At 44.5% G+C, this 57,671-nt stretch carries 40 protein-coding genes, 1 tRNA gene and 4 pseudogenes (1 of these 45 running past the window's edge); 27 read left to right on the top strand and 18 right to left on the bottom strand.

What is annotated here, in order from left to right:
* From DW904_RS08365 to DW904_RS08320, 11 genes are all read right to left on the bottom strand, one after another.
* Nucleotides 1-1,474: the 5' portion of a hypothetical protein gene (locus tag DW904_RS08365; RefSeq protein ID WP_118579371.1), read on the bottom strand. The gene continues 593 nt to the left of window position 1, outside the view; only the first 1,474 of its 2,067 coding nucleotides appear in the window; the start codon lies at nucleotides 1,472-1,474; its stop codon lies beyond the left edge, outside the window.
* A gap of 692 nt (nucleotides 1,475-2,166) precedes the next feature.
* Nucleotides 2,167-2,787, bottom strand: a complete 621-nt coding sequence (locus tag DW904_RS08360) for a V-type ATP synthase subunit D (RefSeq protein ID WP_118579368.1) — start codon at nucleotides 2,785-2,787, stop codon at nucleotides 2,167-2,169.
* Between the two features lie 17 nt (nucleotides 2,788-2,804).
* Nucleotides 2,805-4,187 (bottom strand): V-type ATP synthase subunit B, encoded by a 1,383-nt coding sequence (locus DW904_RS08355; RefSeq protein ID WP_118579365.1) that lies wholly within the window; start codon nucleotides 4,185-4,187, stop codon nucleotides 2,805-2,807.
* 17 nt (nucleotides 4,188-4,204) lie between these two features.
* On the bottom strand, nucleotides 4,205-5,974 hold the full coding sequence (locus tag DW904_RS08350; RefSeq protein ID WP_118579362.1) for a V-type ATP synthase subunit A: 1,770 nt from the start codon (nucleotides 5,972-5,974) through the stop codon (nucleotides 4,205-4,207).
* Nucleotides 5,967-6,554 carry a V-type ATP synthase subunit E gene (locus DW904_RS08345; RefSeq protein WP_118579359.1) on the bottom strand — a complete coding sequence of 196 codons (588 nt, stop codon included), beginning with the start codon at nucleotides 6,552-6,554 and terminating at the stop codon, nucleotides 5,967-5,969. Before DW904_RS08345 ends, DW904_RS08350 begins: the two co-directional genes overlap by 8 nt.
* 17 nt (nucleotides 6,555-6,571) lie before the next feature.
* A complete protein-coding gene (locus DW904_RS08340; protein WP_117851005.1) occupies nucleotides 6,572-6,880 on the bottom strand; it encodes a V-type ATP synthase subunit F in 309 nt (102 codons plus the stop codon).
* 2 nt (nucleotides 6,881-6,882) lie between these two features.
* On the bottom strand, nucleotides 6,883-7,314 hold the full coding sequence (locus tag DW904_RS08335) for an ATP synthase subunit C (protein WP_118579356.1): 432 nt from the start codon (nucleotides 7,312-7,314) through the stop codon (nucleotides 6,883-6,885).
* Between the two features lie 87 nt (nucleotides 7,315-7,401).
* A complete protein-coding gene (locus DW904_RS25255) occupies nucleotides 7,402-7,614 on the bottom strand; it encodes a hypothetical protein (protein WP_347562069.1) in 213 nt (70 codons plus the stop codon).
* Nucleotides 7,611-9,371: a V-type ATPase 116kDa subunit family protein gene (locus DW904_RS08330; RefSeq protein ID WP_347562068.1), complete on the bottom strand. Its 1,761-nt coding sequence runs from the start codon at nucleotides 9,369-9,371 to the stop codon at nucleotides 7,611-7,613. The genes DW904_RS25255 and DW904_RS08330 overlap by 4 nt, the downstream gene beginning before the upstream one ends.
* Nucleotides 9,372-9,389: 18 nt before the next feature.
* Nucleotides 9,390-10,433 (bottom strand): V-type ATPase subunit, encoded by a 1,044-nt coding sequence (locus DW904_RS08325; RefSeq protein WP_118579353.1) that lies wholly within the window; start codon nucleotides 10,431-10,433, stop codon nucleotides 9,390-9,392.
* The gene (locus DW904_RS08320) at nucleotides 10,433-10,753 is read right to left on the bottom strand and encodes a hypothetical protein (RefSeq protein WP_118579350.1); all 321 of its coding nucleotides are present in this window, start codon (nucleotides 10,751-10,753) and stop codon (nucleotides 10,433-10,435) included. The genes DW904_RS08325 and DW904_RS08320 overlap by 1 nt, the downstream gene beginning before the upstream one ends.
* Nucleotides 10,754-11,256: 503 nt before the next feature.
* Between DW904_RS08320 and trmB the strand changes: the two genes are divergently transcribed.
* The 4 genes from trmB (at nucleotide 11,257) to DW904_RS08305 (ending at nucleotide 15,884) form a co-directional block, all read left to right on the top strand.
* A complete protein-coding gene (gene trmB / locus DW904_RS08315) occupies nucleotides 11,257-11,910 on the top strand; it encodes a tRNA (guanosine(46)-N7)-methyltransferase TrmB (RefSeq protein ID WP_118579347.1) in 654 nt (217 codons plus the stop codon).
* 65 nt (nucleotides 11,911-11,975) lie between these two features.
* Entirely contained in the window at nucleotides 11,976-12,137 is a 162-nt protein-coding gene (locus tag DW904_RS22830; RefSeq protein WP_195698969.1) for a hypothetical protein, read from the top strand.
* Between the two features lie 16 nt (nucleotides 12,138-12,153).
* Entirely contained in the window at nucleotides 12,154-15,639 is a 3,486-nt protein-coding gene (locus DW904_RS08310; protein WP_202187692.1) for an SNF2 helicase associated domain-containing protein, read from the top strand.
* Between the two features lie 173 nt (nucleotides 15,640-15,812).
* Nucleotides 15,813-15,884, top strand: a tRNA-Lys gene (locus DW904_RS08305).
* A 1,134-nt stretch (nucleotides 15,885-17,018) separates the two neighbouring features.
* On the opposite strand, the gene DW904_RS08300 is transcribed toward DW904_RS08305, so the two are convergent.
* Complete coding sequence (locus DW904_RS08300; protein ID WP_118579342.1) at nucleotides 17,019-17,567, bottom strand: C40 family peptidase; 549 nt, start codon at nucleotides 17,565-17,567, stop codon at nucleotides 17,019-17,021.
* A 304-nt stretch (nucleotides 17,568-17,871) separates the two neighbouring features.
* On the opposite strand from DW904_RS08300, the gene DW904_RS08295 reads away from it, so the two are divergent.
* The 5 genes from DW904_RS08295 to DW904_RS08275 all read left to right on the top strand — a co-directional run bounded on the left by DW904_RS08295 (nucleotide 17,872) and on the right by DW904_RS08275 (nucleotide 25,416).
* Nucleotides 17,872-19,641, top strand: coding sequence for a DUF885 domain-containing protein (locus DW904_RS08295; RefSeq protein WP_118579339.1), 1,770 nt, complete (start codon nucleotides 17,872-17,874; stop codon nucleotides 19,639-19,641).
* A 230-nt stretch (nucleotides 19,642-19,871) separates the two neighbouring features.
* Nucleotides 19,872-21,446: a CapA family protein gene (locus tag DW904_RS08290; protein ID WP_118579336.1), complete on the top strand. Its 1,575-nt coding sequence runs from the start codon at nucleotides 19,872-19,874 to the stop codon at nucleotides 21,444-21,446.
* Nucleotides 21,447-22,023: 577 nt separating this feature from the next.
* Nucleotides 22,024-23,397 (top strand): SPFH domain-containing protein, encoded by a 1,374-nt coding sequence (locus tag DW904_RS08285; protein WP_118579333.1) that lies wholly within the window; start codon nucleotides 22,024-22,026, stop codon nucleotides 23,395-23,397.
* Between the two features lie 26 nt (nucleotides 23,398-23,423).
* The gene (locus tag DW904_RS08280; protein ID WP_118579330.1) at nucleotides 23,424-24,512 is read left to right on the top strand and encodes a hypothetical protein; all 1,089 of its coding nucleotides are present in this window, start codon (nucleotides 23,424-23,426) and stop codon (nucleotides 24,510-24,512) included.
* 13 nt (nucleotides 24,513-24,525) lie between these two features.
* Complete coding sequence (locus tag DW904_RS08275) at nucleotides 24,526-25,416, top strand: TPM domain-containing protein (protein ID WP_118579327.1); 891 nt, start codon at nucleotides 24,526-24,528, stop codon at nucleotides 25,414-25,416.
* 278 nt (nucleotides 25,417-25,694) lie between these two features.
* Here the strand turns inward: DW904_RS08275 and DW904_RS08270 are convergent, their stop codons facing one another.
* The gene (locus DW904_RS08270) at nucleotides 25,695-27,050 is read right to left on the bottom strand and encodes a uracil-xanthine permease family protein (RefSeq protein ID WP_118579324.1); all 1,356 of its coding nucleotides are present in this window, start codon (nucleotides 27,048-27,050) and stop codon (nucleotides 25,695-25,697) included.
* A 635-nt stretch (nucleotides 27,051-27,685) separates the two neighbouring features.
* Between DW904_RS08270 and upp the strand changes: the two genes are divergently transcribed.
* Nucleotides 27,686-28,315, top strand: a complete 630-nt coding sequence (upp, locus tag DW904_RS08265; protein ID WP_118579383.1) for a uracil phosphoribosyltransferase — start codon at nucleotides 27,686-27,688, stop codon at nucleotides 28,313-28,315.
* 80 nt (nucleotides 28,316-28,395) lie between these two features.
* Here the strand turns inward: upp and DW904_RS08260 are convergent, their stop codons facing one another.
* From DW904_RS08260 to DW904_RS08245, 4 genes and pseudogenes are all read right to left on the bottom strand, one after another.
* Nucleotides 28,396-30,033 carry a SpoIIE family protein phosphatase gene (locus DW904_RS08260; RefSeq protein ID WP_118579321.1) on the bottom strand — a complete coding sequence of 546 codons (1,638 nt, stop codon included), beginning with the start codon at nucleotides 30,031-30,033 and terminating at the stop codon, nucleotides 28,396-28,398.
* A complete protein-coding gene (locus DW904_RS08255; RefSeq protein ID WP_118579318.1) occupies nucleotides 30,030-30,647 on the bottom strand; it encodes a GNAT family N-acetyltransferase in 618 nt (205 codons plus the stop codon). Before DW904_RS08255 ends, DW904_RS08260 begins: the two co-directional genes overlap by 4 nt.
* On the bottom strand, nucleotides 30,644-31,504 hold the full coding sequence (locus tag DW904_RS08250) for a class I SAM-dependent methyltransferase (RefSeq protein WP_118579315.1): 861 nt from the start codon (nucleotides 31,502-31,504) through the stop codon (nucleotides 30,644-30,646). The genes DW904_RS08255 and DW904_RS08250 overlap by 4 nt, the downstream gene beginning before the upstream one ends.
* Nucleotides 31,505-31,529: 25 nt before the next feature.
* Nucleotides 31,530-32,305: pseudogene (locus tag DW904_RS08245) on the bottom strand (TatD family hydrolase).
* A 243-nt stretch (nucleotides 32,306-32,548) separates the two neighbouring features.
* Between DW904_RS08245 and DW904_RS08240 the strand changes: the two are divergent.
* On the top strand, nucleotides 32,549-33,742 hold the full coding sequence (locus DW904_RS08240; RefSeq protein WP_118579312.1) for an amidohydrolase: 1,194 nt from the start codon (nucleotides 32,549-32,551) through the stop codon (nucleotides 33,740-33,742).
* Here DW904_RS08240 and DW904_RS25250 read toward each other — a convergent pair.
* Nucleotides 33,628-33,902 (bottom strand): annotated as a pseudogene (locus DW904_RS25250) (DUF6783 domain-containing protein). The gene DW904_RS08240 and the pseudogene DW904_RS25250 sit on opposite strands and share 115 nt — an antisense overlap.
* On the opposite strand from DW904_RS25250, the pseudogene DW904_RS25245 reads away from it, so the two are divergent.
* From DW904_RS25245 to DW904_RS08165, 16 genes and pseudogenes are all read left to right on the top strand, one after another.
* Nucleotides 33,820-34,016 (top strand): annotated as a pseudogene (locus tag DW904_RS25245) (DUF6783 domain-containing protein); the annotation flags it as partial. The pseudogenes DW904_RS25250 and DW904_RS25245 overlap by 83 nt on opposite strands.
* The gene (locus DW904_RS08235; protein ID WP_118579309.1) at nucleotides 34,003-37,128 is read left to right on the top strand and encodes a glycoside hydrolase family 2 TIM barrel-domain containing protein; all 3,126 of its coding nucleotides are present in this window, start codon (nucleotides 34,003-34,005) and stop codon (nucleotides 37,126-37,128) included. The pseudogene DW904_RS25245 and the gene DW904_RS08235, both read left to right, overlap by 14 nt.
* 75 nt (nucleotides 37,129-37,203) lie before the next feature.
* Complete coding sequence (locus DW904_RS08230; protein WP_118579306.1) at nucleotides 37,204-39,228, top strand: beta-galactosidase; 2,025 nt, start codon at nucleotides 37,204-37,206, stop codon at nucleotides 39,226-39,228.
* 107 nt (nucleotides 39,229-39,335) lie between these two features.
* Nucleotides 39,336-40,319 carry an AraC family transcriptional regulator gene (locus tag DW904_RS08225; RefSeq protein ID WP_118579303.1) on the top strand — a complete coding sequence of 328 codons (984 nt, stop codon included), beginning with the start codon at nucleotides 39,336-39,338 and terminating at the stop codon, nucleotides 40,317-40,319.
* A 178-nt stretch (nucleotides 40,320-40,497) separates the two neighbouring features.
* Nucleotides 40,498-41,802 (top strand): BMP family ABC transporter substrate-binding protein, encoded by a 1,305-nt coding sequence (locus tag DW904_RS08220; RefSeq protein WP_118579300.1) that lies wholly within the window; start codon nucleotides 40,498-40,500, stop codon nucleotides 41,800-41,802.
* A gap of 250 nt (nucleotides 41,803-42,052) precedes the next feature.
* Nucleotides 42,053-43,585 (top strand): ABC transporter ATP-binding protein, encoded by a 1,533-nt coding sequence (locus DW904_RS08215; RefSeq protein WP_118579297.1) that lies wholly within the window; start codon nucleotides 42,053-42,055, stop codon nucleotides 43,583-43,585.
* Nucleotides 43,586-44,677, top strand: coding sequence for an ABC transporter permease (locus DW904_RS08210; protein ID WP_118579294.1), 1,092 nt, complete (start codon nucleotides 43,586-43,588; stop codon nucleotides 44,675-44,677).
* Nucleotides 44,678-45,670: an ABC transporter permease gene (locus DW904_RS08205; protein WP_118579291.1), complete on the top strand. Its 993-nt coding sequence runs from the start codon at nucleotides 44,678-44,680 to the stop codon at nucleotides 45,668-45,670. It abuts the gene before it with no gap.
* Between the two features lie 242 nt (nucleotides 45,671-45,912).
* Nucleotides 45,913-47,217 carry a hypothetical protein gene (locus DW904_RS08200; protein WP_118579288.1) on the top strand — a complete coding sequence of 435 codons (1,305 nt, stop codon included), beginning with the start codon at nucleotides 45,913-45,915 and terminating at the stop codon, nucleotides 47,215-47,217.
* A 192-nt stretch (nucleotides 47,218-47,409) separates the two neighbouring features.
* Nucleotides 47,410-49,086, top strand: coding sequence for a M3 family oligoendopeptidase (locus DW904_RS08195; RefSeq protein ID WP_118579285.1), 1,677 nt, complete (start codon nucleotides 47,410-47,412; stop codon nucleotides 49,084-49,086).
* Between the two features lie 80 nt (nucleotides 49,087-49,166).
* Nucleotides 49,167-49,736 carry a hypothetical protein gene (locus DW904_RS08190; RefSeq protein ID WP_118579282.1) on the top strand — a complete coding sequence of 190 codons (570 nt, stop codon included), beginning with the start codon at nucleotides 49,167-49,169 and terminating at the stop codon, nucleotides 49,734-49,736.
* A gap of 202 nt (nucleotides 49,737-49,938) precedes the next feature.
* Nucleotides 49,939-52,200: an ABC transporter substrate-binding protein gene (locus DW904_RS08185; RefSeq protein ID WP_118579279.1), complete on the top strand. Its 2,262-nt coding sequence runs from the start codon at nucleotides 49,939-49,941 to the stop codon at nucleotides 52,198-52,200.
* 271 nt (nucleotides 52,201-52,471) lie between these two features.
* Nucleotides 52,472-53,458 (top strand): ABC transporter permease, encoded by a 987-nt coding sequence (locus DW904_RS08180; protein ID WP_118579276.1) that lies wholly within the window; start codon nucleotides 52,472-52,474, stop codon nucleotides 53,456-53,458.
* 10 nt (nucleotides 53,459-53,468) lie between these two features.
* The gene (locus DW904_RS08175) at nucleotides 53,469-55,211 is read left to right on the top strand and encodes an ABC transporter permease (RefSeq protein ID WP_226836499.1); all 1,743 of its coding nucleotides are present in this window, start codon (nucleotides 53,469-53,471) and stop codon (nucleotides 55,209-55,211) included.
* A gap of 152 nt (nucleotides 55,212-55,363) precedes the next feature.
* Nucleotides 55,364-56,416, top strand: a complete 1,053-nt coding sequence (locus DW904_RS08170; protein ID WP_334285095.1) for an ABC transporter ATP-binding protein — start codon at nucleotides 55,364-55,366, stop codon at nucleotides 56,414-56,416.
* Nucleotides 56,409-57,415, top strand: a pseudogene (locus DW904_RS08165) (dipeptide ABC transporter ATP-binding protein). Before DW904_RS08170 ends, DW904_RS08165 begins: the two are co-directional and overlap by 8 nt.
* Nucleotides 57,416-57,671 lie beyond the last annotated feature (256 nt).

Below are 57,671 nucleotides of genomic sequence, written 5' to 3'. Positions count from 1 at the left end.
GGAAGGTACTGTTACCAACCTCAGAATCACCAGACATGCTCTGGTAAAGGATTACAGTCCAGGTATTATCATTCTGATCCAGATCACTCATGTTTCCTGTCAAGTCACAATCATAAAGGTGAATAGAATTCAGACCTTCAATACAAATAGCCTCAGAACCATTTGCTGTCAGAGTTGCATTGCTTACCGCAATATCAGCTGTGCTGTAAACAGCCGGGGAACCAACGCCGTTGGAAACATAATTTCCACCATCGATCACCATTGTTCCGCCGCCTCTGTCACTTCGGATTGCAGCAGAAGACTCACCGTTCGTTTCTACATCCAAGTCCCATCCGTAAAGAGTACCACCGCCAGCTACATGAACACCACCAGAGGTATCCTGAGTCGTTTTCACAATTGTACCAGAAGCATATACAGTTCCATCACCATATGCAAAAAGCCCTGCACCACCTGCTGCATCTGTAGTCACGCTGCCATCTTTCACATAAGCAGTACCATCTGTTGCCAGAACAGCAGCTCCTACACCATAGAAGCTGGAATTGTCTCCGCCCTTGCTGTCCTCGGAAGTTCTAGTAATAGTATCATTATCAAGAGTAACACTTGCACCTGAAGAAATCAGTGCTGCATTCTCGTCAGTTCCTGTTGACTCAATTGTCTCATTTGATACAGTTGTATCTTCTGTATACTCATTTGCTGCCGTATAACTGTCCACACCCTGAGACTGGCCATCAGGACCTCCCTGTCCTGGAGCGCCTTGTTCATCACCGCCAGGCTGGCCCTGACCGCCCATTTCCATGGACATTACAGTAATGGAAGCAGCATTTCCATCCTCATCTAAAGTGATAGAAACGATATCGCCCTCCTGAATGTCAGAAAGTGAAATCTCCTCAGCCTCTGCGGACTGTCCGTTACCATCTGGTTTTTCCGGCTCTTCTCCGTCCTGGCTATCTGTATTCTCACTTTCCTGGTTATCGTCAGCTGCGTCCTGACTGTCACTTGCTCCATCAGAAGAATCAGAACTCTGTCCATCACCTTCCGGCTTCTCTGGCGCACCGCCATTCTGTCCATCTCCGCCAGGCTGCATACCGCCTGCCTGCTTTGTGATCACTGTATCCGCAGTAATTGTAATCGTCTGCTCCTCGCCAGTCAGATCCAACATAGAAGGCGCCTCACCACCCTGACCGTTTCCATCCGGTGCTCCGCCATTCTGTCCATCTCCACCAGGCTGCCCCATCTCTTTCATAGTCCCAACCGCAATGGTAATCTCCGAATCAGAAACCGACTTAACCTCACCAAGTACCACATTCTCCTGACTCTCATCACCATTCTCATCCGAAGCATCTGCCTCACCACTTTCATCATTCGCCGCATCCGCAGCCGTCTCCGTCTTACTATCCTCCGCATAAACCATAGCCGGAACAGAAGTTGTTGCTACCATAATTCCCATTAAAACTGCTAAATATCTACGTTTCATACCCATTCATTTCCTTTCTGTATTCATTCAACCCTTCCGAAGTCCTCATTCTCTCCATCCGGATCATTTTGTTTTGTGTTCCTTATGGCTAATAATATACAGACCAAATGTGTGCAATTAATGGGAAAACTGTGTTCATTCCATGGTCAACCTGGTAAGAAACTGTGAACTCCCCCAAAAGAATATGCCGCAACAACCAAATTTAGGCGAAATATACTCCACTCAAAGAATACACATAACAGAAATGATTTTTGACAGAACTCAAGAAGAAAGCTGACTAAAAATATACAAAAGAATAGAATATAGTAAACACGAAAATCTCCCCAAAAGGAATCAGCCAACGTTTCCTACCAGTACACAACGCTAAGCAAACGTAATTACCATCCGACTCTCTTCCCAGGCGCTGCGTCACTTCCTCCCCTCCTTCAACTACTCCCACCTGCAGCCGCCGTCCTGTTTTCCCCTTCGCCAGTACACAGTGAGAGGAAGGTGGTGTCGGCTGGGGGCTTTGCCAAAATGGGCGTTTGACGAGTATAGCGTCCCTAAGAATTGCACTGTCTGAGCCCTGCAAGGGCGAGTTTGCAATTCTTAGGGACAATAGGCGACGCAGTCAAACGCCCATTTTGGCATCGCTCCTAGCCGACACCACCTTCCTCTCACGTACCTTAATGACAGAAAAAAACAGGGCGCCATCACGCACCCTGCTTCATTCTCTTAATAACCTTAAGTCTGGTAAATTCCTCTCTCTCCTTCTCCTCCAAAGCATTGGAAATATCCTTGGTCAGAGCCTCGAACTTCGGAATCGTAATATTCTTCAGCGCATTCGCCCTCTTCTGAGTCTTCTTAATATTACTAGCCAGTCGAATCGCTGAATTCTCAATCATAGACAGCTTAATGGAAAGCTCCTTCACCCTCTCAAAAGCCGCCTTCGCCTCATCCAGAGACATCTTCGTACTATAATAAGCATATGTCGGCACATTTCCCGACTTATCATACTCCACCAGCGGAATCTCCGTACCCATAACACTACGTGTCTTAATACGGATAGAATTCTCCACCGGCACCGTATGGGAAATCTGATCCACAAACGCGATACCCATCTCCATATTCGCTTTCTGCAAAGCCTCATACGCAGTCCGGAACGTCTCGTCAATCTGTCCCTGGATATCCTTCGCCTGATCAACCAGATTCATCATCTCACGAATCAGAATATTACGCTTCTTATCCATCAGTTCGTAACCCTGACGGGAAAGAGCAAGTGAATTCTTAGCCAGAATTAAATTACCCTTGGTAGGAAAGGTATTCGGATCCATTCAAGTCACCTCACTCTTTATTTGGTAGTCTCGTGATAATACTGATCCAGAATCTTAGTATCAATACGGTCAAGCTCATCCTTCGGAAGCATACCAAGAAGCTCCCAGCCCTTATTCAGAGTATCGATAATACTTCTGTTCTCTGTATCTGTCTGACCGACAAACTCAGCCTCAAACGCCTTACCAAACTGCAGATACTTCTTATCCAGAGGAGAAAGCTCGTCCTCACCGATAACAGAAGCAAGGGCTCTCGCATCTCCAACCTTTGCATAACAGGAAAACAGCTGGTTGGCAACATCCTGATGGTCTGCTCTTGTGAAGCCCTCACCAATACCATCCTTCATCAGACGGGAAAGAGACGGCAGAACATTGATTGGCGGGTAAATACCCTGTCCATGAAGCTGTCTGTCCAGAACAATCTGACCCTCAGTAATATAACCGGTAAGGTCAGGGATCGGATGGGTAATATCATCATTAGGCATGGTCAGAATCGGGATCTGTGTAACAGAACCTGTACCACCGGAAACAATACCTGCACGCTCATATAAAGTAGCAAGCTCACTGTAAAGATATCCAGGATAACCTTTACGGGAAGGAATCTCTCCCTTGGAGGAAGAAACCTCACGCATTGCCTCACAGAAAGAAGTAATATCTGTAAGGATAACCAGAATATGCATACCTTTTTCAAAAGCAAGATACTCTGCTGCAGTCAGGGCAATCTTCGGAGTCAGAAGACGCTCAACAGTCGGATCATTTGCCAGGTTCAGGAACATAACAACATGATCGGAAGCACCGCTCTCCTCAAATGTTCTGCGGAAAAACTCTGCAACATCATACTTAACACCCATTGCAGCAAACACAATGGCGAAATTCTCATCAGAATCAGCGCCCAGAGAAGCCTGACGCACGATCTGTGCCGCCAGCTTATCATGTGGAAGACCGTTTCCGGAGAAAATCGGAAGCTTCTGTCCACGAATCAGGGTGGTCAGACCATCAATTGCAGAAATACCGGTATTGATGTAGTTACGCGGATACTCACGGGTAACCGGGTTCAGCGGCAGACCATTGATGTTCAGGCTTACCTCCGGTGTGATCTCGCCCAGCCCATCGATTGGCTGTCCAATACCGTTAAAGGTACGTCCCAGGATTTCCGGGGAGAGCCCGATTTCCATAGGATGACCGCTAAGACGTGTATGAGTGTTTCCAAGGGACATATTATCTGTACCCTCGAAAACCTGAATTACTGCTTTATCTTCGTATATTTCAATAATACGGCCAAGCTTTTCGGTACCGTCATCCATACGGAAGGAGACGATTTCCTCGTAGGAAGCGTTTTTAACGCCTTCCAGAACTACAAGAGGGCCGTTTATTTCACTAAGGCCTAAATATTCGATTGCCATAAAAACTTACCTCCCTATCAGCCGTTTCTCTCTAATACGTTATCATAGAATCTGTCGATGTCAGCCTTATACTGGTCAAACATCTCAGGTTTGTTATTCGGAACATCATATTTGATAGCAATAACACGCTCAAAAATATTGTCCTCCTTCAGTACGGAAACCGGCATTCCCTGATTAACAAGGGAACGGCACTTCTCGTACAGATAAAGGATGATCTCCATCATATTGAACTGCTTGCTCATCGGTACACAGGTATCCTCTGCATGGAACGCATTCTGCTGAAGGAATCCAAGACGGATAACCCTTGCAATCTCCAGAGTCAGCTTCTGGTCATCCGGAAGAACATCACTACCGATCAGCTTAACGATTTCCATCAGGGAACTCTCCTGGTTCAGAATCGCCATCAGCTGATTACGGTCGCTTACAAATTTAGCAGAAACATTATCTCTGTACCATGGGGTTAAATCCTCCAGGTACTCACTATAACTTGTAAGCCAGTGGATAGCCGGGAAATGACGGGCATAAGCCAGAGATTTATCCAGTCCCCAGAAACAGCGGACGAAACGCTTTGTATTCTGTGTAACAGGCTCGGAGAAGTCACCTCCCTGTGGGGAAACTGCACCGATGATGGAAACAGAACCCTCTGTTCCATTTAAGTTCTGCATCATACCCGCTCTCTCATAGAAAGCGGAAAGCTTGGAAGCCAGATAAGCCGGGAAGCCTTCCTCTGCAGGCATTTCCTCCAGACGTCCGGATAACTCACGAAGAGCCTCAGCCCAACGGGAAGTGGAGTCTGCCATGATGGCAACGTCATAACCCATGTCACGATAATACTCAGCCAGTGTAACACCTGTATAAATAGAAGCCTCACGGGCTGCAACAGGCATGTTTGATGTATTGGCGATCAGAGTGGTACGGTCCATCATCAGGTTTCCGGATTTCGGGTCGATCAGTTTACTGAAATCCTCCAGAACCTGTGTCATCTCGTTTCCACGCTCACCACATCCAATATAGATAATGATATCAGCGTCAGACCACTTTGCGATCTGGTGCTGTGTCATAGTTTTTCCAGTACCGAAACCACCAGGAATCGCTGCTGTACCACCCTTTGCAATTGGGAAAAGGGTATCCAGGATACGCTGTCCGGTTACAAGCGGCACGCTTGCAGGGAAACGCTTGTAGGTAGGTCTTGGCACACGGATCGGCCATTTCTGCGCAAGTGCGATATCGCGCTCACTGCCATCAGAAAGACGAACCGTTACAATCGGGTCAAGGATGGTATATGCTCCGTCCGGAACTGCCTTGATAACCTCAGCCTCTCCAATTGTTGGCGGAACCATGGATTTATGAAGAATGGAAGCTGTTTCCTGAGTCTCGGCAATGATAGTACCTGCGCTTACCATATCTCCAACTTTAACAGTTACATGAACATCCCATTTCTTAGCAGTATCAAGGGAATCAACACTTACACCACGGGAAATATATTTTCCGGAGGATTTTGCGATCTCCTCCAGAGGACGCTGGATACCGTCGAAAATGTTATGAATGATTCCAGGTCCCAGAAGAACGGAAATAGCATCGCCTGTTCCCATTACTGTATCGCCTGGCTTCAGTCCTGTTGTCTCCTCGAAAACCTGTACGGTGGTCATGCCCTTTTTCAGACCAATGACCTCACCGACCAGCTTCTCAGGTCCAACATAAACCATCTCGGAAATCTTAAATCCCGGGTCGCCTTTCAGATAAATAACAGGACCGTTAACGCCGTAGATAATACCTGTTTTATTCATGGCTCAGCCCTCCGTCAAATTTGAATTCTTTTTTCAGCTTCTCATAAGCACTCAGGAAAGAGTTGTCGATCAGGATGTTTTTAGCCGGGATTGTGGCTTTGATACCACCCATAAACGGTTCATCGGAAATCTCAACTGTGAATCCGGTCTTTGCTACAATAGAGCGCTGTAATGCTGTATCTTCAGCGGAAAGATAGATAAAAATCTCATCATTTCCTGCAAATTCTCTTGCCTTCTGGATTCTGCTGCACAGATAATCCTGATACGCAGGACTCTCCATGAAGTTCTCCAGATGATTCTTAACCTCTACAAAAAGCTCGTTTTTAAGCTCTGTCTGTTTGGCTGTCCAGTCACGTCTTAAAGTCAGCTGCTCAGCAGAAAGTGCCTTGTTTACCTCTCGGGTAGCATTTTCTGTCTCTGCCTTGATCTGTGCCTCGGCATCCATTTTTCTTGATTCTTTATGCTTTTCAAACATTTCTTCCAGACTCTTCTTATGTGCTTCCAGTGTATTCTCAGCCTCTGTCTGGGCTTCCGCAACGGAAGTGTCGTAGAAATGCTGCAGTTTTTCTTCAATTGTCATGCTTGGTCTTCTCCTGCCTATAACTTTAAGCCAATGGCTTCGTTAACATATCCGGTAATAAAATCAGGTTTGCGGCCTGTACCATGCCTGTCAGGGATTTCGATGATCAAAGGCGTTTTATGGTTCAGCTTTACATCGTCCACGATCTGGGGAAACTCCCTGCCGAATTTCTCGGTCAGGAGGAGAATCCCGATTTCCTTGTTGGCGATTGCTTTTTCCAGAGCGTCCTTCAGTTCGTCACGCTCATGGACTACCACGCCTTCCACACCTGCCAGTCTCATCCCTGTGCAGGTATCGATGTTGTCACTGATCAAAAACATTTTCATAATTATAATTTACCGATGATCATGAAGGAAATGATCAGACCGTAAAGAGCAACACCTTCGGCAAGACCTACGAAGATAAGGGATTTACCAAGAATGCTCTGATCCTCGCTGATTGCACCAAGAGCTGCACTTGCCGCACTGGCTACGGCAATACCACCACCAATACAGGAAAGACCTGTAACAAGAGCTGCTGCAATATATCCAAGACCTGTTGCAATACCTGCATCAGCGCCTGTTGCAGCCTGTACAGAAGAGCTTCCTGCAAACATAACCATTGCTGCTACTAACATGGTACCAAAGAAGAAAAATGCGTTTGTTGCGATTGTTGTTTTGTAACGTCCACGGCTCTTCTCGCCGATGAAATAGTAACCAAATGGAACGATAATGCTTAATACAAGCGCTACTGCTAAAATAATCTGTGTCATAACTGTCATGATAATTGACCTCCTCGTGTTTTAACATTTGTAATGTCACTGCATTTCACAGAGACATTTGATAAATATTTCACTACCAGCGGCAGTTTACTTTGCCTCCGCGTCAGAACGGAACGGCTCGAATTTTCTTCCGCTTCCTTTGTAGAAACGGCTAAACATCTCGTAATACTCAAGTCTCAGTACCTGGATACCAACGATCAGACCCTCAAGACCGCATACGAAAATATTTCCGAGAACAATCACTACCCAGTTCGGGCTTCCGTTCTCAGCACCGGCCAGCATCAGTACAACCTGCATCATAGCTGCATGGCTGACTGCATAGCTCCGATACGCACGAAAGAAAGTGTGTTGGAGAAATAGCTCAAAAGGACTTCGAACATCTCGAAAAATCCCTGAACAATAAACATTCCCACACCGCCTTCAAAAGCTGCCGGCTTCTTTTCCACAAGGTTTGTAAGAGGCTCTTTTAAGAACATTACAAGCAGCGGAAGGATAAACATAATGCAAAGAACAATACCGCCAGGAAGCTTATGGCCTGTCATGAACAATGCAATTACAATCACTGCGGATCCATAGAATACAAGGCCTGCAACAGAGTTGGTATCAAACCATACTTTCTCTGTATCCTTTGCTTTCAGGGAATTCATAATATTAAAAATCATGCACAGAAGAATGATTCCCATACCAAAGCCAATAGCGATAATAAATACGGTATTCAGTTTTCCGATAAAAGGCACATTCATCATGGCATCCATAGGCCTTAACCATACAGGCTCTATAATATCTTCAAATCCGAAGACGCTGCCGAACATGAAGCCAAAGAATGTGGAAAAGATACCTGCACAGCTGATGATTCCGGCAAGATCAATATGCTTGAATCTGTAAAGAAGATATCCGCCGATCAATAAAACCAGACCCTGTCCTGCATCTCCGAACATTGCGCCGAAAATAAAGGAATAAGTGATGGCGATAAACCAGGTTGGATCCATCTCTCCATAAGCCGGAAGGCCATACATTTTGGTGTACATTTCGAATGGCTTGAAAAGCTTGGGGTTCTTCAGCTTGGTAGGCGGTGTCTTATGGGCATCCTCCTGCTCATTCTCATCAATCAGACAGAAAATACGGGAATCTCCGGAAATATCATTCTGGAAAGCTTTGGCATCCTTCTCTGTCATCCAGCCACAAAGGATATAAAATGGTTCCTTCGGCTTATAATCGGCTGCTGCCTCTCCCTTATTTTCCCCATGTGTGCATGCTGCCAGTTTACGGATATCAAAGTTCCGTGAAAACTGGGAAAGTGTATGTTTGCAGGAAACAATGTCGGATGCATTTTTTCTGAAGAAAGCTTTTCTTGCCGCTTTGTTTGCATCAAGATCTGCAATTGTTTTCTTGTACTGCGCTTCAAGTGCTGTGTATGCAGCTTTGGCAGTTCCATCATACTGATCCGGTACAAAGATTTTTTCAAAGTGCATAGCAGAATATACGGCATGAATTCGCTGTGCTTCATGAACGGGAACAAAATAAATTCCCCAGATATAACGGTCATCTTCATCACATTTAATGAAAATCGTATCCAGATTATCATAAATGTATGTTTTAAATTTATCGAAATAATCTTTCTCGATCCGTCCAAAGCGATAATGGATATAACGCATTTTCAGGATTGACTGCACATCAAAGTCTACATTTCGGAAAGGATAGATGATACGAAGTGATTCTGCCAGAGAATCACGTTTCTCTTCCAGTTCCTGACGGGTCTTGTTAAGGACATCCGCTTCATCTTTGATCTGCTGTACGAAAGAGAGAGCTTTTTCGATTGGCAGCTTCTTCGCAGAAGCCTGCTCCGGGTTCTCAACCTCTTCATAGAAGCTTCCGACTGTGCTTAAAGCTTCTTTATAAGGATTGATTTCAAGATAAGGGGAAAGATTCTTCACATCTGTGAGCTCAGTAAGAGCATTCTCCAGATGAATCTCATACCGGCTGAGGTAATTATTTACAACTCGGTCGATATCCTCTCTTGGCCCGGTAATGCTGACAAATTTCATTTTCTCAATCACATTGCTACCTCCGGGTTACTAATTGTTGTGAACATAATGCATTGCCTCGTCCGGATCAACCTGGTAACGAACACACTCCAGTGCGATGGTCAGACGGTTTACCTCATGCTCTTTGTGGTAAAGATAAGAATACAAAACAGCTACTGAATAAGGATCCTTGCGAGCCTCTTTCTCAAGCACGGTACGGAGCAGACTATTATAAAGCTCCTCCATGGAGATCAGGTTCAGCTGCTGATATTTCCTGCCGTACCAGGTACGGGAAAAGATCTGCTCACCTTCTTCTTTGCTGGTAGCTTCCACCAGAGCTGTGATTTCTTCTTTCTTTAGTTTATAATTCACGGGAATCAGCTGTGCGTAGATGGCTGCCGGCTCCATTTTGTAATAACGCTTGGATCGCAGGATAAACTGCAGATTCAGCATATCAAACTTCTCACCATAAGCCTTGGTGATCTCGTCCAGATCGTTTCCCTTGAATAACTTTTTGCGGACACTCCAGATCTGATTAAAATAATAAAGATCAAGAGCCATTCCGTAGTCAAATAAAAGTCCATTGCCGTTCTCATATACGCTCTGAAGCGGAGCATAGAATTCATTGCCCTTCAGGGCTGTCATGAACTCATCCATATTTCCGGCACCTGCCACTCTGTCAATGTCCAGCTTGGAATGGTGCAGGAAAAAGTCGCGGTAAGGACTCATATCCACAGGATCGGTGCTTCTGTGATCAAAGAGATTCGTCATGATCTCTTTCAGAACACGGATTTCGTAGCGCTTGGAATAAAGTGCCAGGAACTTGCGCTGCTCCTTGTTTGCAAAATTGTAAATGCGGGAGAAATTTCCGAAAATGGATTTCTTCAGAAGCTTCTCGATCTCACCTCGGTGAAGATTATTCTCATCAAGGTCTGACCATGCTTTCGCATATTCCGGCGTTTTCTTCAAATAAGCGGCTACCTGTGGAACGTCCGAAAAGCGGACGATTTCCTGAAGCTGTTCATCTGTCACCAGATGACTGCTCATAGCGCGTATTTTCGTGGAAATTCCGCTGTAGGAAAGAACGCTTCCCATTACATCACTTCCTCCTGAATGATCTTTTCAAAAATTTCTCTGGAAAGGCGTTCGTGATTCTTCGCATAGTAAGCGTCCAGCTGACTTAAGGCAGCCTGAGTGTCTTCCCGCAGGGATGACAGGCGCTTATCCTTCTCACCCTCAAGATTCCGGCGAATTTCCTTAATCTGCTCTTCTGTCTGTTTCTCCAGCTGGGTGTCGAATTCCTTGGACTGCCTTTCCATCTCAGCTGAAAGAGCTTTCTTCTTCTGCAGTGCATCCTTCATAATGGTCTCTGCAGTTGTCTCTATCTCGGATAACTTACCGATTATCTGTTCCATTTTTCCCCTCCTTTTTCAAGTTTTAAGTATCTTACACCCATTTTGATGAAAATACCAGTCAAACTTTGCCTAAAATTTTCACAAAAATTCAATACAATTCCAGATGTTTTGACTAAAAATTAACGATCTTATCAATTCCTGTCATATCGAAATTTTATACTAGGTACACGTATTAATTATAAATAGGAAGAAAATGCATATTTATACAGAGTTCTCCCACATTTTTCCGTTTACTTTTCTTATTGACGCATTTCATATTCAGTCAAAATTAGTCAGTTTTTTCAATTAAAAGAACTTTGCGTTTTCCCCCTGACATAGAATGTGTTTGAAAAATCACGATATCAATATTATTGCGGAAAAGCAGGAAATCATGTATAGTAGTTTTGTTAAGAATGAATACAATTTCAGCTGATTCTGACAAGCATTTTTTACCACCCGGTAAACTTTTGCAAAGAGCCGGAATCAGTTTCATACAGCTATAAATATAATTACAGGAGGAACCTATGCGACTTAGAAATATACCAGGCGCCAAAGACGCAATTGCAGAAAGTATCTACGTGATCCAGAATCCCCAGGAGAATAAGGGAAACTGGGACAAGGTTTTCCCACAGCATCAGCCTGTCCATCTGGAGGTTGGCATGGGAAAAGGCCGCTTTCTTATGGATATGGCGAAGCTCCATCCGGAGATCAACTATATCGGAATCGAAATGTATGACAGCGTACTCCTTCGTGCCATTCAGAAGAAAGAAGCCCTTGCAGAAGAAGGACAGGAGCTTTCTAATTTAAAATTCATGCGCATGGATGCAAGACTTCTTCCCGAAGTTTTTGAAAAAGGCGAAGTTTCCAGAATCTATCTGAATTTCTCTGATCCCTGGCCTAAGGCTCGCCACGCTTCCCGCCGCCTTACCTCCCGGGAGTTTCTTTCCCGCTACGACAAGATTCTGAAAGAAGACGGAACCATCGAGTTCAAAACTGACAACCGCGGTCTGTTCGACTTTTCCCTGGAAGAAGTCCCGGAAGCAGGATGGAAACTGGAAGCTCACACCTTTGACCTCCACCATAACGAAGAAATGATGATTGGAAATGTAATGACCGAATATGAGGAAAAATTTTCCTCTATGGGAAATCCGATCTGTAAGATGATCATTCGTCGTTAAATGTTTCACCTTGCTGTATTTCTTTTCATATTATAAGGAAGAAATATCTGGCAGGAGTTTTTTATATGAAGCGAACCAGATCTTTGCAAAAATTTGCTGCTCAATTTGGCTATGAACATAAAAACAGAAGCAATCCCTTCTCCGGCATAAAGAAGCATGCCAACGAACTGTCCAAACTGCTGGACAGCATGTTTCCCAAGGATAAAAACAACAAAGAAAAATCATAAAAAGGAAGCCAAACAAATGAAAAATTCTCCGACAGAAGTGAAAAAGAAAGAAACGGAAGAGCGCAAACGTCAGGAAGAGCTGGAAAAACAAAAGCGTAACGAAACGTACCAGCTTCTTGGCGGTTCCCAGAATGACAGTGACGCAGACGACGATTCCTCATTAGAAGGAAATATCCAGCAGCTGGAAAATTACAGCTACTTTGACGGCGACAAAATTCTTGAATCCCTAAAGCTTGCCCCCAAAGACCGAAAAAACGGGGAATCCATCTATCGCCAGCAGAAAATGAATGTCACAGATATTTCCTGCGGCTACGACAGGATGAACGGTCAGCGCCTTGGCCAGATTGAAGCAACCTTCCAGACTGGCAGAGATATCTTCGGCGTCACCCTTCTTTTCTCTCACGAGGAAGTTACTTATGCAAGATGCGGATGCCCGGAATGCCACAGAAAATACTGGGGCTGGTATTCTGATAATTCCAGGTGCCAGTATACAGCTGCACTTGCCTTCTATATTCGTGATTATGTAAACCACAGCAATTTTTCGGATGCCACTGACATGAACGGAGACTATCTGCTGAACTCCTATCGCAGAGGACAGCTCAAAAATGACCAGAAAGAAACACCGGCCCATGTTTCCGCAAGTGTTTCCCTGGTTCCAAGACTGACACAGAATGACAATAAGCTTTCCGTTTCTTTTAAGGTAGGAACTTCCAAAATGTTCGTGGTAAAAAAACTGGATGACTTCTGCCGTCAGGTTCGCAACGGTGAGACCGTTCAGTATGGAACCAGCACCCAGATCAGCCACAAAACGCAGGATTTCACAGAGGAGAGCCGCAAATGGATCCGCTATATTGACCGGATCGTCCGCGAGGAAGAGCAGTTTGTAGACAAAATCCAGAATTCCGGCATCTATTTGCCAAAAAAATTTAATGTTGGCAATTCTCTGGATCTTTTTGGCTGGCGTCTGGACAGTTTTTATGACAATATTTGCAATGATAAAATAGATTTTGAAGATAAAACTCCGGATGCTGCCCGTAAAAAAGCCCAGCTTCACTGCAAAACAGGGAATCCACGGATTTCCATACGGATTCTGGATGCCTCTAAGGACAAAAAGCAATTTGACGGTGTCACAGTAAAGGGATACATCCCAGAGCTTTTTCAGGGTATGGACTCTTCATACTTTATCCAGGATGACAGCTTCTGTAAAACCGAACCGGCCTTTATGGAGAAGGTCCGTCCATTGACAGCGCTTTCCAGAAATGGAGAATTCCACTTCCAGATGGGGCGTAATACACTGTCCAATTTTTATCACAATGTGCTGCCCCAGCTTCAGGAAGTGGCGGATATTACGGAGGAAAATCCGGAGAAATTCAGACAGTACCTCACGCCTGAAGCACACTTCGTATTTTATCTGGACATGGAAAACGATAACGTTATCTGCAAGGTAAGCGCCTTTTATGGAAAAAGAGAATTCTCTGTAGGAAAGCTTTTACTTCATGAGGATATCTCCCCGGACCAGCAGTTCCGTGACTTTCCTCTGGAAAACAGTGTGCTGGATCAGACCATGGAATGGCTGCCTTACTATGATCCCGACTTTGACGTACTTCACTGCAACCATAACGAAGAACTTAGCTATCAGATCATGGAGTCTGGAACTGCCGCCCTCATGGAGCTTGGCGAAGTACGCTGCACCAACCGTTTCCGCAGCAGACACACCTTAAAGACTGTAAAGGTTTCCGTTGGTGTGTCCGTATCCGGCAGACTCCTGGATCTGAATATTTCCACGGATGATATTTCCAGCCAGGAGCTTCTGGATATCCTGAAAAGCTATCAGCTGAAGAAAAAATATTACAAGCTGAAAAGCGGCGAATTTGTCAATCTTCAGGAGCAGAACCTGGAAATGTTGGCAGAACTGATGAAAACCCTTCATCTCACCCCAAAGGAATTTGTCAAAGGAAAAATGCACATTCCGGCATACCGCACCTTATATCTGGATCAGATGCTGGAGAGCAACGAAAACATATATGCCAACCGTGACCGTCATTTCCGTGAAATCGTAAAAGGCTTCAAAACCATTAACGATGCCGATTTTGAAGAGCCGGAAAGCCTTTCCAGAATCATGCGAAAATACCAGAAGAACGGTTATAAATGGCTGCGTACCCTGGAAGCATGGAAATTTGGCGGAATTCTCGCCGATGATATGGGCCTTGGAAAAACCTTACAGGTAATCGCAGTTCTTCTTGCAGCGAAGCTTGAAGGAAAAACCGGCACATCCCTGGTAGTAGCTCCTGCTGCCCTTGTTTTCAACTGGGGTGAAGAGCTTGCCCGATTTGCCCCACAGCTGAAGGTATCACTGATCGCAGGAAGTCAGTCCGAACGTCAGGCGAAGCTTCAGACGTACTCAGATTTCGATGTTCTGGTCACCTCTTACGATCTTTTAAAAAGAGATATTGACCAATATGAGGAAAAAGAATTTTTATACCAGATCATTGATGAGGCACAGTATATCAAGAATCACACAACAGCAGCAGCCAAATCTGTAAAGGTGATCCACAGCCAGACCCGCTACGCACTTACCGGAACACCAATTGAGAACCGCCTCAGTGAGCTTTGGAGCATTTTCGATTATTTAATGCCGGGATTTCTCTACGGTTATGATTCCTTTAAAAAGGAATTTGAAACTCCGATCGTAAAGAACGACGATGAGTCTGCCATGACCCGTCTGCAGAAAATGGTGTCTCCATTTATCCTTCGCCGTCTGAAAGAGGATGTGTTGAAGGATCTTCCTGAAAAACTGGAAGAAGTCCGTTACGTGAAATTTGAGGATGCACAGCAGAAGCTGTATGATGCCCAGGTTGTACATATGAAGGAAAAAATTGCCCAGCAGGACGAGGGCGAATTTAATAAGAGCAAATTGTGGATTCTGGCTGAATTGACGAAGCTGCGACAGATCTGCTGCTCTCCTTCTCTTTGCTTTGAAAATTACCGCGGTGAATCTGCCAAGGCTGAGAGCTGTATGCAGCTGATCCAGAGTGCTATTGATGGTGGGCACCGTATGCTTTTATTTTCCCAGTTTACTTCCATGCTGGCTCTTCTTCAGGCAGCACTGGAAAAAGAGGGGATTCCTTATTACATCATCACTGGGGAAACCTCCAAACAGAAACGACAGGAGCTTGTGAAACAGTTCAATTCTGATACCACTCCTGTATTTCTCATTTCCCTGAAAGCAGGCGGCGTTGGACTGAATCTGACAGGTGCAGATGTGGTTATCCACTATGACCCCTGGTGGAATCAGGCTGTCCAGAATCAGGCCACTGACCGTGCCCACCGTATCGGACAGACAAAGAAAGTTACCGTGTACAAGCTCATCGCCCGCAATACCATTGAAGAAAAGATCCAGAAGCTCCAGGAAGCAAAGCAGGATCTGGCAGAGCAGATCATCAGCGGTGATATGGGACAGCTGAGTGGTATGAGCAGGGAGGATATTCTGGAATTGTTGTAGGAAATGAAAATAGATTGCTGTTTAGTGGAGTTGTAATCCCCCCACTAAATAGCAATCGTAAAAGTTTTCGAAAAAATTTAAAAAAATTATAAAATTCCTATTGACTTTTGGTGCACACCTGATATATAATACATCTTGCGTTGAGGAAATAACAACTCAGCGAAATAAGAGATGCGCCTTTAGCTCAGTTGGTAGAGCACCTGACTCTTAATCAGGGTGTCCAGGGTTCGAACCCTGAAGGCGCACTGAAAGCACTGTTTTTGCGGACAAAGCGATTGCCGCGGGGACGGTGTTTTTTTGTGCCTGCAAAGCCAGTAAGATCAAGGCTTTCGGGGATTTTAACCCTTTCGACTATAAATTGTAATCTCACGTTTTTCCAAAAACTGTTACATTTGGGGTAGTTACAAATGGTTACATTTGAATACATTTTTGAATACAAATAAAGTATGCAACTTTACCTTTCAATTTCTCTTAGCAAAAAGCCCTCTGCCATAAATCATATCTGATTCTGGCAAAGGGCTTTCTTCACTTGATTTTTATAAATTTTTCTCTTTCCTTATTCTCATAATTTGCTCCATTGGAACTCCAAATATCTGAGAGATCTCTGTAGCATTGTACTTAATATAAAAATCAGCTGTTCTGCGCCTGGGATGCTCTCACGGTTGCCAACCGCATTCGTAATCCTATACTTTTTTGTCAGACATTTTATCGTTTTTGGCTTTAATTGTAATATTTTCCGCGAATATTCTATAATATTTTGATTTTGTAAAAGTCAATACCTTTTTGCCGATTTCTGTCGAATTTTACATTTTCATAACAATAACCAAAACATTTGTTTCGATTCCCATTATGTAAATCAACTCATCCACATGCTTTTCCATGTGGATAATGTGGATAACTTTGTGCATAACTTGATTTTTCAACATTTTTTCATATTTTTGAAAGTGGAAAACTTTCTACCTATTAATTCACCTATCCACATTTTTTTTAAGTCTTTGTGCAATCTGCTAATTTCAACACTTTTCGACATTTTCCCTTGCAAAATATCGTATTTACAATACCTTACAAAATACACACAAATCAATTTTATTCTCTCACCATTCCCCTTTGTATCGTGGCATGGTTACCGTTCGCAACCTTCACAGTAACAGCTTCGCAATGCACAAAAATCATGCTTTGCATGATTTCGCGCCGCAATTCTCGGGTTTTCTGCGAACCTTGTTCAAAAAAGCACCTCGCGGAATGTTATCAGCGAATAACAACGTGGCAGACTCCCGTCACTGTACAAAAAGGCCGGGGAAACCTTCCCCGGCTGTAAATGTCAGAACAGGATAACCGGATTTCATATCCGTTTTATCAAATGCTCCGCTCCCTCACTCTTATTCACTAAAGAAGCCGTCCGCTTCAATGTAAGTTCCTACTCCCACAGGCGCCTCATAATCATAGTTGGAAATCTTGATTCCAGACGCAGATGTACTTGCATGGATAATCTGTCCATTTCCAATGTACAGTGCCACATGGCTGATTCCGCTTCCATAGAAAATCAGATCTCCTGGCTCCAGATCTTCCACGCTTTTTTTCGCTGATTGATTATACTGATCTGCTGCTACTCTGGGCAGTGAATAGCCAAACTGTGCAAACACAGACATTACAAACCCGGAACAGTCTGCTCCGTTTGTCAGACTTGTCCCACCGTAAACATAAGGATTTCCCTCAAACTGCAGCGCAAAATCCACGATTTGCTGACGAAGCTCTTCCTCAGAAAGTACCTCCTCTGCCTCTGCAGTCTCTGTCATCCCAGCTACAAATGCCTCGCCCGCCTTTTCCACAGCAGCCTTAGTCGCTGCCTGTGGAAAAATCATCTGAGAACAGACCGTTATACACATTGTCATTCCGCAGATCAGTTTTTTCATTTTATTTTTTAACATTCATACACCTCTCAATTTATATAAAATCACCCTTCAAAATGTTACATTTATATTAAGCATATGTAACAATTACGCATAATATCACAACAATCTGTTACCGTCAATTTTGCTCCCACAAATAAAAAAATCGCCTTTTCCGTGAAATCCAACAACTTCCCCATGACATCCCCAACTAATTTCGTCATTCCCATCAGTCTTGTACACAAAATACACATAATCTTAAAGCCATGGAACCAAATATTTCGCATACTACACTGAAATTCTCAATAATATAGTAGAAATCCCCCAGAGCAGAGGGCATCCTATGTCAAACAGACCAAAATTCACCGCCGCTATTCTGGCTTTTTTTCTTATTATCTGCTTCACATTTTCCTGGCTTTTCAGTCATGTCTTCTCCGAAAATGCCAGCTTCGAAAACTTCGCGGAGTCCATATTTGAAAAAGAGGTTTCCGGAAACGCCCTGAATCTTCATTATTCCCTGGCTTATCCGGAAAAACAGGGCATCTCACGCCCCCGCGCTACCCTTGGCACAATACATCCCAACAATGAAAAAGCCTCAGCCCAGTGCCAGGAATATGTAAAAAAGCTGAAAAAATTTTCCCAGTCAAAGCTCAGTACTTCCAATCGCCTGACCCTTGATCTGCTCCTCCTTTACTACCACACCGAAGCCTCTCTGGGCGACAATTATCTTTTGGAAGAGCCGCTTAGCCCAAGCCTCGGGATCCAGGCGCAGCTACCTGTACTGCTGGCGGAATACTCCTTCTACACCAATCAGGACATCACCGACTACCTGAATCTGCTCTGCAGCACAAAAGAATATTTCCAGAGCATTCTCGCCTTTGAACAGACAAAATCTGATGCCGGATTTTTTATGTGCGACGAAACCCTGGAACGCATTCAGGACCAGTGCCGTGCTTTTATTCAAAACCCGGATTCCAATTATATGCTGGAAATTTTTTCTCAGAAACTAAAAGCCTATGGAAAGCTTTCCGAAAAGGACCAGGAACAGCTGAACCTGACCCATAAACAGATTCTGAAGGAAAAGGTTCTCCCCGCATATCAAACGCTGATAGAAGGTCTGGAGCAGCTTCGGGGAACAGGCAAAAATACCGGAGGACTGGTCAATTTTTCTGGCGGAAAGGAATATTACCAATATCTTCTAAAAAGCCAGGTGGGAATCTACATACCTGTGGAAAAACTGGAAAAGCGCCTCACCCAGCAGCTTTCCACCGATTCTCAGGAAATTTCAGAACTTTTGAAACAGCATCCACAACTTCTCACATTGCTAAATGAGAAAACGGATTTGCCAGATATGGAGCCCACACGGGTCATGGAGCTTCTGGAAAAAAATATTCAGCAGGATTTCCCCTCCACTGCTTCTGTAGATTTCGAAATCCGGTCTGTACATAAATCCATGGAAGAATTTCTCAGCCCGGCGTTTTACCTGACACCGCCAATGGACACAGGAGCGCCAAATGTTATTTACATCAATCATGGACGGCAAATTTCCAATCTGGAGCTTTTTACCACGCTGGCGCACGAAGGCTTCCCCGGTCATCTTTACCAGACCGTTTATTTCGGACGACAAAGTCCATCCCATATCCGGTATCTCATCGATTACAGCGGATACGTGGAAGGCTGGGCCACTTATGTGGAAAGTTACGCGTATGATTATGCAGCAGATTATCTGTCTGCCGGCACCTTATCCTCACAGGAAGCTTCTGCTTGCACGCGACTTTCCTGGCTGAACCGCAGCGTGAATCTGTGCATTTACTCCCTGTTGGATGTGGGAATCCATTACCACGGCTGGACTCCTGCGCAAGCCGCCCGCTTCCTGAAACTTTTCGGAATCCGTGATGCTGCTGTCACGGCCGAGATTTACCGATATATCACCGAAACACCTGCTAATTATCTGAAATACTATGTGGGATATCTGAATTTTCTGGATCTGAAAGAAGAACAGCAATCCCTCCTTGGCGAAAACTTTGATCTGAAAAGTTTTCATCAGAAGATACTGGAAATCGGCCCTGTGCAGTTTCCGGTTTTGCGAAAATACATGAACGAGAAATTATGATTGCCTCTGAAGCTGCAGTATTTTCGCCCGGCTTCTGCCTGTCAGGTCCACGCGCAATATTACCCGAAAATCCCCGAAATGCTGTAACATTTTTTTAAATATTTATGTAATAACTTCTTTCTTTGAGCACAATAATTTGCTATAATGAACTCACATTGAAAATATGCAGGAGCAATCTGATTTTCTGATCCTGCTGGTCATATTTTCCTACATTAGAGAAGGGCAAAATCATGAAAAAACGAGATAATCTCCCATTAAATTATAAAGAACGACTGAATTCCAGAACCAGCTTTCTGGTATCCGTCGCGGTTCTGGTGGTTCTCTGCCTGGTGTTTAACCAGATGGACTACACCATGATCCGCCAGCCAGCTGCCCAGGCGAAAAAGGCAGCTGACTTACAAAAACAGAAGGAAGAAGAGGCAGCTGCCACCACCCAGGAAGTCACTACAGCCACAGTTCTTGCAGTTGGGGATAACCTGGTTCAGCCAAGTCTTCTTGCATCCGGTCAGTCAGAAACCGGCGCCTGGAATTATGACAGTGTTTATGCTAATCTGAAATCCGATATACAGGCTGCCGACATTGCTATGGTCAATCAGGAAACACCTTTCACCACAGACCACAGCGCAGTCAGCGGTACCGCGCCTTACGCCACTCCTACAGAGGTTGGCGACGCACTTGTAAATGCCGGATTTAATGTGGTCACATCTGCCACAGCACTGATCGATGACAATGGTTCTTCCATGATCAACGAAACTTTAAATTACTGGGAAACCAGCCATCCGGATGTCACTCTGGTTGGTATTCATAAAAACCAGTCCGGTATAGACACTCCGAAGATTGTAGAAATTAACGGAATCAAGATTGCGTTCCTTAACTATACCTTCCCGTCATATGGAAGCCAGACTGTAAGCTCCGGCGACAGCACTGATAGTTCTGATGGTTCTGCAAACGACTCTGCCAGCTCGGATACTTCCGGCAGTTCAACAGGAGATGCAGACAGCTCTGGAAGTACAGATACATCCACTTCCGGAAAAGGCTCTATGATTGACACGTTCAGCACTGCCGATGTTGCAGCCGCCATCAAACAGGCCAAAGCTTCCGCAGACTGTGTGATTTTCTCTGCAAACTGGGGCAAGACCGAAGAACCAATGCCTACCGAATACGAAAAAGAATGGGCCAACTTCCTTATGGAGCAGGGTGTTGACGTTGTGATCGGAACCAATCCGAATGTGCTCCAGCCATATGGCTACCTTACAGATGACTCTGGTCACAACATGCTGATCTACTACTCCCTTGGCAACTTCGTTACCGGTCAGGAAACACTGAAGCAGCTTCTTGGCGGAATGGCAGCCTTTACCATTCAGAAGACTGTAGACGGCGACCAGACCAGCATCCAGATCCAAGATGCCACACTGACACCGCTGGTTATGCATTACAGCTACGATACCCTGGAATATGCACCATATAAGCTGGACGATTATACTGACGCTCTAGCATCTGCACACAGCGTCCGCCAGTCCATCGGAGATGAGTTTTCCCTGGAAAATCTTCAGACAAAATATGATGAAATCATGTCCATGAACGTCACACCATCTACTAAGACGGATCTTCTGGATGTCACATTTGATTCCGATGGAAATATGCTGGATTCCAACGGAAATTACGTGGAGGATAATGATTCCATCACCTCCTCCTGGTACTATCAGACACTTGCCACCCAAAGCAGTTCCAGTTCTGACGGCTCTGGATCAGGCAATTCCGGATCAGACAGCTCAGACGCATCTGATGACAATTCAGAAGGTTAAATGTGCCCCATACCAGGTTCAATATTACTAATGACAAAATCTGCAGTACTATAATATATAGGCTGCAGATTTTTGTTATTCCGGCATTCCAAACATTTTTTTGTCATCAAATGGCTGGTATACAATTCCTATTTACTGCAAATCAGATAGTATCTATGTCTTATTGTCACGAAAACCAGTCATTTATCACATATAGGTTGTTTTTTCAGACAAAATCAGATAAAATTTATAGTAGAGTAGTAACGATTCCGCACATTCACAGTGATATCCTTCTGGATACACAGAAATCATGTTTTATACGATTTCGCGCCGCATTTCTCGTTTTTTCTGTGAACTTCGTTCACAAAAACACCTCGCGGAATAATGTCTGCTGAATCGTTATGTAGAATAATTAATAAAATCATTTTCGGACAATAACTGTACAAATTAACGAAACCACTATGTCTGCTCACACAGGCACCACCAGATATGAAATCCATGGTTTCTGCGCCAATGCACTCCTGCTATTGGCATCAGGTGGCATTCGTTTACATAATTTTTCCAGTCATTGACCGGTCAAAAAGAAAGGAGTTACAATATGGGACTTATTAAAGCAGCACTTGGCGCCGCAGGCGGTACACTTGCAGATCAGTGGAAAGAATTTTTCTACTGTGATGCCATCGACAATGACGTTCTGGCAGTAAAGGGGCAGAAGCGCACATCCAAACGTTCCTCCAATACCAAGGGAAGCGACAACATTATCACCACCGGATCCGGAATCGCAGTCGCAGACGGACAATGTATGATGATCGTAGAGCAGGGCAAGATCGTTGATATCTGCGCGGAACCAGGCGAATACACCTACGATGCTTCTACCGAGCCAAGTATTTTCTCCGGAAATCTGGGCGACGCCATCATGAACACTTTCCACACCATTGGCAAGCGTTTCACATTCGGCGGTGACACTGGCAAAGACCAGCGTGTTTACTATTTCAATACCAAAGAACTGGTGGACAATAAATTCGGAACTCCGAACCCGATTCCATTCCGTGTTGTAGACCAGAACATCGGACTGGACATTGATGTTTCTGTCCGCTGCAGCGGTGTTTATTCCTACCGCATTGCAGACCCGCTTCTCTTCTATTCCAACGTCTGCGGAAACTTTGAACAGCAGTACGACAGAGAACAGATCGAGGGACAGCTGAAAACAGAATTTATCTCAGCTCTTCAGCCGGCATTTGCCAGCATTTCCCAGCAGGGAATCCGTCCAAGCGCACTTCCGGCTCATGCACTGGAGCTCTGTGATGCCATGAATCAGGCTCTCACCCAGAAATGGAGTCAGCTTCGTGGTCTCGTGATCGTATCTGTTGCCATGAATCCGATCACTCTTCCTGAGGAAGATGCCCAGATGATCAAAGAAGCTCAGCGTATGGCTATCCTCCGCAATCCTGCCATGGCAGCCGCTACTCTTGCAGGAGCACAGGCAGACGCCATGAAGACAGCAGCAGGCAACGCTGGCGGTGCCATGACCGGTTTCATGGGCATGAATATGGCAGGCATGACTGGCGGTTTTAACGCACAGAATCTTTACGCTATGGGACAGCAGCAGGCAGCTCAGGCACAGCAGATGGCACAACCACAGCCAAATCCGGCCGTATCCCAGGCTCAGGCAGGCGGTTCTGCTCCGGCAGCTGACCAGTGGAAATGCTCCTGCGGTGCTATGGTTTCCGGTAATTTCTGCCCGGAATGCGGTGCGAAAAAGCCTCCGGAACCTGCAGCAAATGCAAGCTGGACCTGTTCCTGCGGCGCTGTAAATACAGGCAAGTTCTGCACCAACTGCGGTTCCCCGAAACCGGCTATGAAGCCTCGGTACCGCTGTGACAAGTGCGGCTGGGAACCGGAAGATCCAACCAATCCGCCGAAATTCTGTCCGAACTGTGGCGATCCATTTAATGAAAACGATACCCAGTAAAAAAGCAGCATAAAAGGAGATGAACTATGTCCGATTTACTTGAATATAAATGCCCCTGCTGCGGCGGAGCAATCGAATTCAACAGTACGCTCCAGAAGATGAAATGTCCTTACTGCGACACTGAATTTGATATGGAAACCGTCAAAGAATTTAACGAAGCAGCAGCTAACCAGCAATCTGATGAATTGAACTGGGAGAGTGCTTCAGACAACTCCTGGAAGGAAGATGAAGCCAGCGGAATGTCCGTTTACATATGCCAGTCCTGCGGCGGAGAAATCGTTGCCGATGAAAGCACAGGTGCTTCCTCCTGCCCATTCTGCGGCAATCCGGTAGTAATGTCCGGCAAATTTTCCGGTACCCTGCGTCCGGATTTTATCATTCCGTTTAAGCTGGACAAAAAGGCAGCCAAAGAAGGTCTGACCAAACATCTTCACGGCAAGATCCTTTTACCCAAAGTATTTAAAAAGGAAAATCACATTGACGAGATCAAAGGTGTTTATGTGCCTTTCTGGCTTTTTGACACCGACGCTTCTGCAGATATCCGCTATCATGCCACCAAGACCCGTTTCTGGAGTGACAGCGACTATGATTATACGGAAACCAGCCATTACTCTGTTTTCCGTGCTGGAAACATCGGGTTCGACCAGATTCCGGTAGACGGTTCTTCCAAAATTGACAATGATTTAACAGAGTCTCTGGAGCCTTACGTAATTTCCGAGGCTGTGGACTTTGCCACTCCTTACCTGGCAGGATACGTTGCGGACAAATATGATGTATCCGCAGAAGAATCTGCTGAGCGCGCCAACCAGCGTGTAAGAAAAGCCGCTGAGGATGCTTTTCGCGATACGGTCATCGGTTATGACAGCGTTACCCCTGAAGATACCCGTATTCAGTTAAAAGGCGGTAAAACCCACTATGCCCTTTTCCCGGTATGGCTTCTTTCCACCACCTGGAAGGGCAACCACTATCTGTTCGGCATGAACGGACAGACTGGTAAATTTGTAGGAAATCTGCCTGTAGATAAAGGTATTTTCACTAAATGGTTCCTTGGACTTACTGCAGGTTTTTCCGTTGCTGCTTACGCCATTGCATGGCTGATTCACACATTTTGTTAAGGAGGAACATGCCATGAAAAAACAATCATTTGGAATTATTCTGGCGGCAGTGCTGGGAGCAGGAAGCCTTTTCAGTGCAGTTATTCCAGGCACGGATGCGCTTTTTACTACTGCTTTGCCAGGTACGGGAGCTGTTACGGTACAGGCCGAAGCTTCCAACAGCTTTGGCGGATCCGGCAGTGAGGAAGATGACTCTTATCAGGACTTTGCAGCCTCCGAATTTTCCCTTGTCCTGGACGAGGCGGATCTTCTCACAGATGAAGAAGAATCCCAGCTTCTGGATAAGCTGGAAGCCATCACCGGGGAATACAATCTGGAAGTGGCAGTTGCCACAGTAGAGTCGAAAGACGGCAATGAGATGAACTACTTTACAGATCATTTCTTCGATGAGAATGGTTACGGAACCGGCGAAAACCACGACGGAATCCTGTTCATGGTCAGCATTGGCGACCGTGAATGGCACATTACCACCCACGGATATGGTATGACTGCGTTTAACGATGACGGACTTGCTTATCTGAAGGAAAATGTAGAGCCTCTGTTAAAGGATGAAAACTTCTACGGCGCTTTCGATACCTACGCAGATCTGTGTCAGGATCTGTTGGAAATGGCTGCTAACGGGGAGCCTTATACAGAGCCCTTTTCTTCCATATGGATTCTCATTTCCCTGGGAATCGGTCTTGTGCTTGCGTTTCTGTGTACCATGGGCATGAGAGCCCAGCTGAAAAGCGTACGGACACAGGACAGCGCAGTGGATTATGTGCGCCAGGGAAGTATGGCACTGACAAGATCAAACGATATTTTCCTGTATCACACAGTTACCAAAACAGCGAAACCGAAGGATAGTGACAGTTCCTCCGGCGGCTCAGACAGCGATCACGGAGGTACAGGCGGAAGCTTCTAAAAAGATTCCTTCTTGCAGAATTGCACTGCGGCAGGTCGCCTCGAACGACACCTCCCCTTCCGCCGCAGTGCGATTCTGCCCGGTAATAGGAAATTCCAACAACATTTCCTATTACAACATAAAAAAGAACTCGATTCATACATGGCAAATAAATGTACTTAGAGCCTCTTTGAAAAAGACTCCCGCATTTATTTACTTTGAATCGAGTTCTTTTTATATATCAGCTAAACGGACATTTCACCTGCCGGCAGCATCACCATATAGGAAAGCCAGCCGGATCAGTCGTCTTCCATCTCCTCTTTCTTCTTTGCAGTCTCAAACACATAGTCATTTCCCGGAAGAACGGCGTTCAGCAGGATTCCTACAATTGCAGCAAGTGCAAGTCCTGTAAGAGTAATATGTGCGCCTGCGATGGTAAATGTAAGTCCATCGGAAATACCAAGACCACAAACCAGGATAACCGCTGTAATAACCAGGTTACGGGAACGTGTCAGATCTACTTTGTTCTCAACTACATTACGGACACCAACAGCAGAGATCATTCCATAAAGAATAAAACTGATACCACCGATGATCGCAGACGGAAGGGAACTGATCACCTCAGCCATCTTCGGGATAAAGCTGAGGATAACTGCATAAATAGCAGCCAGACGGATTACCTTCGGGTCATAAACACGGCTCAGAGCAAGAACACTAGTGTTCTCTCCGTAAGTTGTATTTGCAGGTCCACCGATCAGTGCTGACAGAGAGGTTGCAAGTCCGTCACCCAGAAGTGTACGGTGAAGCCCCGGGTCTTCGATGAAATTGCGGTCAACCGTTGCGGAAATAGCAGAAATATCGCCAATGTGCTCCATCATGGAAGCAATTGCGATCGGTGCCATTGCAAGGATTGCAGTAATGTTAAATTTGCAGAGGAAGAATTTCGGAACACCTACGATCGGCGCACTTGCTACTCCTGCAAAGCTGAGGATAGCACTTCCATCTGCGTTTGTCATACCCAAGGCATTCATGATCAGGGCAACCACATAAGAAACAACAATACCCATCAGAATCGGAATAATACGGAACATTCCAACGCCCCAGATGTTGAAGAAAATAACAGTTCCAAGTGCGATCAAAGCAAGGATCCAGTTCTGGGATGCGTTGCTGATTGCAGACGGTGCAAGGCTAAGACCAATACAGATAATAATCGGACCAGTTACAACCGGAGGCAGATAACGCATGACGCGCTTTACGCCAATTACCTTAACGATCATTGCAAGTACCAGATACAGAAGTCCTGCTACAAACACACCACCGCATGCATATGGAAGCTTCTCTCCATAAGACATGTTGGCAAAAATTCCGGTGTCAAGCTCTGCAACGGTGGCAAATCCGCCAAGAAATGCAAATGATGATCCTAGGAATGCAGGTACCTTCAGCTTAGTCAGTACATGGAACAGAAGTGTTCCGAATCCGGCACAGAACAGGGTTACCTGAATGGATAAGCCCTCGCCATGAAAATAGTTGTTTACCAGGATCGGCACCAGAATGGTAGCGCCAAACATGGCGAACATATGCTGGAGCCCCAGAATCAGCATCTGTGGGATTCCCAGCTTTTTGGCATCATAAATGCCCTCAACTCTGAATTTCATAAATATAGTTCCTCCTTTTCCCTTAGAGCCTGTTCACAACCTGACTGGTAACGCACTTCACACTGTACAGAAATCATACATTCGCATGATTTCTTCCAATACGGTCTATACTGTGAACAGCAATCGTTACTGTTCACTGGTAACGTTCCGCGAGGCGTTTTTTGTGAACAAAGTTCACAGAAAACCCGAGAAGTGCGGCGCGAAATCATGCGAATGCATGATTTCTGTGCATCGCGAAGCGCGTTACTGTGAACGGAGTGAACAGTAACCAGCAATCTTGTTATAGTATAAAGTATGCGACAAATTTTTACAATTATTGACTTTCTATAGAAAGTGCGATATGATTTTTACAGTATTCCCATAGAGCATTTTCAATACGCTCTGGAACCCGTTTAAAAAAGGTTCTGAAGGGATTGTTAGTTCCTGTTCACTGGTAACGTTCCGCGAGGTGTTTTTTGTGAACAAAGTTCACAGAAAACCCGAGAAGTGCGGCGCGAAATCATGCGAATGCATGATTTCTGTGCATCGCGAAGCGTGTTACTGATCACGGAGTGAACAGTAACGATTGTTATTGCATAGGGCAATGGCAACTTTATCACACTACGGAGGTTTTTATCATGTCAAATTTTTCAGATATGGACAATGTTTTTATTATGGATCACCCGCTGATCCAGCATAAGATTTCCATTCTTCGTAATAAGGAGACCGGAACAAATGAATTCCGCAAACTTATTGAGGAGATTGCAGTTCTTATGGGTTTTGAAGCTCTTCGCGATCTTCCTCTTGAGGATGTTGAAGTTGAGACTCCTATTGAGACTTGCAGAACTCCTATGATTTCTGGTAAGAAGCTTGCTGTTGTTCCTGTACTTCGTGCAGGTCTGGGTATGGTAAATGGTATCACCACTCTGGTTCCGTCTGCCAAGATCGGTCATATTGGTCTTTACCGTGACCCGGTTACTCATGAGCCTCATGAGTACTATTGTAAGCTTCCGGATCCTATCGACCAGCGTCTCATCGTTATGGTTGACCCCATGCTTGCAACTGGCGGCTCTGCTATCTCCGCCGTTAACTTCATCAAACAACATGGTGGAAAGAGCATTAAATGTATGTTTGTTATCGCTGCTCCGGAAGGTCTGAAACGACTTCATGAGGTGCACCCGGATGTGCAGATCTATGTAGGACATCTGGACAGAGAACTGAACGACCGCGCTTATATCTGCCCGGGACTTGGCGATGCAGGCGACAGAATTTTTGGTACTAAATAGATTTTTGACCAGAGCATATTTAAAAAAGGCTGAATTCCGGAAATTATCTCATTTCCAGAATTCAGCCTTTTTTTGCCCGATCATGCTTTTTCCATCTTCGCCTTATACTCTACGCAAAGCATGGTAATATCATCAAACTGCGGTGCCTCTCCCACAAAAGCATCAATATCTTTTTTCACTTCAGGCAGAATTTCTGATGGTGTTCTGTCTTTTACACGATTCAGAACCTGCTCCAGACGCTCCATTCCATAAAGCTGATTTTCTACATTTGTAGCCTCAGTCACACCGTCTGTATACTGGAAGATCAAATCTCCCACATCCAGCGTCATACTGCCGGCTTTATAGTTCATATCTTCAAATCCAGCAAGGACAAAGCCTGGACGGATCTTATATGCCTCAAAACTGCCGCCTGCTTTACAGATAAATGGCATTTCATGTCCAGCATTTACGAAACAGAACTCTCCTGTCACCAGATCCAGCACACCTTCAAAAGCAGTGATAAACAAGCCTTCACTGTTTGCCTCACAAAGAAGATTATTTACAGTAGAGAAAACCTCCCCCAAATCTCTTCCTGGTGTAGTGTGATCCTTGATAAGCGTTTTTCCAATGACCATAAAGAGCGCAGCCGGAACACCTTTTCCGGATACATCGGCCATAACAATTGCCAGATGTGTCTCATCTACCATGAAGAAATCGTAAAAATCACCGCCAACTTCCTTTGCAGGTGTCATAGTTGCATAAATATCAAATTCCTTACGATCCGGAAAAGCCGGGAAAATACATGGCAGCATGGATGCCTGAATATTCCTGGCGATATCCAGCTCAGTGCCGATTCGCTCCTTCTCAGCAGTCACTTTGGACAGATTGGCAATGTAATTTTCAAGCTCTTCCATCATAAAGTTGAAAGAGTCACTTAGTGCCTCGATCTCATCACCAGTTTTCATAGTAATTCTCTGATTCTCAAACTTTCCGCTCTCTGTAATCTCCTGGGTAAAATCAGCCAGCCTGCTGATCGGTCTGGTGATTGTCTTTCGCACAAAGACAATATACGCAGCCATCGTCACTGCGATAATGCAAAAAGAAATCAGCAGCATATTGATAAGAAAGGAATTCAGATAATTCCTGACCTCTTTCATATCCAGAATATACTGAATTTCTGCCAGAGCCTTTCCATTCTCGTCCAGAATCACCGAAACGCCCGTGTAATTATAGCCATAGCTGTTGTCCGTCACAAGCGGATGATCCACACCTTTATTCTGCTGATACTGGTTCCATATGGTAATATATTTCTCCATGTCAGCAGGATCATCAGGATTTGCAGCATCAGTGTACAAAATGTCACTTCCATAGGCGATCTGATTCGCAGGATCATCTCCCATTTCCTCAACCAGGGCATCTATGTAGAAATGAACACTGTCTTCATCCGGAACAACCAGAGACAGATATGTAACATCGCCGTCCTTTTTCAGCTTGTTAAACAACGTAACCATTTCCGAATATTCTTCTGTCTTGTCCCCACCTTCTGCCAGGATTTTCTTCACATCCGAAACCGACATCATATCTGCAATACTATTGCTGTTCGTCATTACCCTCTGTGCATATAGATTTTCCAGATAGGATCTGGAGCTTCTATAACTGAAAAGAGAAATGGCAATGGTAAGGATTACACCGATCACGCCAAGTGAAAGTATAAATTTAGGAAGAAGTTTTATTTTCATTTGCAATTCCTTTCCTTAACTTTCTTAAAATAAACCTCTGCATCACACTTGCAGCGTCCTTTGCAATATGGACAATAAAGTTCTTTTTTATTATACCAGATCATCTTTGCAGAAAAAAGATGAACAAACCTGCATTCCTGAAGTGCCTTTTCCAGAGGAACTTTACCGCCTGCATTCCAGCAGATGATAAACACTTCCCCTATGCCCTTCTCCGCAAACTGCCTCAACGCATACTTCATAAGCCAAACTGCCAGTCCCTGTCTGCGAAATGCTTCTTTTATTCCTACTGACTGAATCTTGCCAACAGGTGCCAAAGTATCCTGTTGGCATACCTGTTGAATTTTCTGTTCCGTAAGCCTAGTATCCTCTGCAATCTGCTTCTCATTGGTAAGATAGTAATAAATATAGCCTGCAAGTTCTCCTTCTGCAGTTCTCAGCAGCAGAAATGCTCGTTCACTGCTTCCAATGGCCTGCTCAAGTTCTTCTTTCTGATATAGATTTTCGCCTACGCACCGGTCCATAAGCTGCAGTGTTTCTTCAATATCCTCTTTTTCCAATGAACACAGACAAAATTCTCTGCCAGAAGCCCCAAGCCAGCCTGTCTTTTGTGTCATAAGCTTCCCCTCTCACAGGACAAAATCTGCATGCCCATTGTAATCTCCGATTCCTCACTCAGAATCAGCTGCTGAAGCTCTTCATAATTCTTTTTTAGCCAGTTCTGCCAGTCCTGATATTTTCTGTTATCCGGTTCTTCTGCCAGCAAGATTTCCACATCCTCGGGCAAATAGGAAAAAAAGGTCTGGAAAATATCTTCTTTTTGCTGCTGTTCGCCTTTGGCAGCGGAAATCCCCTTGCACCAGACATGGATATGATCGTATCCGCAGTTGGTCAGCCAGCCGGGAACGGCCTGACCGGTTTCTCTTTTTCCTGCGTATTTGTCCTCTTTTAAGATATCCAGAAACTGTCCAAGAAGATTCTTTTCATCTGGAGCCAAAGTGGATATGCGGTCATTGCTTTCTGTGATAAAAATCACTCCGCCTTTTTTCAAAAAATTCTTCAATGTGCGAAGCAGCTTTTCCCCATCATGCAAATGCATTAATACAAAAGAAAGACAGATCAGATCAAATTCTCTGTCTTCCGGTTCCGTGCATAGCTTCTGAAAATCCGCGGAAAACGAATCCCGATCCACATCCATCTGATAAAAAGAAAATTTAGTATTTCCGTACTGACTGTTGGCTCTTTCCACAAGCTGCTGATTATACTCCAGGCCAATCACCCTGGAAATCCTGTCATCTGAAAAGCGGTGAAAGGTTCGGGCTCCATCATTGCAACCAATATCCAGAACAGAAAGTTCTGACTTCCCCTTAAAAAAATGCTCTAACGCAGGTTTCTCTGCCTGTGACAACAGCAAATTCTGTCTTCTCAGTCGTTCCCTCTCTTTTTCTTCCTGAAATACTAACTGACTTTGCACTACTTGTCTCCTTGTCCGTCAAAATTTATGCTCTGAATAATAACCGCTTCGCATTCTCTTCCGTCACTGCAATTACTTCTTCTGCAGTAATTCCCTTAATCTGAGCCAGGGCTTCTGCAACATAGGGCAGATTCAAGGAAGAATTTCTCCTGCCTCGATTGGGCTCCGGTGCCATATAAGGGCAGTCCGTTTCCAGAACGATCTGGGACAGCGGCGCTATGGCAGCTACTTCTTTCAGCTTCTTTGCATTTTTGAAAGTAAGCACGCCGCCAATGCCAAGATAAAGTCCCATTTTCAAATATTCCGCCGCAATCTCCTTACTGTAGGAAAAGCAGTGAATGATCCTCCGGACATATCTTTTTTCATATATTCCTTTACAATCTCCAGAGTGTCCTCGGCTGCATCCCGGCTGTGGATCATAAATGGCAGCTTCTCCTCCCTAGCAATGTCCATCTGCGCCCGGAACATCTCCTGCTGCTGTTTATGCTCTGCCTCTTCCTTATGCCAGTAGTAATCCAGACCGATTTCTCCGATGGCGACCATTTTCTCCATATGGGAAAGACGCCGGATCTCATCCAGAGTATCCTGTGTCATAATTCCTGCATCGTCGGGATGAACCCCCACTGCGCCATACACAAAAGGATACGCTTTCATCAATTCCAAGGTCCCGCCAAATCCTCCGACGGACGCGCACACATTTACAATACAGCCCACTCCCCCGTCTTTCATGGAAGAAAGGAGCTGATCTCTGTCTTCGTCAAATGCCTCATCATCATAATGTGCATGTGTATCAAATATCATTTTTCTGCCTCATTTTTCTTTGAAATACAACAATTATAGCATACTAAAATCATACCAGTAAAGTGTTATAAACCTCTTTTTGGAAGTTCTATTTTAGTTGTTACTGTGAATAGAGCGAACATCGAACTATTTTAAACACAATTTCAAAAAAGCAAAAAAATACTTGACAATTCAGAAGATTCGACAGATAATGTGAAACTTGAAAAAATTGATATTCCTTATGTCTAGGTACCAGGCGGTAGCATTTTTGCATATATAAACGGAGACAGTACCGGAAAAACAGTTCTTCTCAGATCCGACATCGATGCACTTCCCATACTGGAATCCGAGACCAATCTTAAGAATAAAAAAATATGTATTTCAAAAAATCCTGGTGTTATGCATGGCTGCGGCCATGACGGCCACATTGCCATGCTTCTTACCGCCGCAAAAATACTGAAGAATATGGAAGCTTCCCTAAATGGACGCGTTGTCCTTATGTTTGAGGAAGGAGAAGAAGGACATCGGAATATAGAAAAGCTTCTGGCTTATATGGCAGAAAAGGACATGAAGTTTGATACCTGCTACGCCTCTCATGTGCGTTGGGACATTCCCACAGGAAAACTTTCCTACTGCCAGGGTTCTGCCATGTCAGGCCTTTACCAATTCGTACTTGAAATAAACGGAAAAGGCGGACACGGTTCCAGACCGGATCTTGCTCACAGTGTAATTGACTGTTTCCATGACATATATTCTAACCTTGATACACTCCGGTTAAAATACATAAAACCCAACACCGTTCTGACCTGGTCTCTGGGCTCTGTCAATGCAGGAGCAACCTTTAACCTGATTCCCGACAAGCTTACCTGCGAAGGAAGCATCCGAATGATGGATCGAAACAGCGAAGAAGAATTTATCAAAGAATTTGAACGAATTGTTGCTGCAATTTGTCCTCTTAATTACTGTACCTACCAGTTTAAATTGCTGGAACAGCTTTTACCTACAGAGAACTATCCTGCATGCAGAAAAACCTATATTGATTCTATCAAGAAACAGATCGGCGAAGATGTCATATATGATTGTGAGCCATGGATGGCATCTGAAACCTTCAGTTATATGTGCAGCCTGTTTCCAGGTGTAGAAACCTTCGTGGGAATAAAAAATGACGAATTAGGTTCCGGCGCTAATCACCATACCCCGGAATTTGATCTGGACGAGGACGGACTTATCTATGGTACTGCCGCTGCCGTCAGCTACGTTTTGGAATACTTGGAAAACACGCCTGACACTTCTGCTTTTGAACCTGCATACAACAGCATCAGCGAACTGATTGCGACATTTGGTCAACAGCCAGGAAGTACCGAATATATGGATTTGATGCTGAACAGCAACAATTTCGGAATTGACGGTACTGCAGAGCTGCTTGCAAATGTAATTCGTAAAAATTTCGAATTATAGATCTTCCTAGAGCGTGTTTGAAAAAGGCTTTCTGCAAGATGTGCGTCACAATTTGTGGGAGATTTCGCTCGGATGAGGCGCCGTAGCGGGCTACGGCAACCGAATTCGGGTGAAATCTCCCGCAAAGTGGGGCGTGCAGATTGCGGGAATGATTTTTCAAACACGCTCTAGTGCAGGGCATCTGGAAAATATTGCCCGCAACGTTTATAGAGAAAGGGTTACTGTTGTTACCAGTGAACAGTATCGAGAAAGGATTACATATGAAGGAATTTGATTATTCATTAGTTAAGAATCCCGAATATTTTAAAGACGGAAGAATGGAGGCGCACTCCGATCATATCACTTATGCAAACGTGGAAGAGGCTTCCACAGGTGAGACTTCTTACCGCCACAGCTTAAATGGAATCTGGAAATTCCATTATGCCCGCAATTACGGAAATACCATAAAAGGCTTCGAGAGAGAAGATTATTCCTGCAAAGACTGGGATGACATCCGTGTGCCGGCCCATATCCAGATGGAGGGCTACGATGCACCTCAGTATGCCAATGTGCAGTATCCATGGGAAGGACACGAGGATATTCACCCAGGGGAGATTCCGGAGCATTTCAATCCTGTGGCAAGCTATGTGAAATATTTCACAGTGCCGGAACAGATGAAAGGAAAACGTCTTTTTATTTCCTTCCAGGGTGCAGAAAGTGGAATCGCTCTCTGGCTGAATGGCCAGTTTGTAGGATATAGTGAAGATTCTTTTACCCCGTCAGAATTTGAACTCACCGATTATGTGAAAGAAGGGGAAAATAAGCTGGCAGCTCAGGTGTTCAAGTGGACAGCCAGCAGCTGGTGCGAGGACCAGGATTTCTATCGCTTCTCTGGAATTTACCGGGAGGTTTATCTTTATACAGTACCGGATGTGCATGTGTATGATCTCCAGATCCGCGCAATCCCGGATGAGAGCCTTAACAAAGCCCGGTTTGAAGTCAAGACCAGCACCTGGGGAAAGGGAAATGTGCATATTGCTCTGTCAAAAAATGGACAGACCATATTGGAGGAAAATAAGAGCTTAGGCGAAAATGCAGCAAATACAGGAAGTGACCGGAACGGAAAAGATGCAGCCGCTGAAGCTGCTGACAGAACCGTTCAGAAAGGTGTTGCTGATACTTTTAGCTGGACGGTGGAGAATCCGATTCTCTGGAGTGCAGAAGATCCCCAGCTCTACGATTTGGTCATGGAGGTTTTCGATGAGAATGGTATTCTTCAGGAAGTGATCCCTCAGAAAGTCGGTTTCCGCCGATTTGAAATGAAAGACGGAATTATGACTTTAAATGGAAAACGAATTGTATTTAAAGGTGTGAACCGTCATGAATTCAGTTCCATAACAGGAAGATGTGTATCCGAAGCAGAGCTACGCAAGGATCTGACCATCATGAAGCAGAATAACATCAATGCCATCCGCACCTGTCATTATCCGGATGCTTCTCTGATCTACCAGCTTTGTGATGAGTTTGGAATTTACATGATCGATGAGACCAACCTGGAAAGTCACGGCTCCTGGGATACAGCGGAATTTACGAAAGACTATACTTACGTGGTTCCCCATGATAAGCCGGAATGGCAGTCTATGATGTTAGACCGCGCCAATTCCATGTATCAGAGAGATAAGAACCATCCGGCAATCCTGATCTGGTCCTGTGGAAATGAGTCCTTCGGTGGTAAGGATATTTTTGAAATGTCCCAGCTCTTTAGAAATGCAGATCCTACCCGTCTGGTACATTATGAAGGTGTCTGCCATGACCGCAGATATAACGCTACCAGCGATATGGAAAGCCAGATGTATCCATCTGTGGAAGCAATTAAAGAGTTTCTTGCAAAAGATGCTTCCAAGCCCTTTATCTGCTGTGAGTATACCCATGCCATGGGAAATTCCTGCGGTGCCATGCATAAATATACAGATCTGACAGATACAGAGCCGAAATATCAGGGTGGCTTTATCTGGGATTATATCGATCAGTCTATTTACAAAAAAGACCGTTATGGAAAAGAGTTCCAGGCATATGGCGGAGATTTTGGCGAGCGTCCTACTGATTATAATTTCAGTGGAAATGGTATTGCATATGGTGGAAATCGTGATGCGTCTCCGAAGATGCAGGAAGTAAAATTTAATTATCAGAATATTACCGCACAGGTAAGTGCTGATTCCGTGAACGTGATCAACAAGAATCTGTTTGTAAATACGGACACATTTGAATGCAGAGTAACTCTTCAGAAGGATGGAAACGTAATTCGTACAGAAGTACTGGATACAGCAGTGGCTCCTTTGAGCCAGATGGAATATGCTCTTCCATTTAAGAAGGAGGAGAAAGCAGGTGAGTACACGGTAACTGTTTCTTTCCATTTGAAAGAGGATATGCCATGGGTGAAAGCAGGTCATGAGGTTGCCTTTGGACAGTATGTTTACCAGGTGGAAGCAGCTGTGAAGCCTTGCACAGAGCATCTGGAGGTAATTCACAGTACCCATAATATTGGCGTGCGCGGAGCGGAATTTGATGTGCTTTTCTCCGTATTGAACGGTGGTCTTGTTTCCTATAAATATGCAGGAAAAGAAATGATCGAGGCAATTCCGAAGCCTAATTTCTGGCGTGCACCAACAGACAATGACTGTGGAAATCTGATGGCAATGCGCTACGGACAGTGGAAGCTTGCCAGCATGTATGTAAACCATAAGGATTACCGCGGAGCGGCATATGGACCTGGAAATGTACCAAAGGTAGAGGAAAAAGAGCATTCCGTAAAGGTATCCTATACCTATTTTCTTCCAACTATTCCGGCAGCTGAGTGTACACTTGCTTATGAAGTTTTCGGAGATGGAAGAGTTCGTACCACACTTTCCTATGATCCGGTGAAGGAGCTTGGCGATATGCCGGAATTTGGTGTGATTTTCAAGTTTAATGCAGATTATGACCATGTATCCTGGTATGGACTTGGAGAAGCTGAGACCTATGCAGACCGTAAGAAAGGTGCAAAGCTTGGAATCTACGATAATATGGTAAAAGATAATGTGGCAAGATATATGGTTCCACAGGAATGCGGTGCCAAGGAAGAGGTCAGATGGGCGAAGATCACAGACCGGAAAGGCAGAGGAATGCTTTTTGAGATGGATAAAGAAAACGGCCCGATGATGTTCTCTGCCCTGCCATACACACCTCATGAGATGGAAAATGCAATGCATCCATATGAGCTGCCCCAGATTCATTATACAGTAGTGCGCGTAGCAAAAGGCCAGATGGGAATTGCCGGAGACGACAGCTGGGGAGCAAGAACCCAGGAAGAATATCTGCTGGATACAAGTAAGCCTATGGAGTTTTCATTTGTATTTAAGGGAATCTGAGAAAAAATACGTTACTGTTCACTCCGTGACCAGTAACAAAAATATTCTTATCATGGCAACAAAAAGGAGATTGAGATGGCAAGAAAAATAGAATATGGCCATATGCTGCATGGTGGTGATTACAATCCGGAGCAGTGGCTTGACCGCCCGGACATTCTGAAAAAAGACATTGAATATTTCAAAAAAGCCCATATTAATACAGTATCTGTAGGAATCTTTTCCTGGGCAGTACTGGAACCAGAAGAAGGAAAGTACAATCTGGGCTGGCTGGAAGAGATTATTGACAATTTATATAAAGAGGGAATTTCCACGATCCTGGCAACACCGTCAGGCGCAAGGCCAAAGTGGATGGCCGATAAGTATCCGGAGGTCCTTCGCATGGATCCGGACCGCACCAGAAGATTTTTCGGAGGAAGACATAATCATTGCTATACATCTCCGGTATATCGTCAGAAGGTTCACGATATGGACAAGCTGCTTTCCCAGAGACTGGGCAGTCATCCTGGTGTGATTCTGTGGCACATTTCCAATGAGTTTGGCGGAGAATGCTATTGCCCTCTTTGTCAGCAGAAATTCCGGGAATGGCTGAAAGAAAAATATGGAACCATTGAGAAGCTGAATTCCAGCTGGTGCACCACATTCTGGAGCCATATTTACAATAGCTTCGATCAGATTGAAGCCCCTTCCCCAAAGGGGGAGAACGAGCTTCATGCATTGAAGCTTGACTGGAACCGGTTCGTTACAGACCGCACCATTGATTTCATCAAAGGAGAGGTTGCTGCAATCCGTGAAGGTGGTTCTGAACTGCCGGTAACAGCCAATCTGATGTATGATTACAACGGTCTTGATTACAAGAAGTTCCGCGATGTTCTGGATGTGGTATCCTGGGACAACTATCCAAGCTGGCATAAGAAAGAGGAATTTTTCACTGCCATTGATGCAGGTATGCAGCATGATCTGATGAGGAGCATTAAGAATCAGCCATTTCTTCTCATGGAGTCCTGCCCATCTGCCACAAACTGGAAGCCCATCAATAAGCTGAAAAAGCCGGGAATGATGCTGGCTGCCTCTCTTCAGGCAGTAGCTCACGGCTCCGACAGCGTTTTATACTTCCAGCTGCATCAGAGCCAGGGGGCTTCTGAAAAATTCCACGGCGCAGTGATCGACCACTATGGCGGAGAGGATACCCGCGTGTTTAAAGAAGTGACAGAGGTTGGAGAGGCTATGGAGGCACTGAAGGAAGTCTGCGGCAGCCAGATGAAGTCTCCGGCAGCAGTCCTTTATGACAGAGAAAATAACTGGGCAATCCAGGATGCACAGGGACCGCGGAATGAGAACATGTTCTACACAGAAGCGGTACAGAAGCAGTACCGCGCCCTGCGGGAACAGGGACTGAATGTGGATGTGATCTCCATGGAGCATGAGCTTTCCGGCTATAAGATCGTGGCAGCGCCAATGGCTTATATGTTTAAAGATGGATACGAAGAAAAATTAAGAGCATATGCAGAAAATGGCGGAACCCTGGTGATCACTTACTGGACCGGTCTTGTGGATGGTACAGACAAGTGCTTCCTTGGAGGTACACCATACGGGCTTATGGAGGCAGCCGGCCTTCGTACTACGGAGATTGATGCTCTTTATGACTGGGAAGAGAACCACGGAATTTCAGAACCAGGCAATCATCTGGGAATCAGCGGTACCTATACTTGCAAGAACCTGTGTGAGCTGGTAAAGGTATCCGATGCAGAAGTGCTTATGCGCTATGGCGATGACTTCTATGCAGGAGCTCCTGTAGTGACACATAAAGCATATGGAAAAGGTCACGTATATTACGTTGGCGCAGATATGGAACAGGCTTTCTACAGTGATTTCTACGGAAAGGCAGCAAAGGAAGCTGGCATTCAGGCACCGCTGGGATTCGTACCGGCAGAGGTTTCTGTCACCTTACGTGAAAATCAGGAAAATGAATATCTGTTTATCCAGAACTATGCAAGAGAAACCAAGGCAGTTCCAGTTCCAGCAGAATATGAAGTGATCTACGGCGCAGCGGATGAGATTATGCAGCCGCTGGCAACAAGGGTCCTGAAAAAGAAAAAATAGAGATTAAAAATAGCGGAAGAAGTTAGTGTGAAAAGAGGTTTTGACACTAACTTCTTTTTGTGTATATAATTAGAAAAACAGAAATCATGCAGCAGGAGGTATGTGCAGTGCAGAGAGAACTCTTGGAGCAGCTTCGTGAAATTACAGAAGAAGAGAGAAGGATCCTGAACGGAGAAGCAGAAGTGGACAGGGATCTTTACACGTCTGGAAGCGATTTTACCATTGACAGCAATAAGATGCTGGAGGAAGGAAAGCTGATCGCAATCCGCACCCATACCAGGTTTGTTCATTTTCCCCTTCACCGCCATAATTATGTGGAAGTACTCTACGTATGCGAGGGAACTCTTACGAATATTATAGATGGCAAACAGGTTATTGTGCGAAAAGGGGAACTGCTTTTTCTGAATCAGTTTACCCATCATGAGATTCTTGCAGCTGGCAGGAGTGACATTGCCATAAATTTTATGGTATTGCCGGAGTTTTTTGATGTGGCATATTCAATGGCAGGAAATAATAATGTTCTGGCAGATTTTCTGGTGAATGTACTGCGCCGGGATAACCAGCAGGGAGAATATCTTCATTTTAAGGTATCTGAGGTGCTGCAGATCCAGAATCTTCTGGAAAATATTATTTATTCCCTTGTAACAGGAAGGGGCAACCAGAATAAAATCAATCAGACTACCATGGGACTTATTTTTCTTTACCTTATGGACTCTGTACAGTATGTGGAAATGCGCCTTCCAAATCAGTACGAGAACATGATATCCATGACGACTCTGGATTATATTGAGCAGAAATACCGCACGGCCACCTTGACTGAGCTATGCGATATGCTTCACCTTCCCATGCATGTATTAAGCAAAATGATAAAAAAAACAACAGGCTTTAATTTTAAGGAGCTGCTTCAGCGGAAACGTCTTGGTAAAGCTGTGGAACTGATGTGTGATACAGACCTTCCCATCAGCGATATCATTGCAGCAGTGGGCTATGAAAACAACAGTTATTTTCACCGTGTATTCAAGGAAAGATATGGGGTAACGCCAAGAGCTTTCCGCGTGGCTAATAAGAAAAATGATAAAGTAAGATTATGAAGAACGCGTAAAAATATTTTTACAAAAAAAATTATCATTGTTCAAAAATATTTTTTGAATTATATATAAATGGTTGACATTTAATTAGAAAAAAAATAAAATAACTGTAACGTTTAAGATTTTTCTTACATAGAGGGGGAAAGTCTCAGGCAAATAAAAATATCAAGGAGGAAGTAAAATGAAAAAAATGTGTAGAAAAGTAGTCAGCCTTCTTCTTGCAGCAGTGATGGTGCTTACAATGACCGCCTTCGCTTCTGTTGTTTATGCCGCTGACGAGGACAGCGTTGAAGCTGATCCGAACTTCAAGATGGGAGTTATTCTTGTAGGTGATGAGACAGAAGGATATTCTGCAGCTCATATCGCCGGTGTTAAGGAAGCAGCTAAAGAGCTGGGCCTTGACGACAGCCAGATCATCTGGAAATACAAAGTTCCGGAAGACTCCAGCTGCTATGATGCAGCAATCGACCTTGTTGGACAGGGATGCTCTCTGGTAATCGGTAACAGCTATGGACATCAGACCTATCTGGTACAGGCTGCTCAGGAATACCCGGATGTAACATTCGTTTCCATGACAGGTGATTTTGCAGCAATCAGCGGATGCGAGAATTTCAAGAATGCATTCACCAACATCTATGAATCCCGCTATGTATCCGGTGTTGTAGCTGGTCTGAAGCTGAAAGAGATTCTTGAGGATGGCACTCTTACCACAGAGACACAGCCAGACAGCTTTGATGCAGACGGCAATGTAAAGGTTGGTTATGTTGGAGCATTCAGCTACGCTGAGGTTGTTTCCGGTTATACCGCATTCTACCTTGGTATTAAGAGCGTTGTTCCGAACGCTGTAATGGAAGTTAAGTACACAAACTCCTGGTTTGATATTGACAAAGAGGGTGCAGCAGCTGAGGCACTTATTGCAAATGGCTGTGTGATCATCGGACAGCATGCAGACTCTACAGGTGCTCCTGCAGCTACACAGAAGCTTCACGATGATGGCAAGATCTGCTACTCTGTAGGCTACAATATTGATATGCTTGAGACTGCTCCTACAGCAGCACTTACCTCTGCTACCAATAACTGGGCAGTATACTACAAACATGCAATTGCAACCGTAATGGGCGGTGGTGACCTTGAGCAGGACTGGTCCGCAGGATATAATGACGATGCAGTAGGAATCACAGAACTTGGTGAGTCCTGTGCAGAAGGAACTGCAGACTATGTTGCTGATATCGAGAGCAAACTGAAAGACGGTTCTCTTCAGGTGTTTGATACCTCTACATTTACTGTAGGCGGCGAGGAAGTTACTTCTGCACCGGTTGACCTTTCCTTCATGGATTACACAACTGATCCTGCAACTGTTGTATATCAGGGCGAGACTGTTGAGGCTATCGAGGATGGACACTTTGCAGAGTCCACATTCAGAAGCGCTCCATACTTTACACTTCGTATTGATGGAATCACAGAGGACGCAGACGCTGTTGAATAAGCAGTAATGCGAAATCCTGCGAAGCATGATTTCTGTGCATCGTGGAGCAGGTAGCTGGGAAGAAACCTGAACAGTTATCGAATTACATGAAATCCAAAAGGGGAGCTGTAAAAAGGCTTCCCTTTTGTTTCGTAAGCGGGAAAGTTAAAATCCACGCGGATGTGGGATTTTGGCGAACGCTTCAAAGATAGGCAAAACCAGAAGAGCTTGTTTTGCCTTGATTATAAAACGGGAAGGGAGGCACAACACTTTGGAATATGCCATTCAATTAAAAAATGTTACCAAAACATTTGGAAAAGTTGTTGCCAACAAAAATGTCAACCTTGATGTAAAAAAAGGTGAGATTCTCTCCCTTCTGGGAGAAAATGGAAGTGGCAAGACCACTCTTATGAATATGATCTCCGGTATTTATTTTCCAGATTCCGGCGAGATCATGATAGACGGCAGGAAAGTGGAGATTCGCTCTCCGAAAGATGCCTACGATCTGGGAATCGGTATGATCCATCAGCATTTTAAGCTGATCGATGTATTCAGTGCTACGGAGAATATCGCCCTTGGTCTTGACAAGAGGCAGAAATTTGACCTGAAAGAGGTTAAGAAAAAAGCCAAGGCTATCTGCGATAAATATCACTTTGACCTGGATTTAGACCAGAAGGTTTATGAGATGAGTGTATCTCAGAAACAGACTCTGGAAATTGTAAAAGTTCTCTACAGAGGAGCAAACATCCTGATTCTGGATGAGCCTACGGCAGTTCTGACTCCTCAGGAAACGGCAAGACTTTTTGAAGTAATCCGAAACATGAAAGCAGATAACAAATCCGTTATTATCATTACCCACAAGCTTCACGAAGTTCTGGAGATTTCTGACCGCGTGGCAATCCTTCGAAAAGGGGAGTACATAGGCACAGTAGAGACCAATGAAGCTACAGAAAATTCCCTTACAGAGATGATGGTTGGCAAGAAGGTAGAACTGAATATTGCCCGCTCTGCGCCTGTAAATCCTGTGAAACGCCTTTCAGTTTCCCATCTGACTGTTTATAACCGTGAGGAAATCAAGGTGCTGGACGATGTAAGCTTCGATGTTTTCGGCGGAGAAATCCTTGGTATAGCGGGAATTTCAGGAAATGGACAGAAGGAGCTTCTGGAAGCCATTGCAGGACTTCAGATTACAGCCCAGGGCAGCAGCATTGAATTCTATGAAAAAGGTAAAGAAGACCAGCCTCTTCAGCTGGTTGGCAAAACACCAAAGAAAATTCGGGATGCCGGTGTGCATCTTGCATTTGTTCCAGAGGATCGTCTTGGAATGGGACTTGTTGGTTCCATGGGTATGACGGGAAATATGCTGTTAAAGAGTTATGGAAATGGTCCATCTCCGATTACCGATATGCGTGCTCCGAAGAAAATGGCAGAAAAGGTAAAAAAAGAGCTGGAGGTAGTTACCCCAAGCTTAAATACTCCTGTATCCCGCCTTTCCGGCGGTAATGTACAGAAGGTTCTGGTAGGCCGTGAAATCGCAGAGGCACCGACTGTCCTGATGACTGCCTATGCAGTACGTGGTCTGGATATCAATACCTCCTATACGATCTACAATCTTCTGAATGAGGAGAAAAAAGAGGGCGTTGCAGTTGTTTATGTAGGTGAGGATCTGGATGTGCTCATTGACTTGTGCGACCGCATTCTGGTTCTCTGCGGCGGCAGGGAGAATGGTATCCTGGATGCCAGAACCACCACAAAAGAAGAAGTTGGTCTGCTGATGACAAATCTTCGGAAGGAGGGGAAATAAATGAGTGAAACAAAAGAACCCTTAGTCCGAATTATAAAGCGTGACAAAAGCAGCTTCGGCTACAAAGTATGGGTTCGTGCAGCTGCCATTTTACTGGCACTGGTTGTAGATGCAATTTTCATTTACAGCGTAACCGGACTGAATCCGTTATCCGTATATGTAGTTATGTTTAACGGTACCTTTATGACAAGTATTCGTTTTTCCTGGGCAATGCGAGATCTGGTAACCCTGCTCTGCATCGGTATTGCTCTTGCCCCTGCGTTTAAAATGCATTTCTGGAACATTGGTGCAGAGGGACAGGTATTGGTGGGTGGTCTTGCCACTGCCATGGTTATGGTAAAATGCGGAGCCAGCCTTCCTACACCGGTGCTTTTCTTGGTAATGTTCCTTACCAGCGTGATCGCAGGCGGTCTGTGGGGCTTTATCCCGGCTGTGTTTAAGGCATACTGGAACACAAACGAAACACTGTTTACCCTGATGATGAACTATGTGGCAACCAGCATTGTGGCATGCATGACTAATATTCTTCGTGGAAAAGCCTCCAGCCTTGGTAAACTGAACATGTCTACACAGGTTGGATGGTTTCCGCAGTTTTTGGGACAGAGATATAATATTAACATTCTGATTGTTGTGATCCTGATGTTTGTCATGTTCTTCTATTTGAAATATTCCAAACAGGGATATGAGATCACCGTTGTCGGAGAATCTGAGAACACTGCAAGATATGCTGGTATCAATGTAAAATGGGTAACCATCCGTACCATGATCATTTCCGGTGCTATCTGCGGTCTGGTTGGTTTCCTGATCGTAGCAGGAAGAGACCAGACTATTTCCACCACATCCGCAGGCGGAAACGGATTCACCGCCATTATTGTAGCATGGCTTGCAAAGTTTAATACGTTTTATATGGCTCTGATCTCCTTCCTGCTGATCTTCCTTTCCAAAGGTGCAGCAGAGATTGCTTCTGCATACAGCCTGAACGATTATGCAGCAAGTATTATTGAAGGCGTGATTCTGTTCTTTATCCTTGGAAGTGAATTCTTCATCAACTATAAAATGATTTTCCGTGGTTCCAAAAAGGAGGTGCACTAAATGAGTAATCTGATTGCGTGGATCATCAGGGCAATTCCATTTGGAACAATTATCATGTTTGGTTCCATGGGCGAGATCACCACTGAGAAATCCGGAAACCTGAATCTTGGTGTTCCGGGAATTATGTATCTTGGCGGCTTTGCTGGCTTCGCCAGCTCCTATTTTTACGAGAAAAATTCAGCAGATCCAAAGGGTTGGATATGTGTGATCCTGGCGCTTGTGGCAGCAATTGCAGCCTCCATGCTGGGAGGGCTGATTTTCAGCTTCCTTACCATTACCCTTCGTGCAAACCAGAATGTAACCGGTCTTGCACTTACCACATTCGGTATGGGCGTTGCTAATTTCTTTGGTGTATTTATTTTAAATGGTGCAAGCTACACTGCAGCACCGCTGGCATACGCTTCTTTTTCAAAGAAGATTCCATTCCTGTCCAGTAAGCTGGGAATTGTAAGTAAAACTATTTTTGCCTATGGTTTTCTGGTGTATGCGGCAATCATTATTGCTGTTGTGCTGCATTACGTGCTGAACAAAACAAGAGTAGGTCTGAATCTTCGGGCTGTAGGTGAAAATCCGGGAACTGCAGACGCAGCCGGAATCAATGTAACCAAATATAAATATCTGGCAACCTGTATTGGTGCCGGTCTTTCCGGAATCGGCGGATTATATTACGTTCTGGATTATAATCAGGGCATCTGGGCGACAACGGGACAGATCGAGGCTCTTGGCTGGCTGGCAGTTGCACTGGTTATATTTACCACATGGAAACCTCTGAACTGTATCTGGGGCGCGTATCTTTTCGGTATGCTCTACTGGCTGTATCAGTTCCTTCCAAGTATTCTTGGAATCAAGGTTGCAAGCTATGTCACAGACCTGATCCAGATGGTTCCTTATGTGGTTACCATTATCGTTCTGGTTGTAGTAAGCTTCCGAAAGAAAAAAGAAAATCAGCCTCCGGAAAGTCTGGGACTTTCCTACTTCCGAGAGGAAAGATAACAGGGATTGGTTTGATAGAATATTGAAATTTCAGAATCCTCTGCTTATGCTGTATGGTGCAGCATGCAGAGGATTTTTTTCATTCTTCAGACGGCAATACGATTTGTGAAAAATCAGTGTCCATAGGAAATGAAAGTTTACAAAATATTTCGAAAATGTTATATTATTTTTAAATAACATGCGAAACATATAGAAAGGATAGCTGGCTCTTAGCTATACAGTTATCAGAAAGGAATAAAAATATGAAAAAAAGATATGTTTTTGCTGCATTGGCAGCTATGACAGTATTTGCAGGCTGTGGAGATAATGCTTCCCAGCAGAAAAACACGGACAATACTACCCAGGAGAGCACAGCAGAGGATGATCTGACAGCTGCTGATCCGGATGAAGATGGAGAAGAACTGGATCCTGAATTTTCACAGGATGTAGAGAATAATGAAGTGATCGATGCAGATGATGCAGAGGAAGAAGCAGCTCTTGATCCCATTACTCCTTCTGAATATCTGGTTCAGAATGCTTCCGATTATGTGACTCTTGGAGATTATGATGGTGTAGAGGTTACCAGGTATACCTATGAGATCACAGACGATATGGTACAGGATGAGATCCAGGAAGAGCTGGCAGATGCCAGTGATGAGCAGTCTACCAATACACCTTCCGAGGACGGAAATATTGTATATATGAATCTTACTGCCAATGTGGAGGGTGAGGAAGCTGCTGATCCTGACGAGACTTTTATCACTTTGGGACAGGAAGAATTTGGTGCAGAATTTGACCAGAAGCTGACAGGTGTTTCTACAGGAGACAAACTGGATTTTAGCATCACATACGGAGATGACACCTGGCAGGAAGACTGGCAGGGAAAAACCGTTGACTTTTCAGTGGAGATAACAGATGTTACAGCTTCCAATACTCCGGAATATGATGAGGATTATGTGAAGAATTATACCGGGTATGACACGAAGGAAGAATATGAGGCTTCTGTAAAAGAATATCTGGAGCAGTCCTATGAGGAACAGAGTACTTATGATGAGACAGAAGATCTGATTTCTGCCTGCCTGGCACGTACAGAGTTTACGGGAGAGTATCCGGACGACCTGTTTGAGGCATGCAGGGAAGAGGCACTCTCCGGTTATTCCATGTTTGTAGAGGAAGACGGAGATGTAAATGATGTACTGGATATGTTCGGGGTTACAGAGGATGATATTGCAGAAGAAGCCAAAAATCTTGTAAACCGCCGCCTCTTCATCAGTGCATATGCCGAAGCCAATAATATTGAGGTAACAGAAGATGAATACGTGAATTATGTGAATGAGTATGCTGACTACTATGGCGAGAGTCCTGCTGATTTTGAGACTCTTTATACACGGGAAACGCTTGTAAATGCCCTTTATGAGAGCAAGGTAACAGAGCTTCTTCTGGAAAAGGCAAACGTGACAGAAACTCCATATACACCAGAAGAGTATGAGGAAGAGGAATCCAAAGAAGATGACACGCTTGATGATCTGGAAATCGTAGAAGAAGGAGAAGAAGGCGTAGCTGAATAAAATCTGAAGATTTGGCAAAACACACTTTCAACGTCATAATGTTCTTTTATTAACATTTTTTATAAATTTAAGCCTTTTAATTTAGATGTGATTATGATATAGTAAATAATACGCGACAATGGACGGACAGCATTCTGAAGATAAGCTTTAGGAAGTTTGTCCGCCCATTTGTGTCTATAAAGGAGGAACGAGATGAAATTTTCAGAAATGCCTTACACTCGTGTGGATTTTCCAGCTGTAATTGCACAGGCACAGGAGATTATCCAGCGCGCATCTTCTGCGAAGAGCGGAGAAGAGCAGTTCGAGATTCATCAGGAATTTAACAAGCTGATGGATCACGTGAGAACTCTTTACACCATCGCCCATATCCGCAGGGATGGAGATGTGACAAATGAGTTTTATGACGGCGAGAAGAGCTACTATGATGAGAAGCTCCCGGAACTGAACGCAGTGACAAATGAGTATAAGAAAGTACTTTTTGCCACTCCATATCGTCAGTATATGGAAGAGAAAATCGGACCGGTTGCATTTAAGTCCATGGAACTGGAGATGAAATCTTTCGATGACAGTCTGATTCCGCTGATGCAGGAGGAGAATGCCCTTGCTTCCCGTTACAGTAAGCTGATCGCTTCTGCCAAGATCATGTGGGAAGGAGAAGAACTGAACCTTTCCCTTATGCGCAAGTATATGCGCTCCCAGGATCGGAATACCCGTAAGAAAGCATGGGATGCTTTTTCAGGCTTCTTTGAGGAGAACCAGGCTGAGCTTGATGAAATCTACGATCTGATGGTGAAGAACCGTACCAGACAGGCACAGATGCTGGGCTTTGAGAATTACATTGATATGGGCTACTTCCGCATGAACCGTAATTCTTATACCAAGGAAGATGTACAGAAGCTTCGCGAGCAGATTAAGACTGTATTTGTACCGTTAGCTTCCAGAATGCACAAGAACCGTCAGGCACGCCTTGGGGCAGATGCACTTCGTTATTATGATATGGGTGTTTATTTCCCACAGGGAGATCCGGCGCCGATCGGTACTCCTGAGGAGATTCTTGAGAGCGGCCGCAAAATGTACACGGAGATGTCTGATGAGACAAGGGATTTCTTCAACATGATGATGGAGAATGAGCTTTTTGATGTATTCGGACGTAAGAATAAGGCTACCGGTGGTTACATGACGGAGCTTCCGGATTATGGTGTACCGTTTATTTTTGCAAACTTTAACGGAACCAGTGGTGACGTGGATGTAATCACACATGAGTGTGGACATGCATTTCAGAGTTATGTATCCTGCAAGGATCCGATCACCGATCACTCCAGGTATCTGACCATGGAGACAGCAGAAATCCATTCCATGTCCATGGAATTCTTTGCGGAACCATGGATCGAGCTTTTCTTCGGGGAAAGAGGCGATGATTACCGCAAGATGCATCTTGAGGATGCCATCGACTTTATTCCTTATGGAACAATGGTGGATGAATTCCAGCACATTGTATACGGCAATCCGGAGCTTACACCTAAGGAGCGACGTGATGCATGGAACAGGCTGGAGCAGGAGTACCGTCCATATATGGATTCCACTGGCTGCAGGTTTATGGAAGAAGGCGGTTACTGGCAGAGACAGCACCACATTTTTGAGATGCCTTTCTACTATATTGATTATGTACTTGCACAGCTTTGTGCATTCCAGTTTAAGATCCGCATGGAGAAAGATCATGACGCTGCGTGGGCTGATTATATAAAGCTTTGCCGGCTTTCTGCAAGTGATTTCTATCCGTCCATGCTGAAACAGGTGGGACTTACAGTTCCATTTACAGATGGCTGCATTCAGAAGATTGTGGATGAGCTGGATAAGAAGCTGGATTGAGTCATCAGGCAAAGACTGTGAGAAGGAAAAGCACTTTCAGGTAATAGATTGGGAACTCACAGGAAAGTTGAGGCAGAATTGTGAAAAAATATGGGAATGATTACCGCCAGAGAGGGGAAAAATTTGAATATACCGGAAAATGGTATGGCAGCAGCCTGTCAGTGAAGGAGCTGAAAAGACATGCCCTTAACAATACAGTTCTTATGGCAGCCGCCCTTGTGATCTATTTTGCCAGCCTGATGCTGAACAATGAAGGAAGCAGGATCTTCTGGATATTACTTCCCTATATGGTGGTAGTATTCCCTGTTTCCTATGGAATCATGGGAGGTGCTTCCTTATTTCTTTTTTGCAGACAGCAGGAGGGAAAAGCTCACTCACAGGTGGTAATCCCGGAAAAGCATATAGGGCATATGACCTGTGCACAGTATGAAAAAGGGGTGCGGCGTCCGGTAAGGTGCAGCATTGCCATCACGGTACTGGGACTTTTTACAAGCGTGGCAAACCTGATTTTTTTGTTAAAAGATTTCGAAAATCTTATTTTTACAAGGGAACTATTATTCGAGGCAGCTACTGTGATGATTTTAGCGCTGGGAAGTGTTAACACTGCGCAAAACTGGCAGATTAAAGCAAAATTTACAAATTTTGAGTAAAAATCTTTCAGTTTTTGACAATTATGGACAAAATTCCAGACATATTTCGCCATATAGCTATTGCACATGTAATAAAACATGGTAAAATAGAGAGGTATAAGACAACAAATTTTTAGGTTGTCTGTAGTAGCTGGCCTCAGGAGTCTCCAACAGGCTCTGATGAATAGTTACAATAAAATATCTTAAAAAAGGAGGATAAGATATGAGCAAGAAGAAGTTAATGGCCCTGTTATTAACAGGTGTCATGGCAGCATCAACAGTGAGCGTACCTGTTTTTGCTGAAGAAGCTGAGGGAGGTTCTTCCGATACACCACTTGTTGTTGGACAGACTAACTTCTCCGAGAAATTCAGTGGATTATTCCATGAGACAGTTCCGGATACGCAGATCGCAGAGAATGTAGGTGAGTATCTGTTTGGAAGTGACCGTACAGGTGCTATTATTTACAATGGTATCGAGGGTGAGACACATGAGTATAACGGAACGGATTATACTTATACAGGACTTTCCGACGTAACTGTTACAGAGGGCGAGGATGAGACTGTATACAATTTCAAGCTTCGTGAGGGTGTAACATTTTCTGACGGTGAGCCTCTTACTGCAGATGACCTGATTTTCACATATTATGTACTTTCTGATACAGATTATGATGGAAATGCAACATTCTACTCCACCAATATCAAAGGTATGAAAAACTACCGTCTGAATTCCACAGCAGCAGATTCCATCACAGATGAGGATGTTGCAAATACACTTGCAGACATGCCGGATGAAGTTGCTGCAAGAGTGAAAGATGAGCTGATTGTTCCGCTTCTTACATCTGAGTATGAGTGGGCGCAGACTGCATGGGAAGATTATGCAGATGCTTATGGTGTTACAAACGGAGATGAGTTCTTTGGAATGCTTTACGCAGTAGATGAGAACTATTCTGTAGATGGCAAAGATCAGGATACGATCATTAATGAGATCGCAGACCAGTATGGCAAGGACTATCTTGCACTTGCAGCTGCCTATGGCGACGAAGCATACTTCGATGAAGATGCAGCAACAATCGCTTCCGAATACCTGGTAGAGCAGAAAACTGCAGCAGGTGAAGGTGAAGAGGTTGCGAACATCGAGGGAATCAAGAAGCTTGGTGATTACGAAGTTGAGGTTACCACAGATGGTTTCGAGGCAACTACAATCTATCAGCTTGGTGTAATCGTTGAGCCAATGCATTATTATGGAGATGCTTCTCTCTATGACTATGATAACAACCAGTTCGGTTTCACAAGAGGAGATCTCTCCGCTGTACGTGATAAATCCAACCAGCCACTTGGCGCAGGTCCGTACAAATTTGTGAAATATGAGAACAAGACTGTATACATGGAAGCAAACGAGAACTACTACAAGGGTGCTCCTAAGACAAAGTACCTCCAGTGGCGTGAGACTTCCGACGCAGATAAGATTGCCGGTGTTGAGCAGGGTACAATCGACCTTTCCGATCCATCCGGAAGCAAATCTGCATTTGACCAGATTAAGAGCATCAACGGAAACGACGAGCTCAGCGGTGATAAGATCATCGTTAACGCAACAGACAACCTTGGATACGGATACATCGGTCTTAACGCAAACACAATCAATGTTGGCGGAGAGCCAGGATCTGATGCTTCCAAGAACTTAAGAAAAGCTCTTACAACTGTACTTGCTGTATATCGTGATGTAGCAATCGATTCTTATTATGGAGATGCTGCTTCTGTAATCAACTACCCGATTTCCAATACATCCTGGGCAGCTCCTCAGAAATCTGATGCAGATTATCAGGTGGCTTACTCTGTAGATGTTGATGGAAATCCGCTTTACACAGATGATATGACAGATGATGAGAAGTTTGCAGCAGCAACACAGGCAGCTCTTGGCTTCTTCGAGGCAGCCGGATACACTGTAGAAAACGGCAAGGTAACAGCAGCTCCAGAAGGTGCTAAGATGACTTATGAGATCATCATCGGTGCTGACGGAAGTGGAGATCACCCAAGCTTTGCAATCCTTACAGACGCTAAGGCAGCTCTTGAGTCCATCGGATTTACACTTGAGATCAATGATGTTACAGACTCCAACATTATGTGGGATGCTTTAAATGCAGGTACCGCAGAAATGTGGGCAGCTGCATGGCAGGCAACAGTGGATCCTGATATGTATCAGGTTTACCACAGCGCAAGTGTAAAGAGCAATTACTACCACATCAATGATGAAACACTGGATCAGGATATTATTGATGCCCGTTCCACAGCTGATCAGGAATACAGAAAATCTGTTTACAAACAGTGTCTGGACATTATTCTTGACTGGGCAGTAGAGATTCCGATCTATCAGAGACAGAACTGCGTTATTTACAGCCCTGAGCGTATCAATGCAGATACCTTTACGAAAGATGTTACTACATTCTATTCATGGTATGGAGATATCATTAATATCGAAATGAACTAAAGGTATAAAAGAAGAATGACTTGTTAGCGCAGTGGGTCCACCATAACCAGTGGACCCACTGCCTTACTGGCAGTATGCCTTGGGCTAGAGCGTGTCTGAAAAAGCATTCCCGCAATCTCCCACAAATTGTGACGCACATCTTGCAGAAAGCCTTTTTCAAACATGCTCTGGAACCCGGCCCGGTAAAACGGACAGAACCGGCAGGACACACTGCCAGTAAGAACAAGGTAAGTCAGTCTTCCCGCCCGATACTGAAAGGATAATTTATATAATGAAAAAATTTATTGTACGTCGTGTACTTCTTGGAGCGATGATCCTGTTCTTCGTTTCCATGATCATTTATTCAATTGAGAGAGCCCTTCCGACTTCTTATGTAGAGGGAAGAGCCCGTGATATGTCAATGAAACAGGGCGCGAAGCCCTATGATGAGCTGGTTGCTGAGTTAAATGCCGCTTATGGACTGGATAAGCCGGTTCTGGAGGGCTATTTTATCTGGCTTGGAAAAGCTGTTCATGGTGAATTTGGAGAATCCTGGATTTTCCATCAGCCGGTAAAACAGAAATTTGCCAGCGTTATCTGGTATTCTTTTGCTCTGGCACTGGCCTCCTTCCTGTTGGAAATTATCATTGCCATACCTTTGGGTATTATATCGGCAACGAAGCAGTACAGCAGGATTGATTATGCAGTTACCGTTTTTGCATTGATCGGTATTTCGCTGCCGTCCTTTTTCTTTGCTACCATTTTGAAATGGATTTTCTCTATTAATCTGAAATGGGTTGACCTGTATGGTATCGTAAGCCGTATGCATGAGTCCTATGGAAGTGTAGGTAAGGTACTGGATATGGCACAGCATATGATCCTTCCGGTTATTACGCTGACTATCGTAAGTGTTGGTTCCCTTATGCGTTATACCAGAACCAATATGCTGGAGGTTCTGAATGCAGATTATATCCGTACTGCCAGAGCGAAAGGTGTTCCGGAGAAAAAGGTGGTTTCTCATCATGCATTCCGCAATACTCTGATTCCGATCATCACCATCCTTGGAAGTACACTTCCGAACCTGTTCGGTGGAGCGATGATCACAGAGACTTTGTTCCAGATTCCGGGAATTGGATATACCTCCTACCAGGCATTAACTCAGGGAGATATTCCGTTTACCATGTTCTATATGGTATTTCTGGCATTTCTGACATTAACCGGCAATCTGATCGCAGATATCCTGTACGCTGTGGCAGATCCAAGGGTACGAGTAAATTAGGAGGAAAAACATGAGTACAGATCCAACAAAGAAAAAAGACGATCATGTCAGTACCTCCAAGGCACTGGATGATGAACAGCGTGTAAAAGTCCTTTCACCAGGAATGCTTGTTGCAAAGCGTTTCTTCCGCAATAAACTGGCTGTGGCAGGACTTGTAATTCTGGTAGCGATGTTTTTGTTTTCATTTATAGGTGGTATGGTAAGCCCTTACAATGAAAGCCAGGTATTCCGTAAAACAGATCATGTATGGAAAGACTATGCGGGAGCTACCTATAATAAATCTTATATTTTTACAACAGCAAATGGTGCAGAATTTCCTGCGCAGGGACAGCAGAAATTTATTCTTGCTACAAACAAGGGAAATGATTCCTTTGAAGCAAATGATGTAACCTACGGATTGGAACAAAAAGGTGAAGATTACTGGGCAATTTATTCTTCAGAATCAGTAGCAACCGTTCTTACACTGAAAGGAAAATCTACTTATAAACAGGTTGGAAATACAGAAATAACAGATGAAATCAAAGAAGGCTATGAAGAGGCTGTGGCAAATGATGCCAATACCTTTGAAGTAGATGGAACTACCTATACAATTGAGAAGGCCGGACGTGAGAATCAGATCACAATTTCCGGCGAAGTTGCATTTGCAACCAAGAAAGTATTCAGCGCAGCAACGAATGATGCAGAGATGGGATTTGATTTCCAGCAGGCAGCACTTGATGCAATTGAAGCAGGAGATGCTTTTTTTGAATACGATGGCGCAACCTATGAGCTGACTACAACAGAGAAAGAGACATCCACAGAGGTTGTAAAGGATGGCGAAGTTTATGCTACTGTTTCCAATCTTCTGGTATCTCCTCAGGCAAAGGGTGTGTTCCTTTCTCTTTCCTTTAAAGAAGCAGTAGAACAGGCAATTGCTGACAAAGCTTCTACATTTACAGCTGTTAATGAGGCTGGCGAAGAAGAAACCTATCAGCTTCAGACCAAGAATACACAGTATGTTGTAAGAAGCCAGAAAGCAACTACTGTAAATGATACTTATTCCGGACCAAGCAAAAAGCACTGGTTAGGAACAGACGGAAACGGTATGGACATGCTGACCAGACTGATGTATGGCGGACGTATTTCCCTGATGATCGGTTTCGTTGTTATCATTATTGAAGGTATTATTGGTATTCTGATCGGTGGTGTGTCCGGTTATTTTGGAGGATGGGTAGATACCATTCTCATGCGTGTGGTTGATGTTGTAATCTGTATTCCGGCAATGCCGCTGTACATTATCATCGGTTCTGTTATGGATTATTACAAAATTGACCCGCGAATCCGAATTTATGCACTTTGTGCAATTCTTGGTATCGTAGGATGGCCGGGAATTGCCCGTATGGTTCGAGGTCAGATCCTGTCTCTTCGTGAGCAGGAATTTATGGTTGCTACAGAAGCTACCGGTGTTCGTATTTCAAGACGTATTTTCCGTCACCTGATTCCGAACGTTATTCCACAGCTGATCGTTATTGCAACAATGGGACTTGGTGATGTTATCCTGATGGAAGCAACTCTTAGCTTCCTTGGAATCGGTGTTAAATTCCCATACGCTTCCTGGGGTAATATTGTAAATGCGGTAAATGATGTATACGTATTGACCAACTTCTGGTTCGTATGGATCCCGGCCGGATTCTTAATCCTGCTGACCGTTCTTGGATTTAACTTTGTGGGTGATGGTCTTCGTGATGCATTTGACCCGAAAATGAAACGGTAGGTGCGAATATGGCATTATTTGGTAAGAAAAACGCAAACTATATCTCAGCTAAGGAAACCAAAAGAATCTCCAAAGAGAATCGAAAGATCACCAATGAGATAGAGAAGAAGAGAAACAGAAAGAATATTCCGGAGTCAGAGTATATCACTACCATGAAGAATCCGGAAAACGTAGTTGAGTTTGACAATGTTCATACTTATTTCTTTACAGATATCGGAACTGTTAAAGCCGTTGATGGTGTAAGCTTTGAAATTCCTCAGGGAAAAACAGTTGGTGTTGTTGGAGAATCCGGTTGTGGAAAGTCTGTAACTAGCCTTTCCCTTATGCAGCTGGTACAGCGTCCTCAGGGACAGACTGTAGAAGGAGAAATCCGTTTTAATACCGGAGACAAGGTTTACAATATTGTAAATACTCCTACAAGTGAAATGCAGAAGCTTCGCGGAAATGAGCTTTCCATGATTTTCCAGGAGCCTATGACTGCACTGAACCCGGTATTCCGCATTGGAGAGCAGGTTGATGAGATCACCAAGCTTCACAATCCGGATATGAGCAAAGAGCAGGTAAAGGCCAGAACCATCGAAATGCTGAAGCTGGTTGGAATTGCCAACAGTGAGGGCGTTTATAAGATGTATCCTCATGAGCTTTCCGGTGGTATGCGTCAGCGTGTATGTATCGCAATCGGTCTTGCTTGTAATCCAAGACTGATCATTGCTGATGAGCCTACCACAGCTCTTGACGTTACCATTCAGGCGCAGATCCTGGATCTGATGCGTAACCTGAAGGATAAGATCAATTCTTCCATTATGCTGATCACTCATGACCTGGGGGTTATTGCAGAGATGGCAGATTATGTAGTTGTTATGTATGCTGGCCGTGTAGTTGAGAAGGGTACTGCAAGTGAGATCTTCAAGAACCCATCTCATCCATACACCATTGGACTTATGCGCTCCAAACCGGTTGTAGGCAAGAAGGTTGACAAGCTTTACAGTATTCCAGGTAAGGTTCCGAACCCTATTGATATGCCGGATTACTGTTATTTCCGTGACCGTTGTGAGCTTAGTTGTGACAAGTGTCAGGGAAGCTATCCAGGCGTGATCAAATTAAGTCCTACACATGAAGTAAGCTGTTACCGCTATGCAGACCGTCCGGAAGCAGGATGGCTGGCAAATGTTCATCCAGGGGAAGGGGGAAAAACTCATGAGTGAGAATAAGACAGCAGAAAATACAAAGAATCAGCAGTCCGATAACATTCTGGAGGTATCCCATCTTAAGAAATATTTCCCGATCAAGGTGGAATGTTCGGTAAACAGGTTGGAGCTGTAAAAGCAGTTGATGACGTTTCTTTCACATTAAAGAGAGGAACAACAATGGGACTTGTTGGAGAGTCCGGATGTGGTAAATCTACTACAGGAAGAACCATCTTAAGACTGATTGAGAAAACAGACGGACAGGTTCTCTTCAATGGAAAAGATGTTTATGGTCTTTCCAATAAAGAAATGCGCGATATGCGTACCAAGATGCAGATCATTTTCCAGGATCCATATTCTTCCCTTTCTCCAAGACTGCCGGTTGGCGAGATCATCGGGGAAGCTGTAAGAGAGCATAACCTGGTTCCAAAGTCTGAATATGCAGATTATGTGACCAAGATCATGGATGACTGTGGACTTCAGTCTTATCATAAGGACCGTTATCCCCATGAGTTCTCTGGTGGACAGAGACAGCGTATCTGTATTGCGAGAGCACTTGCATTGAATCCGGAGTTCGTTGTGTGTGACGAGCCGGTTTCCGCGCTTGATGTTTCCGTACAGGCACAGATCATCAACCTGTTAAAGGAACTTCAGAAGAAGAGAAATCTGACTTACCTGTTCATTTCTCATGATCTTTCCGTTGTAGAGCATATTTCCGATACCATCGGTGTTATGTATCTGGGAGGTCTTGTGGAGACTGGTACCACAGCAGATATTTTTGCAAATCCTCTTCATCCGTACACAGAGGCTCTGTTCTCTGCAATTCCAATGCCAGATCCGGATCTGAAGAGAAACCGTATCATTCTGGAGGGAAATATTCCATCCCCGGCGAATCCGCCTAAGGGATGTAAGTTCCATACCAGATGCCGGAAGTGCATGGAGATTTGTAAGAATCAGGTGCCTGAGGTAAAAGATATGGGAAATGGGCATAAGGTGCGCTGCCATCTGTATGACTAAGAATAAAGCAGGCCAGGGATTACCTGGTCTGTTGCTATTTAGTGTGTTGAAAGTTGTTCAAGGCGGACGCATTCGGACAATGGTGATTGCTCACTCGCCGGCGCAACGCTCCAGCGAACTAACTGCTAACTGCGACTAAATCGTTCAGGAGAGCCTTCACGATTAAGTCTCCGTAAGCAGTGGATTTCGCCTACGCTAAAACCGCGCCTGAAATGGCTCGCTAGAGCAATCACCATTGCCCGAATGCTGTGTACTG

Source organism: Ruminococcus sp. AM42-11 (assembly GCF_003480145.1).
Classification (GTDB): domain Bacteria; phylum Bacillota; class Clostridia; order Lachnospirales; family Lachnospiraceae; genus Blautia_A; species Blautia_A faecis.
This window is presented reverse-complemented; position numbering and strand designations above follow the sequence as displayed.

What these genes read in the sequence shown, in the direction of transcription:
- DW904_RS22830 (WP_195698969.1), top strand. Translation starts at nt 11,976, where the DNA reads ATGAAGCGAACCAGATCTTTGCAAAAATTTGCTGCTCAATTTGGCTAT.
- DW904_RS08220 (WP_118579300.1), top strand. Translation starts at nt 40,498, where the DNA reads ATGAAAAAAATGTGTAGAAAAGTAGTCAGCCTTCTTCTTGCAGCAGTG.
- DW904_RS08180 (WP_118579276.1), top strand. Translation starts at nt 52,472, where the DNA reads ATGAAAAAATTTATTGTACGTCGTGTACTTCTTGGAGCGATGATCCTG.
- DW904_RS08185 (WP_118579279.1), top strand. Translation starts at nt 49,939, where the DNA reads ATGAGCAAGAAGAAGTTAATGGCCCTGTTATTAACAGGTGTCATGGCA.
- DW904_RS08235 (WP_118579309.1), top strand. Translation starts at nt 34,003, where the DNA reads ATGAAGGAATTTGATTATTCATTAGTTAAGAATCCCGAATATTTTAAA.
- DW904_RS08255 (WP_118579318.1), bottom strand. Translation starts at nt 30,647, where the DNA reads ATGACACAAAAGACAGGCTGGCTTGGGGCTTCTGGCAGAGAATTTTGT.
- DW904_RS08270 (WP_118579324.1), bottom strand. Translation starts at nt 27,050, where the DNA reads ATGAAATTCAGAGTTGAGGGCATTTATGATGCCAAAAAGCTGGGAATC.
- DW904_RS08280 (WP_118579330.1), top strand. Translation starts at nt 23,424, where the DNA reads ATGTCCGATTTACTTGAATATAAATGCCCCTGCTGCGGCGGAGCAATC.
- trmB (WP_118579347.1), top strand. Translation starts at nt 11,257, where the DNA reads ATGCGACTTAGAAATATACCAGGCGCCAAAGACGCAATTGCAGAAAGT.
- DW904_RS08210 (WP_118579294.1), top strand. Translation starts at nt 43,586, where the DNA reads ATGAGTGAAACAAAAGAACCCTTAGTCCGAATTATAAAGCGTGACAAA.
- DW904_RS08320 (WP_118579350.1), bottom strand. Translation starts at nt 10,753, where the DNA reads ATGGAACAGATAATCGGTAAGTTATCCGAGATAGAGACAACTGCAGAG.
- DW904_RS08325 (WP_118579353.1), bottom strand. Translation starts at nt 10,433, where the DNA reads ATGGGAAGCGTTCTTTCCTACAGCGGAATTTCCACGAAAATACGCGCT.
- DW904_RS08340 (WP_117851005.1), bottom strand. Translation starts at nt 6,880, where the DNA reads ATGAAAATGTTTTTGATCAGTGACAACATCGATACCTGCACAGGGATG.
- DW904_RS08205 (WP_118579291.1), top strand. Translation starts at nt 44,678, where the DNA reads ATGAGTAATCTGATTGCGTGGATCATCAGGGCAATTCCATTTGGAACA.
- DW904_RS08195 (WP_118579285.1), top strand. Translation starts at nt 47,410, where the DNA reads ATGAAATTTTCAGAAATGCCTTACACTCGTGTGGATTTTCCAGCTGTA.
- DW904_RS08345 (WP_118579359.1), bottom strand. Translation starts at nt 6,554, where the DNA reads ATGACAATTGAAGAAAAACTGCAGCATTTCTACGACACTTCCGTTGCG.
- DW904_RS08310 (WP_202187692.1), top strand. Translation starts at nt 12,154, where the DNA reads ATGAAAAATTCTCCGACAGAAGTGAAAAAGAAAGAAACGGAAGAGCGC.
- DW904_RS08355 (WP_118579365.1), bottom strand. Translation starts at nt 4,187, where the DNA reads ATGGCAATCGAATATTTAGGCCTTAGTGAAATAAACGGCCCTCTTGTA.
- DW904_RS08285 (WP_118579333.1), top strand. Translation starts at nt 22,024, where the DNA reads ATGGGACTTATTAAAGCAGCACTTGGCGCCGCAGGCGGTACACTTGCA.
- DW904_RS08260 (WP_118579321.1), bottom strand. Translation starts at nt 30,033, where the DNA reads ATGAAAATAAAACTTCTTCCTAAATTTATACTTTCACTTGGCGTGATC.
- DW904_RS08200 (WP_118579288.1), top strand. Translation starts at nt 45,913, where the DNA reads ATGAAAAAAAGATATGTTTTTGCTGCATTGGCAGCTATGACAGTATTT.
- DW904_RS08335 (WP_118579356.1), bottom strand. Translation starts at nt 7,314, where the DNA reads ATGACAGTTATGACACAGATTATTTTAGCAGTAGCGCTTGTATTAAGC.
- DW904_RS08360 (WP_118579368.1), bottom strand. Translation starts at nt 2,787, where the DNA reads ATGGATCCGAATACCTTTCCTACCAAGGGTAATTTAATTCTGGCTAAG.
- upp (WP_118579383.1), top strand. Translation starts at nt 27,686, where the DNA reads ATGGACAATGTTTTTATTATGGATCACCCGCTGATCCAGCATAAGATT.
- DW904_RS08170 (WP_334285095.1), top strand. Translation starts at nt 55,364, where the DNA reads ATGAAGAATCCGGAAAACGTAGTTGAGTTTGACAATGTTCATACTTAT.
- DW904_RS25255 (WP_347562069.1), bottom strand. Translation starts at nt 7,614, where the DNA reads ATGATGCAGGTTGTACTGATGCTGGCCGGTGCTGAGAACGGAAGCCCG.
- DW904_RS08275 (WP_118579327.1), top strand. Translation starts at nt 24,526, where the DNA reads ATGAAAAAACAATCATTTGGAATTATTCTGGCGGCAGTGCTGGGAGCA.
- DW904_RS08290 (WP_118579336.1), top strand. Translation starts at nt 19,872, where the DNA reads ATGAAAAAACGAGATAATCTCCCATTAAATTATAAAGAACGACTGAAT.
- DW904_RS08230 (WP_118579306.1), top strand. Translation starts at nt 37,204, where the DNA reads ATGGCAAGAAAAATAGAATATGGCCATATGCTGCATGGTGGTGATTAC.
- DW904_RS08350 (WP_118579362.1), bottom strand. Translation starts at nt 5,974, where the DNA reads ATGAATAAAACAGGTATTATCTACGGCGTTAACGGTCCTGTTATTTAT.
- DW904_RS08295 (WP_118579339.1), top strand. Translation starts at nt 17,872, where the DNA reads ATGTCAAACAGACCAAAATTCACCGCCGCTATTCTGGCTTTTTTTCTT.
- DW904_RS08300 (WP_118579342.1), bottom strand. Translation starts at nt 17,567, where the DNA reads ATGTTAAAAAATAAAATGAAAAAACTGATCTGCGGAATGACAATGTGT.
- DW904_RS08175 (WP_226836499.1), top strand. Translation starts at nt 53,469, where the DNA reads ATGAGTACAGATCCAACAAAGAAAAAAGACGATCATGTCAGTACCTCC.